Here is a 56,347-nt window from a genome sequence, read left to right on the forward strand (position 1 = left end):
ATGAAGAACAACAGGGCGATGGCCAGATTGGTGATCCAGCCGAAGGCCACGGCAGCGTTGCCGCTAACGGGCAGGAAGGTGGCGAGGGCGACCACCGCGATAAGGGTCAGCGTAAAATTATCGGGCAGCAGACGGGAGCGGGCCATGGGCAGAATTCCGAGCGGACGAAGGCAAGCAGTTGCCATAGAAAGGCGCCCACTCTACTCTGAGCTGCAATTGCCGACTAACGCCATAAAGCCAGATCATGTCGCCTAACGGACAAAACTCGATTGCCGAGCGCAGCGTGCCGCAGCTTGAATGCCTGCCGCGGCCGCTCTATGCGCGCAACGAGTCGCTACGCCAGCAGACCGGTACGCCTCGACATAGTCACGCCTGGGTACAACTGACCTATGCCATCCAGGGCGTGCTGCATGTGCGCACCGCAGTCGGCAGCTTCGTGGCGCCGCCGCAGCGGGCCATCTGGATTCCCGCAGGGCTGGAACATGAAGTGCTGAGTTCGCCCAACACCGAAATGCGCAGCCTCTACCTGGACGACAGCTCAATCGACCCACTGCCCGGCAGTTGCCGTGTACTTGGCGTAGACGCACTGACCCGCGAGCTGATCCGCAGCTTCTGTGAACTGCCGGTCGAATACGACGAGGCGGGGCCGGACGGTCGCCTTGCCCAGGTACTACTCGACCGCTTGCGCACGGCGCCCGAAGTGCACCTGTCGTTACCGCTGCCGAGCGACCCGCGCCTGCAAACGTTGTGCGAACGCCTGCAGAAAAGACCGGACGACGACCAAACGCTGGCAGCCTGGGGCGAAAGCCTCGGCGTTTCGGAAAAGACCTTGAGCCGCCTGTTCCTGCGCGACACCGGGCTGACCTTCCGCGCATGGCGCCAACGCCTGCGCCTGCTCGGCGCCCTGACGCCGCTGGAACAAGGTCAGCGCGTCACCGACGTGGCCCTGCTCTGCGGCTACGACTCTACCTCGGCCTTTATCGCCGCATTCCGCCAGCAGTTCGGCGCCACGCCGGGGGAGTTCTTTCGCGGCTGAATTAGCAGCCGCGACGCACTTGCAACGATGAATAGCCATGCTCGCCCAGCTCGCCGCTGAGCACCAGCTGGCCTGCTGCGGCCAGTTCGCGGGCGCGCCAGAACAGGAAGTAATCGCTGGCGAAGAAGCCGTCGGTACGCGCCATCACGTCAGCCATGACGCGGGCCAGCGGCTTGGGCTCGGGGCCGGCGTGGCGCAGCAGAGCAGCGTCGATGAGCTGATAGTCCTCTGCGGTGAAAACGCCTGTCTGCCAACGATGAACGTGACCGCCATCGGCCAGCACGGCGCGCCACTGTGCGGCCAGCGCTGCACGACGCGCTGGCTCGACCGGGCGAGGCTTGGCCAGGGCGAATAGCGCCTGCGGTGCGTGCATGGCAACCGCCTTGCGGCTCTGCACCCAGCTGTTACCGGTGCCGCAAGACACCTCAAGCAACAGCACATCACTGCCCTCCAGCGCATGTGCCACCCGCGCCAGCAGCAGTTGCTCGCTGGCACTGTCGCCGTGCCAGACGGTGACAGGGCGCGCCTGCTGTGCAAGGTCAGTGATCCACTGCGCATCGGCGGGTAGCCCGGCAGCGAAATCTGGAGCTGGCGTTACGCCCTCGGGCCACACTGCGCTCCAGAACGCTACGCGGGCCTCACAGGGCGGCGCGTCGACATCGCCCAGCGGGCCGACCGCAAGGTCGTCACGCAGTACCCGCAACCCGTCATCGGCAGCCTGCTGTCCGATCACATGGCTTACGCCTTCTACGGCGTTATCGCCACATACCAGATGCCACATAGGTGCTCCTTATCGACCGAGGTCACGGGGTGAGCTGGACATCCAGCGCTGACTTGTCGCCCTGCTGCCAGGTGCCTTTCAGGCTGCCATCGGCCTGGAACTCGAGTTCGAAGCGGGCCGGCGGCTCGCTGCTTTCGTGGAGGGTGACGAAGTCCTGCTGATGCTCGCCACCGAGATTGATGTACTTGGCGTGTCTATCGTAGAAGTAGCTGGCGGACAGGCTGTGGTCGGCATACAGCTGCTCGATCACCAGGGTGACCGGATAGCGCCCGACGGTACCGTGGTAAACGCCTTGCGCCGTGCTGTTGACCGGCAGCGCACAATCACCCCGTTTTTCCAGCAACAGGCAGCGTCCGTAAGAACTGAGATCGCCGCTCAGGGCTTGGTAGCTGAAACTGTTGGAAAACTCGCCGAGGTCGTCAAGGGCACGGCTGGCGTGGTTGGCGCAGCCCTCGCCAATCAGAGCCAGGCTATCGGTGCCCAGCTGCACACGGTCATAGTCGAGGCTGATGTCGCGGCGCGTATCCAGGCAGTAGGCATACATGTTGCGCTGCCCTTCGAGCCACTGCTCGTCGTCACTCAAGTTATCGGGGTCAGCGGGTTTACTCGGCGGTAGCGCCTTGAGGAAGTCCTCCAGGCGCTTGACCCTCAAGCTCTGCACTTCGCCTTGCAGACGCAACAGCCCCTCCGGTGTCAGCAGTTGCGGCAAACCGATGGGGCGACCGCTGGCCAGATCGAAGTTGTAACTGCGCGAACTCTGACTGGTATAGGCGCCCGTGGACTCACCCTCGATGTTCAGGGACAGATAACCCGGCCCCTCACCAAGAACCTGATAATCGAGGCTGTTCACGCCCCAGATCTCACCGTCTTTAGGCTGCACGTTCTCGAATGGCGATTTGGCGAAACGCCCGGGAAGCGCCTGCAGCTCGAGGGTATGCAGAAAGGTGTTGATGCGTCCGATGGCGGGGCTAGCGCCAACCAGCAGCGGGAAGCGATAGGTCTCCCAGTCGCTGCGCTTGGCCGTGAGGTCGTCGATACGCACATCGGCCAGCGCAGGTACAGCGATGGCAAGCAGAGGCAACAGCAGGTAGCGCACGAGAAACGGCCTTATTCATGTCTCAGGAGGCTGGCGAGTATCCGCCAGCACATACCCGAATTCCACATGAAGATTCAGAGCAGCTTGCCCGGGTTCATCAGCCCTGCGGGATCCAGCGCCTGCTTGATGCTGCGCATCAGTTCCAACTCCAGCGGATGCTTGTAATGGCGCGCAGCCTCGCGCTTGGCCTGGCCCAGACCATGCTCGGCACTGATGCTGCCGGCAAAATCGCGGGTCACTCCGTAGATGACATGCATGATCGCCTCGGCCTGGGCTTTGAAAGGCGCATCTTCGCTGCCCGGCGGCTTGCTGATGTTGTAGTGCAGGTTGCCGTCCCCCACGTGACCGTAGGCAACGATGCGCACGCCCGCAAACGACTCCTGCAGCTGGCGGTCGGCGGCTTCGATAAAGGCAGGGATGCTGCTGACCGGCACGCTGATGTCGTGCTTGAGGCTTGGCCCTTCATGGTTCTGCGCCTCTGAAATTCCCTCGCGGATCGCCCACAGGGCCGCGACTTGCGCCTCGCTGCTGGCGACCACCGCATCGAGCGCTTCCCCGTGCTCGAAGGCATCGCCCAGGCCGCTCTCCAGCATCTCGGCCAGCGGTGCATCGACCAGCGTGTCGCTCAGCTCGATCAGCACATACCAGGGATGAACCTCGGCGAACGGATCGTTGCAGCCAGCCACATGCCGCAGGACGAACTCCACGCTCTGCCGCGACATCAGCTCGAAACCGGTCAGGCGATCACCGCACAGGGCGCGCATGCGCCCGATCAGATCGACCGCCGCCTGCGGGCTCGGCAGTGCGACCCAGGCGGTGGTACAACTGCGCACCGCGGGGTACAGCTTGAGCACGGCCGCTGTGATGATGCCCAGGGTGCCTTCGGAACCGATAAACAGGTGCTTGAGGTCATAGCCGGTGTTGTCCTTGCGTAGGCCGCGCAGGCCATCCCAGATGCGCCCGTCGGGCAGCACCACTTCGAGGCCCAGGGTCAGGTCGCGCATGTTGCCGTAGCGCAGTACAGCGGTACCGCCAGCATTGGTGGCCAGGTTGCCGCCCACCGTACAACTACCCTCCGCGCCCAGCGAGAGCGGGAATAGGCGCCCCTCTTCGGCAGCAGCCTCCTGCAAACGCTGGAGAATCACTCCGGCTTCGACAGTGATGGTCTCGTTGGCGGGGTCGACGTTACGGATGCGCGTCATCCGGGTCAGCGACAGCACCACCTGGTTACCCGAGTCGTCAGGAATGGAGCCGCCACAGAGACCGGTGTTACCGCCCTGGGGCACCAGTGCCACACCCGCTTCGCTGCACAGCCGCACCACAGCGGCGACTTCCTCGGTACACGCCGGGCGTACCACCAGCGCGGCCTGGCCCTGATAGGCATTGCGCCAGTCGCTCAGGTAGCTGCGCATGCGTTCGCTGTCGCGGATCAGGCCGGCTTCGCCGACCACCTGCTCCAGTGCTAGCAGAAAGTGCTGATCAAGACCGCTCATGGGTATCTCCTCTTCAATCGGCTGCTTTAATCTTTCAATTCGATACGCTGGATACGGCCGACCACGAACAGATAGCAGAGCGCCGCCAGCAGCGAGTTGGCGGCAACGTAAGCCAGGCCGAGATCGAACGAACCGGTGCGATTGACCAGGTACCCGACGACGATCGGGGTGGTGATCGCTGCCAGGTTGCCAAAGGTGTTGAACAGCCCGCCCGACAGGCCGACGATCTGCCGCGGTGACGTATCGGCAACCAGCGTCCAACCCAACGTGCCGAACCCCTTGCCGAAGAAGGCCAGTGCCATCAACGCCAGCACCGCAACGTCGCTGTCGGCAAAAACGCATAGGCCGATGGAGGACGACAACGCCATACCTGTGACAATCGGCAGCTTGCGCGCGAGGGTGAGGGAGTGCCCGCGACGCACCAGCCCGTCCGAGAGCATACCGCCGCTCAGGCTGCCGACGAAGCCACTGATGGCCGGCAACGCCGCGGCGAAGCCAGCGCCGATCAGTGTCATGCCACGCTCTTGCACCAGATACACCGGAAACCAGGTGAGCAGGAAATAGGTGGTCGCGTTGCTCAGATATTGACCAGCGTAGACCCCAAGCAGTGTGCGCTGGCCGAGCAATTGCCACAGGTAGCCACGCTGCTGGCGCTTGCCAGCCCCCGCTGGCGGCGCCAGGTCGATCAACCCGCCACCCTTCTCGATATGGGTGAATTCTGCCACGCCGATGCGCGGATGCAGCCGTGGGCTGTGGATCGCCCGCCCCCACAGGAACGTGAGCAGAAAACCGAAGCAGCCGAGGACGATGAATACCTGTTGCCAGCCAAGCGTCTGCACCACCCAACCCATCAGTGGGGCAAACAGCGCCGTGGAGCAATACTGCGCCGAACCTGAAACGGCGGTAGCAGTCGCTCGTTCGGTGGTCGGGAACCAGGCAGCGATGATTCGCGCATTGCCGGGGAAACAGGGCGCCGCAGCCAGGCCGACCGCCACGCGAAGGAGAAACAGCGACGCCACCGTCCACGCAACCGGGAGAAAGCCCACGAAACCTTGCACGAAGGTCAGCACCGACCAGCTGAACAAGGCGATGGCGTATACACGCTTGACGTCAAAGCGGTCAAACAGCCAGCCACCGGGAATCTGCGCCACCACATAGGCCCAGCCGAACGCCGAGAAAATGTAGCCGAGGGTCACCGCATCGATGCCCAGATCGGCCTGCAACGCCGCGCCGGCAATCGACATGCTTGAGCGGTCAGCAAAGGTTACTGCAGTGACAAGAAACAGCATCGCCACGATGCTGAAGCGCACCCGCCCGGGTTTACTGGCAGTCATGGCAAATCCTTGCAGGGCAACGTGACACTGGAAACCAGCGTTGAGGTCAGCTTCAAAGCAGGTAGCAACAGCAGATGGAGGAGATAATGCTCATGAGAAAGCCTTGGTCTTATTGTGCTTATTCTTGTGTTGAAACTGCCTGCGCACAGGCCAAGTCAGCCCCGAGCATAACGGTTATGGGAAAACTTTTGTCATACGTTATCGTACAACGGCATGGAAATCCGTTCGAACATCCTTGAAAGTATTGAGCTAAAGCGCCTGCGCCTGCCTTTGTCGGCTGATGTAATCGGGCCACCCGCGCTCAGGGTTTCGTTGACAGCGCTCTGCCGTCTTGGTACTAATTTGCCAAGTCATACGACAACATATGACATTCCAATAACAATACCGAGGTTCAGGTCATGCCCAAGACCTTACCCATGCAACGCGTTCAGCACGCTCTGCCCCGCTTTTCGGGCTTCGGCACCGCTAGCCTGGCGCGCTCCGCCACCTGTTCGCTCGCTTTATGCCTCTGAGCCTCCTGACGCCCAGCATCACCTGCTGGCCAGAAGGTCATGCGCCTGCCTGCGCGTCTATTCTTGATTATCCACTCGGCAACCTTGCTAGCCATGCGCCGCGCACGCAGGGTTGCCGAGCTGCAGCACCCTTCATAAAACTTACAAGACTCGGTTGCCTCGGTTAAGCCGAGCGACTTCTACACCCCACGGAGCCTCCAATGAAAAAAATATTCCGCGCCTCCCTCCTCTCTGCCATGGTCGGCATGGGTGCCATCAGCGCCCACTCCGTCGCTATCGCTGATGACGTCAAATGGCCGACTCGGCCGGTTCAGGTCGTCGTGATTGCCAACCCCGGCGGCGACACTGACTTCAACGCCCGCATGATGGCCAAGTACTTCAACGAGATCACCGGCAAGACCATGGTCGTGACCAACGTCGCCGGTGGTGGTGGCACCCTGGCCGCCGAACAGGTGAAGGGCGCTGCGGCGGATGGCAACACCATCCTCTTCACCCACCCGGGCCAGATGATCGTCAACGAAGTCGGTGGTCTGACTGAAGACAGCTACGAAACCTTCGATATTTCCTGCATCGCTGGCGTGGACAAGAGCGCGGTATTCGTCGCCTCCAAGCAGTCCGGCGTAACCAGCATGAAAGACCTGATCGAGAAGTCCAAAGCCAACCCGGGCAGCCTCACCTATGGCACCGAGATGGGTAACTTCTCCCACGTTCAAGGCCTGCAGCTGGAAAAACTCAGCGGCGCGAAACTGAAAATGGTTGATGGCGGCACCGTATCCGACCGCGTGGTCGGCATGCTTGGTGGTCGTCTGGATCTCGGCGCGATGAGCTACGGCGCCGTACAGGACTACGTCAGCGGAGGCCAGATGGTCGCCCTGGGCCAGCCCAACGCCGAGCGTAACCCGCTGATCCCGGACGTGCCGACCCTCAAGGAACAGGGCCTGGACATCACCCTGGACAAGCCGTACATCGTCGCTTTCCCGAAAGGCACCGACCCGGCCATCGTCAAGAAAATGGCCGATATCATGAAGCAGATCACCGAGAAGCCCGCCTACGCCGAGGATCTGAAGAAATTCAAGCAACCGGTTGCCTACTTCAATACTGAAGACTCGAAAGCAATCCTGGCCAAGACCCGCGAAGATTTCATGCAGTTCAAGGATGCTCTGCGCCAAGGCAAGTGAGTCATGACACAGCGCCGGCCGGATGAGAGCCGGCGCTGTGCTTTCGTTCTTCGAGGTTTCAAATGCGTACCACCCCGAATAAAAAAGAGCTGATCATCGGCCTCGCCATGATCGGCTCCAGCCTCGCCTACCTGGTGATGGCCTACCAACTCCCTGGCCACGACGGCGTAGACGCGGGCACTGTTCCGGCGTTGCTGTCGGGCTTGCTGATACTGCTGGGTGCGATGCAGATACTCAGTGCTTTCGCCCGCAAGCCGGCTGCCGCCGAAGCGGCAGCGCCGAGCACCGGAGACCTGCCCGACATGCCCGCTGAAGAAGCGGCACCGGACGTCATCGAACCCCGCACCGTGATCCTGACCCTCGCCCTGATCCTCGGCTACATGGCGTTGTTGGGCCCGGTGGGTTTCCCGATCATGACCGTGGTTTATCTGTACCTGCAGTTCCTCGTCCTGACGCCGGTCACCCAGAAAGCCAAGCACCTGAGCTATCTCCTGATCTCGGTGATCAGCTCAGCCGTCATCTTCCTGCTGTTCCGCGAGGCCTTCGACCTGATGTTGCCCGCTGGCCTGCTGAACAATTTCATCTGAGGATCGACCATGCTCGACTTACTGCAGCAAGGCTTCGGTGCCGTTTTCTCGATCAACATATTGCTGCTGATGGCCATCGGCGTGGCCGTCGGTATCGTCTTCGGCGCGGTGCCGGGCCTATCCGCCACCATGGCCGTAGCGCTTTGCCTTCCACTGACCTTTACCATGGGCCCGCAAGCTGGCCTGTCTCTGCTGGTCGCACTGTTCATCGGTGCCACCTCGGGGGGGTTGATCTCAGCGATTTTGCTGAAAATTCCCGGAACACCCTCATCGATCGCCACGGTGTTCGACGGTGGCCCGTTGATGGAGCAGGGCCATGGCGCCAAGGCGCTGGGCATCGGCATCGTGTTCTCCTTTCTGGGTACGCTGTTCAGCATCGCCGCGCTGATGTTCATCGCCCCGCAATTGGCCAAGGTCGCCCTGAGCTTCGGCCCGCATGAATATTTCGCCATCGCCATCTTCTCTCTGACCCTGATCGCCACGCTGTCCGCTGGCTCCATGGTCAAAGGGCTGTTCGCCGGTGCACTGGGTTTTGCCGTGTCGACAGTGGGCATCGCGCCGGTAGAAGCGATTCGTCGTTTCACCTTCGGCGTCAGCGAGCTGAATGGCGGTTTCTCCATGCTCACGGTGATGATCGGCATGTTCGCGGTGGCCGAAATCATCAAGCTCGCCGAAACCGGCCGCCATGCGGTGCAAGGCAAGGCCAAGTCGGTCAGCATGAAGAACATCAAGGGCTTCGGCTTCTCGTTCAAGGAGTTCCGCGAACAGCTGCCGAACGCTGGCCGCTCTGGCCTGATCGGCCTGGGTATCGGCATTCTGCCGGGCATCGGCGCTGGCACCTCGAACCTGGTGGCTTACATCATCGCCAAGAAACGCGCCAAAGACGGCCACACCTACGGCAAGGGCAACATCGGCGGCGTGGTCGCCAGTGAAACCGCCAACAACGCTGGTATCGGTGGCGCAATGATGCCGCTGATGACCCTGGGCATTCCGGGCGACACCGTCACCGCGATCATGCTCGGCGGCTTCCTGATCCACGGCATCCAGCCCGGCCCGCTGCTGTTCATCAGCCAGGGCCCGCTGGTGTACACCATCTTCGCCGCGCTGATCGTCGCCACCTTCATGATGTTGTTCATGGAGTTCTACGGCCTGCGTCTGTTCATCAAGCTGCTTGACGTGCCCAAGCACATTCTCCTGCCGATCATCCTGGTGCTCTGCGTAGTAGGTGCCTTCGGTCTGTCCAGCCGCCTGTTCGACGTCTGGTCGATTCTGCTGTTCGGTGTGCTCGGCTATGGCTTCGTCAAAGCCGGTATGCCGGCGGCGCCATTCATCATCGGCTTCATCCTCGGGCCGATGGCCGAGACCAACCTGCGACGTGGCCTGATGTTGTCGGACGGCAACTTCATGGACTTCTTCACCAACCCCATCTCCGGCTCTTTCCTGGCCATCGCCTTGGTGTTCATCCTCTGGCAGGTGTACAGCGCAATGCGCCCGAAACAGAGCGCGATCAACGAGATTCTGCGTACCTGATCGCACAACCTGTAAACAAAAACGCCGCTCTAGCTAGAGCGGCGTTTTATATTGCGGCGGGACTATCAGTCGTCGCTTTTCTTCAACTTCGGATTGGGAAAGAACTGCACGGCCTTGACCTTGGGGTCGGCCGGTTTCTTCGGTGTCAGGGCACTGACGTTGACGCGGGTCGGCAGCTCCTTGGCCACCGAGTTGCCGCGCTCGTCCAACGTGTCGGCATAACCGCACTGCACGCACTCGCGGTGCGGCACGCCATCGACGTTCCACATCTTGATGCTGTCCATTTCGCTGCACGCCGGGCACACGGCTCCGGCGATGAAGCGCTTGGTCGTTATCACAGGGTCGTCGCTCATGCCGCCTCCGCACTCAGGCCCAGGTGGCGCAGCAACGCGTCGATGCTTGGCTCGCGGCCACGGAAATCGGCGAACAGCACCATCGGCGCCTGAGAGCCACCACGGGCCAGGATCGCCTCGCGGAAGGCGCGACCGGTCTGCGGGTTGAGCACGCCCTCTTCTTCGAACTTCGAGAAGGCATCGGCAGACAGCACTTCGGCCCACTTGTAGCTGTAGTAACCGGCGGCATAACCGCCTGCGAAGATGTGCGCAAAGCTGTTGGGGAAACGGTTGTAAGCCGGCGGACGCATCACCGAGACTTCGTCACGGATGCCTTCGAGCACCTCCAGCACACTGCGGCCGTCACCGTGAACGGCATGCAGTTCGAAGTCGAACAGCGAGAACTCTAGCTGACGCACCATCATCAGGCCGGACTGGAAGTTCTTGGCAGCGAGCATCTTGTCGAGCAGATCCTGAGGCAGTGCCTCACCACTCTCGTAGTGCCCGGAGATCAGCGCCAGACCTTCCGGCTCCCAGCACCAGTTTTCCATGAACTGACTCGGCAGCTCGACGGCATCCCAGGCCACGCCGTTGATGCCGGAAACCCCGACATGCTCGACGCGGGTCAGCAGGTGATGCAGACCATGGCCGAATTCGTGGAACAGGGTGGTGACTTCATCGTGGGTCAGCAGGGCCGGCTTGCCGGTCGACGCAGGGGTGAAGTTGCACACCAGGTTGGCCACCGGGCTGACCAGCTCGCCGCCGGCAGCACGACGCTTGTCGCGGGCACCGTCCATCCAGGCACCACCGCGCTTGTTGGCACGGGCGTACAGGTCGAAAAAGAAGCGACCGACGTGCTGACCGTTTTCGGAAATCTCGAACAAACGTACGTCCGGGTGCCAGGTATCGAAGCCGGAAAGCTCCTTGATCTGGATGCCGTAGAGCTTCTCGACGATGGCGAACAGACCGCCGAGCACTTTGTCGATGGGGAAATAGGCGCGCAGGATTTCCTGGGAAATGCTGTAGCGCTGCTCACGCAGTTTTTCGCTGTAGTAGCCCACGTCCCAGCTCTGCAGATCGTTGCAGCCATGCTCGGCGGCATAGGCCTTGAGTTCGGCCAGATCCTGCTCGGCGAACGGTTTGCTGCGTACCGCTAGGTCACGCAAAAAGCTCAGCACCTGCTCGGTGGACTCGGCCATCTTGCTGGCCAGGCTCAGCTCGGAGTAATTGGCGAAGCCGAGCAAACGCGCCAGTTCCTGGCGCAGGTCGAGAATCTCGGCCATCACCGGGCCGTTGTCGTTCTGCCCGGCATTCGGGCCCTGATCCGAGGCACGGGTGGAGTAGGCGGCATACAGCTCTTCGCGCAGGGCGCGGTTGTCGGCGTAGGTCATCACCGCGTAATAGCTGGGGAACTCCAGGGTGATCAGCCAGCCTTCCAGCCCTTTGGCCTCGGCAGCCTGTTTCATTTGCGCCTTGGCGGAATCGGTGATGCCGGCCAGCAGGCTTTCGTCCTCGACGTGTTTGCTCCAGGCCTGGGTAGCATCCAGCAACTGGTTCGAGAAACGGCTGCCCAGCTCCGAAAGCTTCATCTGGATCTCGCCATAACGCTTCTGCTGCTCGGCTGGCAGGTCGATACCGGACAGGCGGAAATCACGCAGAGCGTGTTCGAGAATGGTCTTCTGCGCCACGTCGAAACCGGCCGCTTCAGGGCTGGCAGCGAGAGCCTCGTAAGCCTGGAACAGGGCGCGGTTCTGGCCCATTTCCGTCCAGTACTCGGAGAGTTTGGGCAGGCAGGCCTCGTAGGCGGCGCGCAGCTCGGGGTTGTTACGCACGGCATTGAGGTGGCTGACCGGGCTCCAAGCGCGGCCCAGCTTCGAACCCTGCTCGTCGAGCGGATCGATCAGCGATTCCCAGCGCGGCGCATTGCCCTGGCTGGCCAGCAGCTCGGCCACCGCCGTACGGCTTTCGGCGAGGATGGCATCGACTGCCGGCTCTACGTGCTCGGGCAGGATGGTCGAATACGGCGGCAGGTCGAAATCTTGCAGCAGGGGATTGTTCACACTCACGTCGGGTACCTGTGGTGGAATGAATTTAGAAGACTGACAACTGATATGGCGTCCATCTTAATTACAATCAACCCCTGACGCAGCTTAAGAGGTTCTATCGTGGCGATTCGTACTTACCAATCCATCACCCCGCAGCTTGGCGAGCGCGCATTCGTCGACGCCTCGGCGGTGGTCATCGGCGATGTGGAAATCGGTGAAGACAGCTCCGTGTGGCCGCTGACCGTGATCCGTGGCGACATGCACCGCATCCGTATCGGCAAACGCACCAGCGTGCAGGACGGCAGCGTGCTGCACATCACCCATGCCGGCCCGTTCAACCCGGACGGCTTCCCGCTGATCATCGGCGACGAGGTGACCATCGGCCACAAGGTGATGCTGCACGGCTGCACTCTGGGCAGCCGCATCCTGGTCGGCATGGGCAGCACGGTGATGGACGGCGCAGTGGTCGAGGACGACGTGATCATCGGCGCCGGCAGCCTGGTGCCGCCGGGCAAGGTGCTGGAAAGCGGTTACCTGTACGTCGGCAGCCCGGTGAAACAGGCGCGGGCACTGACCGACAAGGAGCGCAATTTCTTCAGCTACACCGCCGGCAACTACGTGAAGCTCAAGGATCAGCATATCGCTGAAGGTTACGACAGGTGAGGCACCTGCTGGCATTTGCGCTGCTGGCTACCGCCTGCGCGCCAGCCTGGGCAGACGATGTGCGCTGCCTGCAATCGGCGGGCGGTGGCAAACCGATCCGCCTCAGCCTGACACTTTTCACCACCGAGCAGGGCGACTGGAGCCGTGCAGGCTCGGTGCTGTATGCCGGCCAAGCCGACAGCTTGCCGATCGTGTTCAAAAGCAGCGAAGTCGTCGATGAGGTGGAGGGTCGCCCGTGGGAATACCTCAGCACCTGGCTGGAAGTGCTGACCGACGAGGAGCGCATCGGCGGGCGCTACACCTTTCACCATCAGGGCGCCGTGGTGTTCGACTTTCAGTACAAGAACCTGCGCACCGGCAAGACCTTTAATTTCGAGGAAAACCCGGCGGTACTGGACGCTTACAACAGCTGTAACTGGCCCGCGTAAGCCAAAATCGTAGCTCTTTGCCGTCCAGCAGCCAGGCGTGCAAGCGAGAGCAGAAAGGAGTAACCTTCATTTGACGTTTATTTTTAATCAAATGAAGGAGGCAGCATGACCGTTACCGCAATGCGTCAGGCCAAGCACGGCAAGGACGACCACTCGCCCGTGGTCGCCGCCTTCTGGGCGTTCAGCGCCGGCCGTGAAAAGCTCAGTGAAGCCGAGCGCCTGCAACAGATCCGGGATGGCTTCGCCGCCGACCTGGTGCAGGCCGTCAAGGCCACCTTCGCGCTGCCCGAGCGCAGCCTGGAAATCCTCCTCAACGCCTCGATTTCGACCCTCGAGCGGCGTCGGCGCGAGCACAAGCTGCTCGACCCGGTCGCCTCGGAGCGCCTGGATCGGATCGCCATGATCTGCCAGTTGGCCGAAGACGTATTCGAGAGCCGCCAGGCGGCTGCAGACTGGATGTCGCGTGTCAATCAGTCGCTTGGCGGGCAGGCGCCGATCATGCTCTGCGAAACGGAAATCGGTGCCAAGCAGGTTCGCCGGGTGCTCAACGCCCTCGATTGGGGTGGTGCCGCCTGATGCGTGCATGGCGTGTCGCCAAGGCCAAGCGGGCGACGGATCTTTCCGGGCGCGGCGCCGCCATCGAAGGCGGGCGCTGGAACGAGCAGGATGTCGCAGCGGTGTACATGGGACTCTCCCCTGCCATCTGCTGCCTGGAAACCTTCGTGCATGCGGAGGGGCCACCGGCGATGCCGATGAAAATTACCTGCTTCGAGCTGCCTGACGACCCTGCGCTTTACTGGGAGCCCGCTGCCAACGAACTGCCGAAAGGCTGGAACGCCCTGCCGGTCGACCGCCCGAGCATGGCGTTCGGCACGGCCTGGCTGCGCGCGGTCAGTCATCTGGGGCTTATCGTGCCGTCAGCCGTGCTGCCGCTGGAACGCAATCTGCTGATCAACCCGCTGCATCCGGCCATCAGCCAGATCAACATCCTCGACATCTATGACTTCACTTACGATGCGCGCATGTTCAAAGCGTGAGTCGCTGAATATCCCAGGAGAGCGCGTGAATATCCGCCCTATTACCAGCGCCGACTTCGATCAGGTCTGGCCCGTCATCCGCGACGTCACCCAGGCCCAGGAAACCTACGCCTATGACCCGGCCATGGATCGTGAAACGGCCTGGAAGCTCTGGGTCGAGCTGCCCCGCGCCACCTTCGTGGCCGAAGAAGACGGGCAGATCCTTGGCAGTTACTACATCAAAGCCAACGCTGCCGGCCCCGGTGACCACGTGTGCAACTGCGGCTACATGACCGCCCCTGCCGCCCGCGGCAAGGGCGTGGCCAGCGCGCTGTGCCAGCATTCGTTGCAGATCGGTCGCGAACTACGCTTTCAGGCGATGCAGTTCAACTCCGTGGTGGCAACTAACACAGTCGCTGTGGCGCTCTGGCAGAAGCACGGTTTCAGCATCGTCGGCACCCTGCCGAAAGCCTACCGTCACCGCACCCTGGGCCTGGTGGATTGCCATGTGATGTACCGCTGGCTGAACGACAATGATCTTTAGCCGAAAGATTGCCTGCGATGGCCACAAAGTGGCGGAAGCGGCCGATCGCGATCTCGTGGGAGGGGCCGGGCGGCGATCCGCTTTAGCCGCGAGCTCTTCACGCCTAGACAGGCACAATCGCGGCTAAAGCCCCTCCCACAAAAGCAGCAGCGCCCGATGTCCGCTTCTGCCTTGCTGCCGTCTATTCGTCAGTAGCTCCTGAGAGCTTACTTGCAGGTAACTACCTGAAGCGCGCCAGCGAGAAGGGTGACAGATCGACAGCGCCTGGCTCGTTGCAGTGATGCATGGCCAGCGCCTCGCCGATGCCGGCGGAATGCTTGAAGCCATGCCCGGAGCAGGCTGACACCAGGGTCACGTTGGCCAGCTGCGGATGGGCGTCGATGATGAAGTTGAAGTCCGGGGTGATGGTGTAGGTACAGACCTTGGACTTGAGCACCCGCTTCGACACACCGAGCAAGCGGCCGGCTACATGGGCGTCATACATGGCGTCGATATCAGCCTGGCTGACGCTGCGATCCAGCGCATCGGGATCACAGCCATCGAGGTACTGCTCGGTGGCGATCTTGATGGCGTTCTCGCCCGGCAGCGGCGGAAAACCGTAGCAACTGTCGGTGTCCGCCGCGCCGTGCAGCAGGATGTAGACCGGCGAGTTGGCAGCGAAGCGTTCAGGCTCGTCGAGCTCGAACCAGAACAACTGCTGACGGCACACCTTGAGCAGGCCCTCGACCGGCGCACCGAGTAGACTGCCCGTCCACATGCCGGCGCAGACGATGGCCTTGTCTGCGGTCAGCGTGCCGTTGCTGGTTTGCACGCGAACACCCTGGCCGACGGATTCGATGGCGGTGACCGGCGTGTTCTTGTGCAAGGTCGCGCCCATCTGCTCGGCTAGCCTCAACTGTACTTCGATGGCCAGCTCGGGGCGCACGAAACCAGCTCCGGGCTCGTAATAGCCGCTGGCCTCTTCGCTGAAACCGCCGAATTGTGGAAAGCGTGCGTGTATCCCTGCAGCATCCAGCAGGTCATGTTCAATGCCGAAGCGCTTGGCCAGCGCCGCAGTCTCACCACCGAAATCAGGTGTGCCATGGCCACGCGTCGGCGCCTGGCTGCTGCTGAGCATCAGCATGCCGCAAGCCTCGAACAAGGATTCGCCGCTCTGCGCTTCAAGCTCCCGCCAGATGCGCTGGGAATTCAACGCCAGCGGTACATAGGCAGCTCCCTCGCCCACCGCCTGGCGGGTAATGCGCGTATCGCCATGGCTGGATCCCTGATCGTGGGGCGGCGCATGACGATCCACGCCGGCCACTCGCACACCGCGCTTGGCCAGTTGATAAAGGGTGGCAGCGCCCATGGCGCCCATACCAATCACGATGACGTCGTAGTGCATGCGCAGTTCTCTAGTGATTCGAAAAAGGCTGGATCTCGTCGCGGAATGCGTCGAGGAAGGTAACCATCCGCGCGTGCCGCTGCTCGGCCAGACGCGCACCTGCGGCGGTCTGAAAACCGGAGGCCAGGCCCAGCAGCTTGGTGCGGAAATGGTCGAGGGCGAAGCGCTGGTCATCCAGCGGGCGATGCTGCGCGTCGATATCGTCGGCGTCGTACAAGGCGCTGCCCATTCGCCCGGACACATGAAAACAGCGCGCCACGCCGATCAAGCCAATGGCGTCGAGGCGATCAGCATCCTGCAGAATACGCGCCTCCAGGCTGGTCGGCGTGATTGCCGCAGAGAAACTGTGCGCTTCGATGGCATGGCAGGCCGCCGCGATACGCTCATCGCGCCAACCCAGACTGGTAAGCACTCCAGCGGCGCGCTCGGCAGAAAGGCGCGATGCGCTGGCACGCAACGGCGAATCCTTTTCTACCGCCACACAGTCGTGCAACAGCACGGCCGCCAGCAGCAGCTCCAGGTCGCCGCCTTCCTCCTGCTGCAACAGGCGAACATTGGCCCAGACCCGCTGCAGGTGCGACAGATCATGGGCACCGTCGTCGGTCGAGGGCGCGCAGAGCGCCAGCAACCGGGTTGCCTGCTGCACAAAGGGGGCAAAACGATCCATGGTCATCGGCTACTGGCTGTGGGCGAAAGCCGCACCTTAGAGCCAGGCGCTGTGGCTAGCAAGCCAAGCGGCCAGGCATTGCTCATCGCTATTACTGGACAATGCCGCATCGCTTGCGACACCTTTGCGCTTCGCTGGCCTGATCAAGCGCTGTCACAGGCAGCGCCACACCAACCCGCGTGGAAAAAACAGACAGACCGGCCAGCTCGATCGTGCATTCCCAACGGCGTCTCAGCACGTAACGGCATTCCCGGTTATCTTCGACACAGGACGGCATCCCAGGGTCACGGAAATGGCAATCACACAACAGTCGCGCATGGCCAAGGTCAACAGCCCGCTCGGCGAGAACGCGCTGGTCATGGAACGTCTGAGCGGCACCGAGTCCCTCGGCCGCCTCTTCCAGTACGAGTTGAGCCTGGCGTCGGAAAATTCATCGCTCAAGCTCAACAATCTGCTCGGCAAGCCCATGGGCATCGCCGTGCAGCTGGCCGATGGCAGCGATCGCTACTTCCACGGCATCGTCGCGCGTTGCAGCCAGACCGCCCATCGTGGCCAGTTCGCCAGTTACCAGGTCACGCTCAAGCCTTGGCTATGGTTGCTGTCGCGCACGTCCGACTGCCGGATCTTCCAGAGCAAGACAGTGCCCGAGATCATCAAGCAGGTGTTGCGCGATCTCGGCTTCTCCGATTTCGAAGACGCCCTCACCCGCTCCTATCGCGAGTGGGACTACTGCGTGCAGTACCGCGAGACCAGCTTCGACTTCGTCAGCCGGCTGATGGAGCAGGAAGGGATCTATTACTACTTCCGTCACGAGCAGGAACGCCACGTGCTAGTACTCTGCGATGCCTACGGTGCACACAGCACGGCACCTGGCTACGCCAGCGTGCCGTTCTACCCGCTCGACGATCAGATGCGCGAGCGCGATCACATTCATGACTGGCACCTGGCGCACGAAGTGCAACCTGGCTCCCTGGCGCTCAACGACTACGACTTCCAGCGCCCCAGCGCGCGCCTGGAAGTGCGCTCCAGCATCGCACGCGAGCACAGCAACGCCGACTATCCGCTCTACGATTACCCGGGCGAGTACGTGCAGAGCAAGGATGGCGAGCAATACGCGCGCAATCGCATCGAGGCGATTCAGGCTCAGCACGAGCAGATTCGCCTGAAGGGCAACGCCCGCGGATTGGGCAGCGGCCATCTGTTCAGCCTCACCGACTACCCGCGCGATGACCAGAACCGCGAATACCTGATCGTCGACAGCGAATACACCATCACCCAAGATCTGTATGAAAGCGGCCGGGGCAGTGAAGCCTTCCAGTTCGACAGCAGCCTCACCTGCATCGACGCCAGCCAGGTATTCCGGCCGCTGCCACTGACCGTTCAGCCGATCGTGCAGGGGCCACAGACGGCCATGGTGGTCGGCCCCAAGGGCGAGGAAATCTGGACCGATCAGTACGGCCGGGTAAAGGTACATTTCTACTGGGATCGCCACGACCAATCCAACGAGAACAGCTCCTGCTGGATCCGCGTATCGCAGAACTGGGCCGGCAAGAACTGGGGCTCGATCCAGATCCCGCGCATTGGCCAGGAAGTGATCGTTAGCTTTCTGGAAGGCGACCCCGACCGGCCGATCATCACCGGTCGCGTCTACAACGCCGAGCAGACGGTGCCCTACGACCTGCCCGCCAACGCCACGCAAAGCGGCACCAAGAGCCGCTCGAGCAAGGGTGGCACGCCAGCCAACTTCAACGAGATCCGCATGGAGGACAAGAAGGGCGAAGAGCAGCTGTTCATCCATGCCGAAAAGAATCAGGACATCGAGGTCGAGAACGACGAAACCCACTGGGTAGGCCACGACCGCAGCAAGACCATCGACAACGATGAGACGGTGCACGTCAAACACGATCGCACCGAGACGGTGGACAACAACGAGACCATCACCATCGGCGTCGACCGCACCGAAAAGGTCGGCAACAACGAGTCCATCACCATCGGCGTGAACCGCACCGAGCAGGTTGGCAGCAACGAGACCATCAGCATTGGCGCCAACCGTACCGAGAGCGTCGGCAGCAACGAGACCATCAGCATCGGCGCCAACCGCACTGAAAGCGTCGGCAGCAATGAAACCATCAGCATCGGCGCCAACCGTACCGAAAGCGTTGGCAACAGCGAGCGCACCACCATCGGTGCCGACCGCACCGCGCTGATCACCGCCAACGAGTACGTGCTGATCGGCGCGGATCTGGCGACCATGGCCGGCGGTAACGAGTCGCACTATGTGCGCGGCGAGCGCAATAGCCGAGTCCTCAAGGATGACAATCTGCATGTCGGCAAGAACTTCGTACTCAAGGCCGGTGACTCGATCACCCTGCAGACTGGCGCCGCCAGCATCGTCATGAAGAAGGACGGCACCATCGTCATTCGTGGCAAGAACATCAGCATCGACGGCTCCGGGGCGATCAACGTCAAGGCCGCCAAGAACATCGTGATGAAAGGCCAGAAGATCCTGCAGAACTGAGCCGCGACCACGGCCATGGAGCAACCTATATGACAGTCCAGTTCCACACCCCAGCCGTCACTCGCCTCGACGGCGTGGTCATCGGCGTGCTGCTCGATGTGCCCCAGGCGTCCAGCCCGGTAGTGGCGTTCCCCGGCTGCCCATCGGAAACCGGTATCGCCGCGACCACCACCACGACGCTCAGCCGTGAAGACATCGGCGCTCAGGTGGCGCTGATGTTCGTCGCCGGTGACCCGTCTCAGCCACTGGTGATCGGCCGCATCCAGCGCCTACCGCAGGCGCCGGTCGCCACGCCAGCGGCCGTGGCGCACATGGACGGCGAGCGCCTGGAATTCAGCGCCGAACGCGAGATCGTGCTGCGCTGCGGCAAGGCCAGCATCACCCTGACCCGCGAGGGCAAGGTGCTGATCAAGGGCGCCTACCTGTCCAGCCGCTCCAGCGGCGTGAACCGCATCAAGGGCGGTTCGGTGCAGATCAACTGAAATGAGCCATACGGTTTACGCCAACGGTCGAGAAATATCGGCGAAGAGCTCCGACGGCAAATCCATTGCCGCATTTCCTGACGTTTGCTTCACGCCTCCCCAGGCACCACCCACACCAATGGGCATCCCCATCCCTTACCCCAATACCGGCATGGCCAGCGATACCACCAAAGGAACACGCACGGTCAGGATCGCGGGCAGGGAGGTGATGCTCAAGAACAAGAGTCACTACAAGACTAGCTATGGTGACGAACCCGGCTGCGCGCCCAAGAAAGGTATTCTGACTGGCAAGATCAAAGGGAAGGTGTACTTCACCTCTTGGTCTATGGACGTCAAGTTTGAAGACAAGAACGTTGTTCGCCACCTTGATCTGACTACTTACAATCACGGCTCAAAGCCCGGCAACACGCCACCATGGCCGCACACAGCCAGCATGGTGCTGGCCTTCCAGCCGGGCGGCAAATGTGCCGGGATGGAACACCTGCGCGTACAGCCCTACAGCGATCCCTGCCCCGACTCGGCCAGCGGTGAGCGGCACACCGGCCACCACCTGATTCCCGGCCGTTGCATGCGCGATATAGCCAACTACAACCATCAGCAGGCACCGGTGATTTGCGTTTCGTTCGGCAACCAATATCAAGGCTCGCACCAGCGTTGCCACGAACGATTCGATCCTGTCGAGCTGAACCATCACCAACAGGGCAAACCGTTCATCTACGCAACCGCCAGGAAGACCGCAGCAGCGTCGGCCGGTGGCGCACTCACGCCACCGCGCGATATCACACCTGATGGACAGGCGTGCGTAGAGCACCAGCTCGACCAGTGCTACACCAGCACATCTGCCAAGGCCCCGGCCTGTACCGACTCAACCGTACTGAGGGCATCAGGCAAACCCGGCAAAGCTATCCCGGCCCCAGTCAGCCCAAGCGCCCCAGCGGGCATGCCTTAGGATTTCAATCATGCAACGCAAAGACTCCGCCCTCTACTTCAAGCACGTGATCGCCATTTCCGCCGAGCGCGCGTTGCTGAGCGGACTTCTCTATGTCGAAGAGACCGAGCCGACCATCAGTCGTATCATGATGATTGCCGAGGGTAACTGGTATCACCTCTATGATCTCGATGACATTACCCAGGACAGCCACCGCCAGGCCGCCGACGGCAATCGTGCCAAGGATGTCTACCACCTGCTGGGACGCCTCGGCTCACTGCGTATTCACCCATCCGGCCCGGCTTTTCAGGATGAGCAGTTGCCGCTGGCCAACGCCTATCTGAAGGCCCTGCGCGAGATAGACGGACAGCTGTACGCTTGTGGCACTCAAGGTCAGGTACTGCGCCGCACGGCGCAGGGCTGGCAACGCATGGATCAGGGCATCTACGAGCCGTTGCAGGATCAGGTCACCTCTAGCCTGAATGCGCTGGACGGTACAGCGACCAACGATATCTACGCGGCAGGCGATAGCGGTGCCTTGTGGCACTGGGACGCAAGTAAGTGGACTCGCCTGGAAAGCCCGACCAACCTGCCGCTGTACGTGGTTCACCACCACAGCGACGGCTCTATATTCCTGGCCGGTTCAGGCGGTGTGCTGTTCAGGGGCAATCGCCAACAAGGCTGGGCAGATCTGAGCGACTCAGCCTTCAGCCACCTGGTGCTGGAAAATGCCTGTGAATTCCAGGGCGCTCTGTATCTATCTGCCGGCACGCATTTGCTGCGTTATGCCAACAATCAGTTGTCAGCCGTTCATGTTCCCCTGCCGGGGCCACTGGCATTTCACAACCTCGACGCCTGTGCCGAAGCACTGTGGTGTATAGGAGACGACTGCGTGTTGTCTTTTGATGGTCAGCATTGGCAAGCACATTCCTGCCCGGAGAACTGATGCGCGAACGGGATAGGTTCTGATGGAACTGCTCAACGCCACGCGAATGGTGGCCGCCTACAACCAGGGTCTGGATGCTGATGGCCGCGAATACTTGGTGGTCATCGTCAAGGGCACCTTCGATCTGCCGGTGGACGGCAGCGTGGCGCGCCTGCTCGATGACCAGCAACCGCTGCTGATGAGCGATACCTTTACCGGTGACCCGGCGCTGTCCGCACCCCTGCGCGAGTTCGACTTCGCCCCTTTCAAGCCGTACTGCGACGTGCTGGTCAGCGGCAGCGCCCACGCGCCAGGCGGCCGCCCGGTCAGCCAGCTGACCGTGGGCATCCGTGTCGGCCGGGTCAGCAAGGCATTCAGCGTGTACGGCCCGCGGCAATGGCAACCCGGCGCGCTGGGCACCAGCGCCGGCGCGCCACAGCCCTTCGTACGTCAGGACATTTCCTACGCCAGTGCCTTCGGCGGCCACCACACGGCGCCGAGTAACCCCGAGCACCTCCTGTGCAACCTGCGCAATCCGGCCGGCCAGGGCTGGTACCCGCGCAGCCTGAGCGGCGGCACCGTGGTCGGCATGCCGATGCCCAACACCGAAAAGCTCGGCCAGCCCGTGGATGCGCCCCATGGCGATTTCGAACCCATGGCCCTCGGCCCGCTGGGCAAGCACTGGCAGGCGCGCGTCGGCTTCGCCGGCACCTACGATCAGGCTTGGCAGGACGAGCAGTTTCCCTTCCTGCCCAAGGACTTCGACGAACGCTACTTCCAGGCGGCCCCGGCCGATCAGCAGACCGACTACCTCAAAGGTGGCGAAGAGGTTTTTCTGCTCGGCATGCTGCCCAGCGAGCGCGCCGGCTTCCGGGTGCCCAGCGTGCGCATGCCGGTGACCTATTTCCTCAGCGCCGGCGGCCATGAAACCGCAGATGCGGTCATAGACACCCTGCTGGTCGACACCGACGCCGGGCATGTGGAAATCACTTGGCGCACCCGCCGACCGCTAAAGCGCAGCCTGTTCGAGATCGCCCAGGTGCTGGTGGGCGAGAAGTCCCGGGCCTGGTGGCGCGCTCGCGAACTGGGCAAGGACTACCACCCGTCTCTGGCCGCCCTGAGCCACAGCCGCTCGACCGAGGATGACCTGTCATGAGCGCCCTCAGCATCCTCTCCAGCGGTATGGTCAGCGCCGTGGGCCTGAGCGCGCCGGCCAGCTGCGCGGCGATCCGCTGCGCCCTCGACAATTTTCAGGAAACCCGCTTCATCGACGGCGGCGGTGAATGGCAGGTCGCCGCCAGCGTGCCGCTGGAGGAACCCTGGCGCGGCCGAACCAAGCTAGTGAAGATGGCCGCCCGCGCTATCGCCGAAAGCCTCGCCGCTTTGCCTGGCCTGGATTGCGCCGCTACGCCACTGCTGCTCGGCGTCGCTGAACTGGATCGCCCAGGGCGTTGCGACGACCTGGACAACAGCCTGCTGCGCGATATCGAGCGTGAGCTGGGTGTGCAGTTTCATGGTGCGTCCACGCTGATCCCGCGCGGCCGGGTCAGCGCCGGCGTGGCGCTGCTCAATGCACGCCGGCTGATCCACGAAGGCGGTCATCGGTACGTGCTGATCGCCGGGGTCGACTCCTTTCTCAACGCAGCCACCCTGTCCGCCTTCGAGCAACGTCAGCGGCTGCTGACCAGCCGCCACTCCAACGGCTTCATTCCCGGTGAAGGCGCAGCGGCGGTGGTCGTCGGCGCGCCGGTGCGCCAGGACGCCGAACAGCTGGTCTGCTTCGGACTGGGCTTTGGCGTCGAGAAAGCTACCGTCGAGGCCGACGACATCCCGCTGCGCGCCGACGGGCTGGTGCAGGCCACCCAGGCGGCGCTCAAGGATGGCAACTGTCGCATGGAACAGATGGACTACCGCCTGACCGACAACGCCGGCGAGCAGTACTACTTCAAGGAAGCGGCCCTGGCACTGAGCCGCACGCTGCGGGTGGTCAAGGAGGAGTTCGATATCTGGCACCCCGCCGACTGCATCGGCGAATGCGGTGCCGCCATCGGCCCGGCCATGCTGGCGGTGGCCCTGGCCGCCTCACGCAAGGGCTACAGCCTGGGTTCGAACATCGTCTATCAACTGGGCAACGACGCCGGCGAGCGCACCGTGGCGCTGCTGCGTTATCAACGGGTAGGAGCAGCCTGATGGCCAACGAGGTCTATGCCAACAACCGGGAGATTTCCTGCAAGGCAGCCAGCGGCAAGTCCATCGCCGCCTTTCCCGACGTCTGCTTCACCCCACCGCAGACGCCGCCGATGCCCCTGGGCATTCCGATCCCGTACCCCAACACCGGGCTGTCCAAGGACACCACCAAGGGCACGCGCACCATCCGCATCACCCGCAAGGAAGTGATGCTCAAGAACAAGAGCTACTACAAGACCAGCTACGGCGACGAACCCGGCCGCGCTCCGAAGAAAGGCATCATCACCAGCAAGATCAAGGGCAAGGTGTACTTCACCTCCTGGTCGATGGACGTCAAGTTCGAAGGCAAGAACGTGGTTCGGCATATGGATCTGACGACCCATAACCATGGATCGATGCCGGGCAATACGCCGACCTGGCCGTATCTGGATCAGATGGCGGTAAGCAAGGGAGAAGGGCCGTGCAAGGAAGACATCAAGAACGAGAAGGATGCCTGCAAGGAATACACACCTCATGGGGACGGGGACCCGTGTCCGCCAACCACAGAACTGGTGAAAGCAAAAAAAGCGCGGGCGCTTACCGCTAAGGGCTCCCCTGCCAGAACCCAGGCCAATACGTCAGTTAAAAGCGCCTACGAGCGACTCGCCAGTAAAAATCGAGCCAACAAATGCCTGCAGGCTCGGCGCTGCATGCTAACGCCCTACAAACCCAAAGGCCGCGGCAAAACCCGCCAGCCGGGCTGCTGCCCTGGCCAGACAGGCCATCATCTTATAGAGGCTTCGGCGTTTCTTGAGCCAGGAACCCGCAAAGACGGTGGCTCACTACGGGCGCAGTTCAAGAACTCGAAATATGACCTTGATCGAGCACCCTGCGTGTGTGCGGAAGGCCCTGACAATACGACTGCAACCCACGGTTTGATGCACACCTATCAAGGCGTCAGGGCAAAAAAGCTGGCTCCAGATGGCACATGGACCTTGCGCCAGGCCACTGAATGCGGCGCGGCGTCAGTGAATATGGTCTTTCAGAGCGGGTGTGATCAGCAGTGCCTGGAATCGCAACTCAATGCCTACCATTCCAGTCCAGAAGTGGGTGTAAAACCAAACACGAAAATACCGTCGTCACCCAGTGGCAAAACTGACAGCAAGGTTGCTGAGCAGGCTTGGCAGCAATATGACAAGGGCAAACGATTGATAGATAACTCAGGGAGTATCACACGATGATGTTCAAAGATGTTGGTTACCGTTACCGCAGCGGGGCTGTGCGCTACGGCGACCTCGCTTATGTCTTGTGCATTGATCCTGATCTTGCGGCAGACGGCTTACCACATACATCTTTTTATGCCTGGGATAATGGCGGATGGGGCATGTATGAGATAGGACGCTGGAACGCTCATTCGATCTGCGTTACTCAAACCCCAAAAGACCAAGCTATCGCGCTGGGCGAACACGGAAATATCCGTGTGATGGGCAACAACGACGATTACGACGAGCAGATAGCCTGTCCCGGCGTAACGCTGAGCATCATGCGAGAAATACGCAACATCAGTGGTTTCGCCTATGTCTGCGGCATGGATCGTCAGGTATTCAAACGAGAGAGCCCAGACAATTGGATCGCTCTACACGGCGATATGCCTAACCAACCAGCCAAGGACATAGTTTTCGGGTTCGAATCCATTCATGGCTACAGCGAGCAAGATATCTACGCCGTCGGCTGGTATGGCGAAATCTGGCATTTCGATGGTGCTGCCTGGAAGAACTGCGCCAGTCCTACCAACATAAATCTCACTCGGGTGTGCTGTGCCGAAGACGGCTGGGTGTATGCGTGCGGTATGCACGGCATTCTTCTGCGGGGTAAAAACGATCAATGGGAAAACCTTGATCATGAGGCTACCGATTCAGATATTTGGGATCTCGAGTGGTTCGCCGGCAAGCTTTATGTTTCTACGCTCCATGCACTGTACTGGCTCAACGGAGACCAGCTTGAGCTGGTCGACTTCGGTGATTTGATCCCCAATAGCTGCCACAGTCTGAGCAGTGCTGATGGGCTGCTCTGGTCCATCGGGGAAAATGACATTCTGGCCTTCGACGGTACTTCGTGGACCCGCATCGAGTGATGATCGCCACCATCCTCGACCAGCACGCCGAAGAAGCCACCTTCCTCGCAGGCCTGCGCAGTTACGCAGTAGGCGCGCCCCATTATGACCTGGAGCACCTCGGCGACCTAGACGAGCGGATCGAGGCGCATCTCGATGGTCTGCAGATCGCCGGCCTCAAGGGGCTTCACCTGTTGCTTGAACAGCTGACTCCACATGCCCAGGGCGAGGTATTCGCTACGGCTGCGCTGGCACTGCGCCTGAGTAACGACAGCGCCCTGGAAACGCTGTATCAACATCTGCACGCCAACCCTGAGGGCGAGCCGTTTCTTGTTGCCGCATTGGGCTGGCTGGAGTGGCACGAAGTCTCCGCGCTGATCGAAGGCTATCTGCATGCCACTGACGTACAGCGCCGACGGATCGCCCTGGCTGCCCACACACTGCACGGCAAGGATCCAGGCCCGGCGCTGCTCTCGGCCCTCGGCCACGGTGATGCCAGCGTACTGGCCGCCGCGGCTCGGCTGGCTGGTACCCTGCGGCGCCGTGACCTGCTGCAGCCGCTGCGCCAACACCGCCTGCACGGTGACGATGACGTGCGTTTCTGGAGCAACTGGGCCAGCGCCCAGATGGGCGACCAGGAGGCCCTCGGCAATCTGCGCCTGTTCGCCGAGCAGCCGGGTGAGCGGCGCCGGCCCGCGCTCGAGGTACTGCTCGCCTGGCAACCGCGAGAGGCCAGCATTGCCTGGCTGCGCGGCCTGATGCAGAGCGAGGCGCACCGCCATATGGCGATCCAGGCCATCGGTCTGCTGGGCGACCCACAGACTATTGCCTGGCTGATTCGGCAGATGCACGAACTGCCCACGGCCCGTGCGGCGGGTGAAGCGTTCAGCCTGATTACCGGTGCGGACCTCGCGGAACTCGACCTGGAATTGAGCGTCTATCCCGACTACGACGAAGGCCCTACCGATGATCCGTCCGACACCAACGTCAGCATGGATCCGGACATCGACCTGCCCTGGCCAGATCCGTATCAGGTCGAACAATGGTGGCAAGGCCAGCAGCAGAGCTTGCAGCCAGGCACCGGGTATTTGCTGGGCCAGCCGTTCAGCGAGAGACAGTGCATGGCCGTGCTGCGCAGCGGTACACAGCGGCAGAGACGTGCAGCGGCCAGCTTACTAGCGCGCTACCAGCCGACCAGCATGCTGTTTGCAACGGATGCGCCGGCACGCCGGCAAAAGCGATTGCTGGGCTGCTGAGCCCAATCGATCAATGACACAAGGAGAGTGCGAACATGTTCAAGAAATCCCAGCTGCCCCCGTCGCTATACTCCGACGCCAGCCATGGGCAGAAATCCCGCTCGAAGAAATCGCCTGCTCACAGGCATGACTACCGCATCAGTCTGCGCATAGCGCCGCTGATTTCTCCTCGCCGCAGCAATCAACCTGCGGCACGTCCCGAAACGCTCAGCCATTCGGCGAGGGAACGACCTTGAACCGCAAAACACTTTCCTGCTGCGCATTGCTGCTTATCGGACTACTCACACAGGGTTACGCCATGGCTTTTTCCAAGACGCTTTATCTGTTCTCCGAGGTAGAGGGCACCGTGTTGCTCGACGGGAAACCTGTTCAGGGTGTGGAGATAGAACAGGAATATCACTGGCATTGGAAAAACGAGCACCGTACCAACACCACACAATCCGATGCTCAAGGCCGCTTTCAACTGCCGGCCGTGACTGCGAAATCACTGACAGCAGGCTTCATGCCCCACGAACCGGTGACCGGCCAGCGAATCACCCTGCGCTATCAGGGTAAGGAACATAAAGGCTGGGTATTCACCAAACACAATTATGACAACCTAGGTGAGGTGAAGGGCCGCCCACTGAAGTTCATCTGTGAGCTCAACAGCGAACCCGTCGCTCACCCGGAAACTGAAACATTCGGCATCTGCGTTCTTCAGTAACGCCCCCATCATCAGACCAGAAGGATTCGGCTGTGAACCCCTTGAGCCCCAAACAATCCGCGCAGATCGCAACGCATGTCTACACCGTCAAGGATGCCGTCATGTCATCCAAAGGTGGTGTGGAGGATGAAGCCGCCCGTCTCGGGCTGAGCAACTCATTCGACTTCTCCAATCTGCAAATGGCCAGTGGAACCAGCGGTGCCGTTTTCCGTACACGGACAGGCTTCGCCTATGCCGTACACGGCGTAGGGGGGCGGCAGGGAGAGATGCTGTTGGCATTTCGCGGCACCGACACCTTTGCAGATGCTATGACCGATGCGAACGCTGGCCTGCAACGCGGCCCGAGCACCTGGCCTGTGCACGCAGGTTTCAATGAAACGTTCAAGTCGTTACGCAATGATCTCGATTCATTCATGCGCGGACGCAACCCCAGCACCGTGCACTGCGTGGGTCACAGCCTGGGCGGTGCGCTGGCTACCCTGGCGGCAGATCACCTCAGTGAACTCGGCGTGGCCGGAATCAAGCTCTACACCTTCGGCTCACCACGCACAGGTGTCGGCGGCTTTGCCCGGCACCTGAGCGGCAAGCTTGGTGCCACCAACATCCATCGCGTTTACCACAGCGCCGATCCGGTGAGCATGGTGCCGATATTCCCGTTCAGCCATGTGCCAGTCAGCGGCAATGTCTGCATGATCCCCTGGAAGGGCGCGCAGATCAGCCCCAATGCACACCGTATGACCCAGTACCTGCCTGCCATTGGCGATGCCACCTGGACAGGGCTGTACCGCAACCCTGAGCCGCCACTCGATCGGGAAATCGACATCTGGCTGGAGAGCGCCAGCTACGGCCCCACCATGCATTCCGCAGCGACATTGTGGATGATTTCCAAGGCCATGCAGTACCTGCTCAAGAAGGCTGCCAATATGGTAATCGGCAGCGCGATCACCGTGAGCATGACCGTGCTGGATCAGATTGCCAGTGTTCTGGTGCAGGGCGCACAGCTTTGCAAGGACATCAGCGATTCGATACGCGCCCTGATCGTGAAAATCTTCAAGTTCCTGGGTCGCGCAGTGCCTGCCACCATCGAAGTGACCACGTTTTTTCTGCGCTGGGTGCTTGATCTGCTGGCCAGGGCGGTCGTCGACATGGCGCGCCAAGCCATGCAGCTCGTGATTCGCTAGTGAATAGCTAAATGACGTTGGCGCCCGACCGGGGCGCCAACGTTCATCACAGATCGCTTTCCTCGACCATCCGCGCGCTACTGGCGTCCAGCGCATAGGCAGCATCGGCCAGGTCGTTGCTGACAGGCTCTATCTTCAGAGTGCCATTGACCCAGAGAGGCTCGTAGATATCTTCGAGGGCGATGCCCTTGGGATAGCGCACCAGCACCAGTTGGTTAGGCGGCGGTGGTGGGACGTGGATGCAGGCGCCTGGGTAAGGCACCAGAAAGAACAGGGTGCTGCGTCCGGCATTGTCGGTTTCAAGCGGTACCGGATAGCCACCAAGGCGGATTTTTTTGCCGTTCATGGCGGGCACGGTGTTGGCCGAATACATCACGGCGGGCAAATCCTTTTCCTGCTGTTTGAGGCCACCCTTGCTGTCGAAGCTACCCGCCGCCTCCGGGCTGTTGTGGGTGATCTCCGGCATCTGTTCAAGCGCGCGCTGATCCGCTTCGGGCATCAGTTCCAGCCAGTCGGTTTCGGGCAGTTCGGCGTGGGCGATGCCGCAGATCAACAGCAGAACAAGGGGCAGGTAACGCATCGACGGGACTCATAGTGGTAATAGCCAACAGGGAGTAGCCAGTCGTCGATGCGTCAGGCTACCGGTTCAACGCTTCTTGGTGATCAAGCCGTAGATCACCAGCAGGATGATCGCACCAACCACCGCGCCGATGAAACCAGCGCCTTCACCCGCCCGGTAGATGCCCAGTGCCTGACCACCGTAGGTCGCAGCGATGGAGCCACCGATACCCAGCAGGATGGTCATGATCCAGCCCATGCTGTCATCGCCTGGCTTGAGGAAACGGGCGATCAACCCGACGATCAGGCCGATTAAAATAGTGCCGATAATACCCATGACGCCCTCCAGAATAGAAAAAGGCGCCGCACGAATGCGGCGCCTTTCATCTGACGAGCGCAGCGCTGGAGAGGTTCAACCTCCCGCGCCAGACGCCTAGCCTGCTGCGATAAGCGCCTGTACCTCGGCGATACGGCTGTCGAGGGTCGCCCGATCCGCACAACGCAGGGTGGCATGACCAACCTTGCGCCCGACCTTGAAGGCCTTGCCGTAGTGATGCAGGTGGCAATCATCGATGGCCGCAACCTTATCCACAGCCGGTACGCTGCCGATGAAGTTGAGCATGGCGCTCTCGCCGACCTTGGCGGTCGAGCCCAGCGGCAGGCCGGCGACAGCGCGCAGATGGTTCTCGAACTGGCTGCACTCGGCACCTTCGATGGTCCAGTGCCCGGAGTTGTGTACCCGCGGCGCGATCTCGTTGGCCTTGAGGCCACCGTCGACCTCGAAGAATTCGAAAGCCATGACGCCAACGTAATCGAGCTGCTTCAGCACGCGCCCGACGTAATCTTCGGCCAGCGCCTGCAGCGGGTGATTGGTGCTGGCCACCGACAGGCTGAGAATGCCGCTGTCGTGGGTGTTGTGCACCAACGGGTAGAAGCGTGTTTCGCCATCACGGCCACGCACGGCGACCAGCGACACTTCACCGCTGAACGGCACGAAACCTTCAAGGAGGCACGGCACGCTGCCTAGCTCGGCGAAGGCGCCGGTGACGTCTTCGGGTTTGCGCAGAACCTTCTGGCCCTTGCCGTCATAACCCAGGGTACGGGTCTTCATCACGGCAGGCAGGCCAATGCTGGCGACGGCCGCGTCGAGATCGGCCTGAGACTGGATATCGGCGAATTCCGGGGTGGGGATGCCCAGATCCTTGAACATCGACTTCTCGAACCAGCGATCACGGGCGATGCGCAGCGACTCGGCGCTCGGATAGACCGGCACGAACTGGGACAGGAACGCCACGGTTTCGGCTGGCACGCTTTCGAACTCGAAGGTCACCAGATCGACTTCATCGGCCAGTTGGCGCAAATGATCCTGATCGCCGTAATCGGCACGAATGTGTTCGCCCAGCGCTTGTGCGCAAGCATCTGGCGCCGGGTCGAGAAACGCGAAATTCATACCCAGCGGAGTACCCGCCAGGGCCAACATGCGACCGAGCTGGCCGCCCCCGATTACGCCGATCTTCATCACTGCGCCCTCGGATCCGGGTTGTCCAGCACGGTATTGGTCTGCTCATCGCGGAACTGCTTGAGCGCCGCGTGGAACTGCGGGTGCTGGTGACCGAGGATACTCGCCGCCAGCAGCGCGGCGTTGATGGCGCCCGCCTTGCCGATGGCCAGGGTCGCAACCGGAATGCCAGCTGGCATCTGCACAATGGACAGCAGTGAGTCGACGCCCGAGAGCATGGACGACTGCACCGGCACGCCGAGCACTGGCAGATGGGTTTTAGCAGCGCACATGCCAGGCAGGTGAGCGGCACCACCAGCACCCGCGATGATCACCTGAATACCGCGGCCTTCGGCTTCTTCAGCGTACTGGAACAGCAAATCCGGGGTGCGGTGGGCAGAGACCACCTTCACTTCGTTGGGAATGCCTAATTTATCCAGCATCTCGACGGTATGGCTCAGGGTGCTCCAGTCGGATTTGGAACCCATGATCACGCCAACCAGTGCGCTCATCGTCGTGCCTCTCTCGTCTCGGGCGCTTGGCGCCGCGGCAGAAACAACAAACCACGCGGTAGGCGTGGTTTGCGGAAACCGGCAATTATACTGCAGTCGTGCGCAAATCGATAATCGGCCGCCCGTCGGAGAACCAGGCGACAACTGCGACTATTGTCCTGGGACAGTGCGTGACCTGGCAGGCCTTCCATACTGGGCTTCTCTATCGAGGAGGATCGCGCCATGCAACAGACCATGAAAGCCGCCGTCGTGCATGCCTTCGGTGAGCCTTTACGGCTCGAAGAAGTGAAGGTTCCCCTGCCCGGCCCCGGGCAGATACTAGTGAAGATCGAGGCAGCGGGTGTCTGCCACACCGATCTGCACGCCGCCGATGGCGACTGGCCGGTGAAACCCAGCCTGCCGTTCATTCCCGGTCATGAGGGCGTGGGCTATGTCGCCGCCGTAGGCCGTGGCGTGACGCGGATCAAGGAAGGCGACCGCGTCGGCGTACCCTGGTTATACACAGCCTGTGGCTGCTGCGAGCACTGCCTTACTGGCTGGGAAACCCTTTGCGCTGATCAACAGAACACCGGCTATTCGGTTAACGGCAGCTACGCCGAATACGTGCTGGCCGATCCGAACTATGTGGGCATTCTGCCCAAGAACGTCGGATTCGCCGAGATCGCGCCGATCCTCTGCGCAGGTGTCACCGTCTACAAGGGCCTGAAGGTCACCGGGGCGCGCCCCGGCCAGTGGGTGGCCATTTCTGGCATCGGCGGCCTGGGCCACGTCGCCGTGCAATACGCCCGTGCCATGGGCTTGCATGTGGTTGCCATCGATGTAGACGACGTCAAACTGGCATTGGCGAAAAAACTCGGCGCCAGCCTGACCATCAACGCCCGCCAGGAGGATCCAGCCGCCGTCGTACAGCGTGATATAGGCGGCGCACACGGCGTGCTCGTCACGGCGGTATCGAACAGCGCATTCAGCCAAGCGATCGGCATGGCGCGTCGTGGTGGCACGGTGGCGCTGGTGGGGCTGCCACCAGGCGACTTCCCAACGCCGATCTTCGATGTGGTGCTCAAGGCCATCAGCATCACCGGCTCCATCGTCGGTACACGCGCCGACCTGCAGGAAGCCATGGACTTCGCTGGCGAGGGGCTGGTCAAGGCGACCATCCACCGCGACAGCCTGGATAACGTCAACGGCATCCTCGGGCAGTTGCGCGCTGGGAAGATCGAGGGCCGGGTGGTGATGGAGTTCTGAGCGCGGGCATCGCCGGAGGGGAACGGAGTCACAGCGTCAGCGGTCAGACGCCTCTAGAATTACCCCCAACTCCATGAAAAGGACTACGCCATGACACGGCTGTCGCTGCTTATCGCCACCACCTTCCTGACCTTCAATGCCAATGCCCTGGAGCTGGCCAAATACCCCAAGGTATTTAGCGCCGACCAAGGCATTAGCGTCGTCATCGCCCCCAGCAGCGACGAGCGCCAGGCGCTGGTGCAAGTGCGCGGCATCAACCACCCCATGGATGAAGTGGTGTTACTGACCGACGTGAAGCAACGCGGTCAACAGGAAAACGATTACTCCACGACCCTGGATGGCCGTGACTATGTGCTGCTTGGCCAACGTCAGGGCTGGGGTGGTGAGTCGTACCAGTTGTACCTGCCCAACAACCGCGAACCGCTTTATGTAGGTTTCGATGAAAAGGCCAGCAAAGCCGTCAAGCCCACCGAACTGCTGGCACTCTATGAGAAACAGAAGAAGGATGGCGTCCAGGAAAAGCTCGCCCGCTTCGACCGCGAGAAACGCCAGCAGTATCACGTTGAGCAACTTGGAGAGATGGATGCACGCGCCTCCGCCAGTTGCGGCAGCCCGGTGAAAACCGAGGTGGACATGAACGGCATCGACGAGAAATTGTTGAAGGAGCTGAGCATCTCCAGCTACTGCGGCGAGGTGGTCAACCAGATGAACAACCTGTGCAGCAGCTCGCCAGCCTTCAAGGAGCAGGCGGCCAAATTCAACACCGTGCAGTGCAGTTTCGCCTCAGAAATGAAGATTCGCGAACAGGGCGACCGCATCCTTTTCACCACCGAGCGCGAAGCGGCCAATCAGGGCGACTTCATCAAGGCGTTCCTGCGCAATCTCTGAGTTGGCAAACCGGGCGGCCAGCGCGGCCGCCCTCCATTCGCATTCGGAATCCCGAACGCAAAGCCGTCGAAAAACCGAACAACCGAACTTCAAGCATCGTTAGATAGCTTGCTATAAATATAAAAAAACATATAAATCAAACGCTTATTAACTGCGCAAGGGTGAGGATCGGCCTGGCATACATCCTGCTCCCTATCTGACCAGGAATGCGATAGCTCTTCCACACAGAGGCACGTACCCCGCTGTACAGCCTCAATAACAACAACACCGAGGAAATCGACCCATGCGTATTGTCCCCCGCGTACTGGCTGTAGCCGTTGCCGCCACCCTGATGTCCAGCCCGGTTTTCGCCGCAGAACTGACCGGCACCCTGAAGAAAATCAAGGATTCGGGCACCATCACCCTGGGCCACCGCGACTCGTCCATCCCCTTCTCGTATTTCGGCGACACCTCCAAGCAGCCAGTTGGCTACTCCCATGATCTGCAGCTCAAAGTCGTTGAAGAGCTCAAGAAGGAGCTGGAGCTGCCGGATCTGAAGGTGCGCTACAACCTGGTGACCTCCCAAACCCGTATCCCGCTGGTGCAGAACGGCACTGTGGATCTGGAGTGTGGCTCCACCACCAACAACGTCGAGCGTCAGCGTCAGGTCGATTTCTCCGTCGGCATCTTCGAAGTGGGCACCCGTCTGCTGGCCAAGAAGAGCAGTGGCGTGAACGATTTCGAAGACCTCAAAGGCAAGAACGTGGTGACCACCGCTGGTACCACTTCCGAGCGCCTGCTCAAATCCATGAACGCCGAGAAGAAGATGGGCATGAACGTGATTTCCGCCAAGGATCACGGCGAGTCTTTCCTGATGCTCGAGTCCAACCGCGCCGTGGCCTTCATGATGGATGACGCCCTGCTCGCTGGCGAAATGGCCAAGGCCAAGAAGCCGGATGACTGGCACGTGGTCGGCACCCCGCAGTCCTTCGAAATCTATGGCTGCATGGTTCGCAAGGGCGACGAAGGCTTCAAGAAGGTGGTCGACAAGGCCATCAGCGCGACCTTCGCATCGGGCGAAATCAACGACATCTACAACAAGTGGTTCCAGCAGCCAGTACCGCCAAAAGGCCTGAACCTCAATTTCCCCATGAGCGAAGAGCTGAAGAAGCTGATCGCCGAACCAACCGACAAGTCTGCTGAGCAGATCTGACGGTGTGATGCCACGCCCCTTTCACGAGAAGGGGCGTGGCGGGCACAGGGGAGGCCTGCGGCTTCCCCAACCTAACTCCTGACGAAGCCGACGCTCATCCGCTCACGCGGATACGGGTGACTGTTGCCTGCGAACCGGCTTCGCCACCGTAGAACGTATTTACGATCTCCAGCTAAAGACTCTTTTTGACGCCGTAGATCGTAAACACGTTCGCAAACCTGCGAGGGGAAACCCGCATGAACTACAACTGGGACTGGGGCATTTTCTTCAAGTCCACCGGCATTGGCAGCGAAATCTACCTGGACTGGTTCATCACCGGCCTGGGCTGGACCATCGCCATTGCGCTGGTCGGCTGGCTAATCGCCCTGTCACTTGGCTCGCTGCTCGGCGTGATGCGTACCGTGCCGAACCGCCTGATCTCCGGAATCGCCACCGCCTACGTGGAAGTCTTCCGTAACGTGCCGCTGCTGGTGCAGCTGTTCCTCTGGTACTTCCTGGTACCGGATCTGCTGCCTGAACCTCTGGAGCTGTGGTTCAAGCAGGATCTCAATCCTGCCACCTCGGCCTATCTGTCGGTTGTGGTGTGCCTCGGCCTGTTCACCGCTGCCCGTGTCTGCGAGCAGGTGCGTACCGGCATTGAAGCGTTGCCCGCGGGCCAGACCGCCGCCGCCTATGCCATGGGCTTTCGTCTGCCGCAGATCTACAGCAACGTGCTGCTGCCCCAGGCCTATCGAATCATCATTCCGCCGTTAACCAGCGAATTCCTGAACATCTTCAAGAACTCTTCGGTGGCCTCGCTGATCGGCCTCATGGAACTGCTCGCCCAGACCAAACAGACCGCCGAGTTCAGCGCCAACCTGTTCGAAGCCTTCACCCTGGCGACGCTGATCTATTTCACCCTGAACATGAGCCTGATGATGATCATGCGCATGGTCGAGCGCAAAGTTGCAGTGCCTGGCCTGATTTCCGTGGGAGGTAAATGATGGACTTCAGTCAGATCATCCCCGCTCTGCCAGGCCTCTGGGAAGGCATGGCCATGACCCTGCAACTGATGGTCATGGGCGTTATCGGTGGCGTGATTCTCGGCACCCTGCTGGCGCTGATGCGCCTGTCGAGCAACGTGCTGCTGTCCAAGATCGCGGCCACCTATGTCAACTACTTCCGCTCGATCCCGCTGCTGCTGGTGATCACCTGGTTCTACTTCGCAGTGCCGTTCATCCTGCGCTGGATCACCGGCGAAGACACCCCAATAGGCGCCTTCGCCTCCTGCCTGGTGGCCTTCATCATGTTCGAGGCGGCGTATTTCTGCGAAATCGTCCGCGCCGGCATCCAGGCCATCCCCAAGGGTCAGATGGGCGCCGCCCAGGCACTGGGCATGACTTACGGCCAGACCATGCGCCTGATCATCCTGCCCCAGGCATTCCGCAAGATGACCCCGCTGCTGCTGCAGCAGAGCATCATCCTGTTCCAGGACACCTCGCTGGTTTACACCGTCGGCCTGATGGACTTCCTCAATGCCGCCCGTTCGCGCGGTGACATTCTGGGTCAGCCCCACGAGTTCCTGATCTTCGCCGGTCTGGTTTACTTCACCATCAGCTTCGCGGCTTCGCAGCTGGTCAAGTTCCTGCAAAAAAGGTTAGCCGTATGATTTCCATCAAGAACGTCAACAAGTGGTATGGGGACTTCCAGGTGCTGACCGACTGCACCACGGACGTCAAAAAGGGCGAAGTGGTGGTGGTCTGCGGGCCATCCGGCTCGGGCAAGTCGACCCTGATCAAGTGCGTCAATGCTCTGGAGCCGTTCCAGAAGGGCGACATCACGGTCGACGGCACCTCTATCGCCGATAAAAAGACCAACCTGCCCAAGCTGCGCTCGCGGGTCGGCATGGTGTTCCAGCACTTCGAGCTGTTTCCACACCTGACCATCACCGAAAACCTGACCATCGCGCAAATCAAGGTGCTGGGTCGCAGCAAGGAAGAAGCCAAGCAAAAAGGCATGGCGCTGCTCGATCGCGTTGGCCTCAAGGAACACGCGCACAAGCACCCGGGGCAGTTGTCCGGTGGTCAGCAACAGCGCGTGGCGATTGCCCGTGCCCTGGCGATGGATCCGGTGGTGATGCTGTTCGACGAACCGACCTCGGCCCTCGACCCGGAAATGGTCAACGAAGTGCTCGACGTGATGGTACAACTGGCCCACGAAGGCATGACCATGATGTGCGTGACCCACGAGATGGGCTTCGCTCGCAAGGTCGCTGACCGGGTGATTTTCATGGACGCCGGCCAGATCGTCGAAGACTGCCCCAAGGAAGAGTTCTTCGGCGACGTCAGCGCGCGCTCCGAACGTGCTCAGCAGTTCCTCGCCAAGATCCTGCAGCACTGATCCACCCTGTCGGCGCTGCGGGAAGCCGCAGCGCCGACACATTTAGGCGCCCCACCGCTCCTAAACCGCCAAACGCCCCGCAACTGGCCAGCTCAGGAGGACTGTGATGCAATGCGCCTCCGCCAGGCTTCGTGTGGTACCGCCCGCCTTGTCCACCAAACCGCGCTACGTCCGACACCTGCTGCTAACCCTGCTGATGCTGATACTGGTCGCCGCGTGCGGCTACGCCGGTTATTACCTCAGCGAAAAGGCCGGCATCCGTAACCTGATCGAAAGCGGTGAACGCCAACTCGAGCTCAACGCCCGTGCGGTGGAAAGCGAGATCAACAAGTACACCTACCTACCCAGCCTGCTGGAGCTGGAGTCCAACGTCAGCCGCCTGCTGCTGACGCCCGACGCCTACCGCCGCCAGCGCGTCAACGACTACCTCGAAGGCCTCAACCGGCGTAGCGGCAGCATGGCCATCTACGTGATGGACACCGACGGCCGCGTGCTCGCCACCAGCAACTGGCGCCAGCACGACAGCTACCTGGGTGAGGATTTGTCCTTCCGTGCCTACTTCCAGGACGCGTTACAGGGCGAGCAAGGCCGCTTCTACGGGATCGGCAGCACCACCGGCGAGCCTGGTTACTACCTGTCCCACGCCCTCAAGGCCAACGGCCGGATCATCGGCGTAGCCGTGGTCAAGGTACGCCTCGACCCGCTGGAGCAGCGCTGGCAACGGGCACGCCTGGAGGCCTACGTCAGCGACGAGAACGGCATCATCATTCTTTCCAGCGACCCGGCCCGCCGCCTCAAGGCGGTGCGCCCACTGAACGCCGAGATCAAGGAGCGTCTGGCGCGCAGCCTGCAGTATCACTGGTCGTCACTCGACGAGCTTATCCCGCTGACACGCACACCCGTAGCCACCGATGTCGAGCAGGTCAGCTTCGCCGCCACCGGCGAGCAGGAGGTCAGCGAGGCGATCAACTACCTGTCGCAAAGCCGCCAACTAGAGGACACACCCTGGCACCTGACGCTGCTCAGCCCACTGCAGGATCTGCGCCGCGAAGCGGTCAGCCACGGCATGCTGGCAGCCGCTGCCTTCGCGTTGCTGGCCTTCCTGCTGATCGCCTGGAACGAGCGGCGCAAGGTGATCGCCACCCGCCTCGCAGCCCGGGAAGCGCTGCAATTGGCCAACAGCGAACTGGAACGCAAGATCACCGAACGCACCGCCGATCTGCGCGCCAGCAATGACCGCCTCAAGGCGCAAATTCGCGAACGACGGCAGGCCGAAGAGACCCTGCGCCTTGCCCAGGATGAACTGGTGCAAGCCGGCAAGCTGGCGGTGATCGGGCAGATGTCCACCAGCATTGCCCATGAGCTCAACCAACCGCTGGCCGCGCTGCGCACCCTGTCCGGCAATACCGTGCGCTTTCTCTCCCGAGGCTCGTACGACGTGGCCACCACCAACCTGCAGACCATCAACGAACTGGTCGACCGCATGGGCAAGATCACCGGCAGCCTGCGCGCCTTCGCGCGCCGCTCCAACGATGGCGGCGAAGCCAGCCTGAGCAAAGCCGTGGACGCGGCGTTACAGGTGGTGCAGCCGCGCCTGGAACGCACTCCGCTGAACATTCACCACCAGTTCGACGACGCGCGCCTGGCGATCAACCAGACCCGCCTGGAGCAGATCCTGGTCAACCTGATCGCCAACGCCGCCGATGCCATGAGCACCCAAACGGATCGCCAACTGTGGTTGCAGGGCAGTGCAGATGGCGACCGCTATCGCCTGCGCGTGCTCGACAACGGCCCCGGCATCGCCCCCGCCGATCGCACGCACCTGTTCGAACCCTTCTTCACTACCAAGCCCGGCGAGCAGGGCCTGGGTCTCGGCCTGACGCTATCGGCCAGCCTCGCGGCAGCCGCAGGCGGTAGCTTAAGCGCCGATCATCCGCCTCAGGGCGGTACCGCTTTCGAACTCAACCTGCCTCAGGTTGCCGCTGTCATGGAGACACCCGATGAATGACGACCTCACCGTGCTGATCGTCGAAGACGATCCTCACGTGCTGCTCGGCTGCCAGCAGGCCCTGGCCCTGGAAGATATCGCCAGCGAAGGCGTCGGTAGCGCCGAACAGGCTCTGCAACGCATCAATGCGGACTTCGCAGGAATCGTCATCAGTGACATCCGCCTGCCGGGTATGGATGGCCTGAAACTGCTGGACGAACTCAAGCGCCGCGACCCGGCGCTGCCGGTGGTACTGATCACCGGCCACGGTGATATCGGCATGGCCGTTGGCGCGATGCGCGACGGCGCCTACGACTTCATGGAAAAACCCTTCTCCCCCGAACGCCTGGTCGATGTCACCCGCCGCGCCCTGGAACAACGCAGCCTGGCCCGCGAGGTGTCGTCACTGCGCCGCCAACTGGCTGGCAAGCAGGCACTGGAGCATCGGCTGATCGGTCGCTCGCCAGCCATGCAGCAGTTGCGCGAGCTGATCGCCAACGTCGCCGACACTTCGGCCAACGTGCTGATCGAAGGCGAAACCGGCACCGGCAAGGAACTGGTCGCGCGCTGCCTGCACGACTTCAGCCGTCGACAGAACAAAGCCTTCGTGGCACTGAACTGCGGCGGCCTGCCGGAAAACCTGTTCGAGAGCGAAATCTTCGGCCACGAAGCCCACGCCTTCACCGGTGCCAGCAAACGGCGCATCGGCAAAATCGAACACGCCAACGGCGGTAGCCTGTTTCTCGACGAGATCGAGAGCATGCCGCTGAGCCTGCAGATCAAGCTGCTACGCGTACTGCAGGAACACAGCCTGGAACGTCTGGGATCCAACCAGTCGGTCGCTATCGACTGCCGGGTGATCGCCGCGACCAAGGCCGATCTCGACGAAGCCGGCAAGAGTGGCCACTTCCGCAGCGACCTGTATTACCGCCTCAACGTGGTTAGCCTGGAGCTGCCTCCGCTGCGCGAACGGCGCGAAGATATCGCCCTGCTGTTCGAGCACTTCCTGCAGCTCTCCGCCCTGCGCTTCGACCGCGCCGCCCCCGAGCTGGATCGCCATACCCTGGCAGCGCTGATGGCTCATGACTGGCCTGGCAACGTACGGGAACTGCGCAACGTCGCCGAACGCTTCGCCCTTGGCCTGCCAGCCTTCAAGAAAAGCGGCAGCAACGACGCTATCGCACCAAGCTTCGCCGAGGCCGTGGAAGCCTTCGAACGCAACCTGCTGGTCGACGCCCTCGAACAGCACGCCGGCAACCTCAGCCAAGCCGCCCAGGCTTTGGGCATGGCCAAGACCACGCTGTTCGACAAGGTGAAGAAGTACGGGCTGGGCTAAACACAGCCCGTGGCCCTTAGGTGGGGACAGGGCGCGTAGCGATACCCATCATTAAACGCATCAGCAAGGAAGCTGACGATGACCGAATACCGCCGCGACCATACGCCTGGCGCCACGTGGTTCTTTACCCTGAATCGGGTTGATCGCAGTAGCGATCTGCTGGTAGAGCATATCGACTCGTTGCGCGCCGCCTTTCGTTACACCATGGGCCGTCACCCATGGTTTATCGATGCCATCGTTATCTTAACCGACCATCTTCACGCGCTCTGCACACTACCGGCCAACGATGCTGATTACGCGCTGCGCTGGCGCCTGATCAAGACTCACTTTTCACGGGCAATCCCTCGCAATGAAAATATTTCTCCGAGCCGCGCTAGACGCGGAGAAAGAGGCATCTGGCAACGCCGCTATTGGGAGCACCGTATTCGCGACGAGAGTGATTTCGCAGACCACGCCGATTACATCCACAACAACCCACGTAAACATGGCTATGTGGAGCGGGTGGCCGACTGGCCGTGGTCATCGTTTCATCGCTACGTGAGAGCTGGGCTGTTACCAGAAAACCGGGCGAGCGGGATGGAGCTAGACATAGACCTAGGAGAACGTGAATAAACCGTTGCATAACCATCATCGTGATGGGTATCGCTTCGCTCTAACCCTCGCCACGCCCCACGCCACCCTCGAGCTTGCGCCACAGCAGGCGTACGCCAGCCTTGCGCGACATGCTCCAGCGGTACAGACGGATCTCCAGCGGGATGACCCAGTGCTCCTTACCGCAGACCACCAACTCGCCGCGCGCCAGCTCAGCATGCATCGACAACCGCGGCACCCAGGCCACACCCAGGCCCTGCAGGGCCATTGCCTTGAGGCTATCGGCCATGGCGGTTTCGTGCACGGTGGTGGAACGCAGCGCGCGCTGGCGTAGCAGCAGGTTCACCGAACGGCCGAGAAAGGTACCGGCGCTGTAGGCCAGCAGCGGCACGCTCTGTCCGGAATCCAGGTCATACAGCGGCGCACCGTGCTCGTCGACCGCACATACCGGAAGCATCTCGCTACGCCCCAGGTACAGCGACGGAAACAGATCCGGTATCAGCTGCACGGCGGCGTCCTGATCGTAGTAGGCAAGAATCAGGTCGCAGGTGCCTTCACGCAACGAGTGCACGGCTTCGCCTACGTTGGTGGCCACCAGCCGAGTGGTCAGTGGCAGGCCGTCACGGCGCAAGCGGGCAATCCACTCGGGAAAGAAGCTGAAGACCAGGGAGTGGGCCGCGGCAATTTGCAACGCCTCACCCTGCTGCCCTTCTAGATGATGCAGATGGCGAACCACCTCGCCAAGTTGATCGACCAGGCTACGGGCGGTAAGCAGAAACAACTGGCCGGATTCGGTCAATTCCACCGGCGTACGCGAGCGGTTGACCAAAGTCAGGCCAAGCGCCGCCTCAAGGCTGCGGATACGCCGGCTGAATGCCGGCTGGGTGACGAAACGCTTCTTTGCCGCCTGGGAAAAGCTGCGCGTGGAGGCCAGGGTGACGAAGTCTTCCAGCCATTTGGTTTCCAGGTTCATGGATCACCCACTCGTGTATTCAGTTCTTTGCCCGACGGATGAAAAGGGCACCCGCTATGCGCGCCCTTCCACCCTGCGACAAGCGGCTGGATAACGCCAGGTGATATCCAGCAGTCACATCGACATTATGCCGATTATGCATAGGGCAGCAAGTAACAGCATTGGCCGCGAAATGGTCTGAGCCCTTACTCTAAAGGTCATCGCGGTATATCCCGCGTCTTTATGAGAGTCGAGGCATCATGTCAGCTGCTGCATTGTTCCGCGTCGAAAAAGACCTGCTCGGTACCCTCGAAGTCCCTCAAGAGGCTTACTACGGCATCCAGACCCTGCGTGCGCTGAACAACTTCCGCCTGTCCGGCGTGCCGTTGGCTCACTACCCGAAACTGGTCGTGGCCCTGGCCATGGTCAAGCAAGCCGCTGCCGACGCCAACCGTGAGCTGGGCCATCTGCCTGCTGCCAAGCATGCGGCGATCAGCGAAGCCTGCGCACGCATTATCCGCGGCGATTTCCACGACCAGTTCGTGGTCGATATGATTCAGGGCGGCGCCGGCACCTCGACCAACATGAATGCCAACGAGGTGATCGCCAACATCGCCCTGGAAGCCATGGGCCATGCCAAAGGTGAATACAAGCACCTGCACCCCAACAACGACGTGAACATGGCGCAGTCGACCAACGACGCCTACCCCACCGCCATCCGCCTGGGCCTGCTGCTCGGCCACGACACCCTGCTGGCCAGCCTGGACAGCCTGATCCAGTCCTTCGCGGCCAAAGGCGTCGAGTTCAGCCACGTGCTGAAAATGGGCCGCACCCAACTGCAGGACGCTGTACCGATGACCCTCGGTCAGGAATTCCGCGCCTTCGCCACCACCCTCGGTGAAGACCTGGCGCGCCTGCGCAGCCTGGCGCCGGAACTGCTCACTGAAGTGAACCTGGGCGGCACCGCCATCGGCACCGGCATCAACGCCGACCCTGGTTACCAGCATCTGGCCGTGCAGCGCCTGGCGCTGATCAGTGGTCAGCCGCTGGTGCCGGCTGCCGACTTGATTGAAGCGACCTCCGACATGGGCGCCTTCGTGCTGTTCTCCGGCATGCTCAAGCGTACCGCGGTCAAGCTGTCGAAGATCTGCAACGACCTGCGTCTGCTCTCCAGCGGCCCGCGCACCGGCATCAACGAGATCAACCTGCCGGCACGTCAGCCAGGCAGTTCGATCATGCCCGGCAAGGTCAACCCGGTGATCCCGGAAGCGGTCAATCAGGTGGCCTTCGAAATCATCGGCAACGACCTGGCGCTGACCATGGCAGCCGAAGGCGGTCAGTTGCAGCTGAACGTGATGGAGCCGCTGATCGCTTACAAGATCTTCGACTCGATCCGCCTGCTGCAGCGCGCCATGGACATGCTGCGCGAGCATTGCATCAACGGCATCACCGCCAACGAAGCCCACTGCCGTGCCCAGGTGGAAAACTCCATCGGCCTGATCACCGCACTCAACCCCTATATCGGCTACGAAAACGCCACGCGCATCGCCAAGGTCGCGCTGGACAGTGGTCGCGGTGTACTGGAACTGGTGCGTGAGGAAGGGCTGCTTGACGAGGCTACGCTGGCCGACATCCTGCGCCCCGAGAATATGATCGCACCGCGCCTGGTGCCCCTGCAGGGCTGATCCACTGCGCCCTATCAACCAGTTATTCGCGCCGCCTCCATTGAGGGCGGCGCCTTCATTTGTGCCCTCGCCTGCCGGGCAACACCCGTAAAGACCGTCACGATGGTCATCACAACAACGACAATTTAGGTGATATCCATGAGTCAGAGCCCTACCCCTATACGCCGCTTCCTAAGGGGCATGCCCCTCTGGCAGCAGATTCTCATCGGCCTCGTGCTCGGCGTATTGGTCGGCCTGCTGTTCAAGGACGGCGCCAAGCTCCTCGCCCCCTTGGGCGCACTGTTCCTCAATGCGATCAAGATGCTCATCGTGCCGCTGGTGTTCGTCTCCCTGGTGGCCGGTATTACCTGCATGCAGGACACCGCCAAGCTGGGCCGGATCAGCGTCAAGACAATCGCCATCTATCTGGTGACCACCGCATTCGCGGTGAGTATCGGCCTGCTGTTCGGTGCACTGTTCACTCCGGGCGCCGGCATGAACATGGTCGCCAGCGCCGCCACCGAGGCCAAACAGGCGCCCTCCCTGGTGGAAATCCTCGTCGGCCTGGTACCGGCCAATCCGGTGACCGCGTTCGCCGAAGGCAACATTTTGCAGATCATCGTCTTTGCCATCGCCCTGGGCGTGAGCATGAACCTGGTGGGTGAAAAAGCCGCGCCCGTGGTCAAGCTGTTCAACAGCCTGGCCGAGGTGTTCTACAAGCTCACCGACCTGGTGATGCGCTTCGCGCCGATCGGCGTGTTCGCCTTGATCGCTGGCGTCGTGGCGTCCCACGGCATCGAAGTGCTGCTGCCGCTGGGCGGGGTGATCGGCGTCATCTACCTGGCCAGCCTGGCACACATGCTGTTGGTGTATGGCGGCCTGCTCGGCTTGCTCGCCCGGCTCAGCCCGCTGCGCTTCCTGCAGGGCATCGCCCCGGCACTGGCGGTGGCCTTCAGCACCTCGAGCAGCTCGGGCACCCTACCGGTGTCGATCGAGTGCGCGCGCAAGAACCTCGGCGTGTCGGAAGGGGTGGCCGGCTTCGTGTTGCCCGTGGGCGCGACCATCAATATGGATGGCACCGCCATTTATCAGGGCGTGCTGGCGCTGTTCATCGCTCAGGCCTTCGGCATCGATCTGAATGCCGGTCAGTACCTGATGATCATCCTTACCGCGACCCTGGCCTCGATCGGCACCGCCGGCGTGCCCGGTGCCGGCCTGATCATGCTCGGCCTGGTGCTGACCTCGGTGGGCCTGCCCCTCGAAGGCGTGGCGTTGATTGCCGGCATCGACCGCATCCTCGACATGGCGCGCACCACGGTAAACGTGGCCGGCGACCTGATGACCACCACCCTGGTCGGCAGCAGCGAGAACGAACTGGATCGCGAGATCTACAACAGCAGCAACAAGGAATAAGCCTGCTTGCACGGTGCCAAGGGATGGCCACGACCATCCCTTTTCTGTTTCGGCGCCAATGCCTGTTGATGCTTTATTGGCAAATCTTCTCGCACAGCACCAGGCCCCTGTAGTGGCCCGACGTGCGATACAGCGTCATCCCCCTGGGCTTCGCTCTTTCAGGACTGATTGCCGTTTGCGCGCCAGCGCGATACAACGGCAGCAGCCCAACAAAGAGAAGCCCCCTCATGACCGTCAAAGCCGCATGGTTCGTCTGTTTGCTGTCCGTTTCCAGCGTCTTCGCCCTGCCCGCTCAGGCCGAACTGCCGCCTGGCTACAAGGTGGTGTTACAAACGGAAAACTTTCCGCCATTCAACATGGCCGATAACGAAAAGAATTTCGCCCGTGACGCCAATATCCAGGGGGTCAGCACCACCATCGTGCGCGAGATGTTCAAGCGTGCCGGTATCGACTACACCCTGACCCTGCGTTTCCCCTGGAGTCGCGTCTACGACGCCACTCTCGCCAACGCCAACCACGGCCTGTTCTCCACCTCGATGAACGAGGCGCGCCGCCCGCTGTTCAAGTGGGTCGGGCCGGTTGCCAAGGTCGAGCGCGTGCTGCTCGCCGCGCCGGGCTCAAACATCCCCAACCTGACGAGCCTCGAGCAGGCCCGCCAGTACCGCATCGGCAGCTACAAAGACAGCGCCGCCAGCCAGACCCTGGAGAAGGCCGGTCTAGAACCGATCAACACCCTGCGTGACCCGGAAAACATCGCCAAACTGACCCAGGGTCGCATCGACCTGTGGGGCACCACCGATCCGGTATGGCGCCACCAGGCACGCCAGGCGGACGTCACCGGCTTGCGCAACGTGCTGACCTTCGACCGCTCCGATCTTTACCTGGCCCTCAACCTCGACACCCCGGACGAAGTGGTCGCAAGACTGCAAAAGGCGCTGGATGAGATGAAGAGCGAGGGCTACGGCACCTGCAACAAACACCCGGAGCTGTGCTGATAGCGACTGCACGTTCACGTCTTTACCGATACAAGGCGCAAGCGGCCGTTCGTTGTGGGGCGCCAATTGGCGGGCTGAAGCCCACCAAATCGAACGTCCGCTATCGCCTTACACCGGCCTGCAGAAAGCTTTGGCTAGCGCTCTGCCAAGATGATCAGAGCGAAGCGTAACGCTCCCTCCCGCAAATAGTGGTACTGCACTTCCCAGTCGCCTTGATTCTCCCCCTCGCGAGCTTGACGCGACGCTCTAGCACGAGGCCGGCGCGCTGGAGCGCATCTTGCTAGACGATATTACGGCATACCGTCTGCCGTTGTAGCGCGTGCTTCTCTGCTCAGCAGAAGACAGCGCGCTTCGTGGCGCTATCGAACACTTCCGGGAGGCAATTCAATGCGTAGCGTAATGGCCAGTCTGTTCTGCCTGTTCACCCTGGCGGCTCACGCCGAGCAGAGCATCACCTTCGTCAGTTGGGGTGGCACCACCCAGGCAGCACAGACCCGCGCCTGGAGCGAACCCTTCACCCAGCAGACCGGCATTCGTGTCGAGCAGGCCGGGCCCACTGACTATGCCGCCTTCAAGGCCATGGTGGAGAGTGGCCAGGTCACCTGGGACGTGGTCGATGTGGAGGCGGATTTCGCCCTGCGTGCTGGCCGGGAAGGGCTGCTCGAGCCTCTGGATTTCAAGCAAATCGCCAAGCGCACCATCGACCCGCGCTTCGTCACCATCTACGGCGCCGGCTCGTTCTACTTTTCCTTCATCCTCGGCTACAACACTCAGGCCCTGCGCGAGGCGCCGCAGAATTGGGCGGCGCTGTTCGACACCGGCACTTTTCCGGGCAAACGCGCGCTCTACAAGTGGCCGAGCCCAGGTGTGCTGGAGATCGCCCTGCTCGCCGATGGGGTGAATCCCTCGCAGTTGTATCCGCTGGATCTGGATCGCGCCTTCAGGAAGCTCGACAGCATCAAGGGCGCTATCGCCTGGTGGGGCAGCGGTGACGAATCACAGCAGTTGCTCGCCTCCGGCACCGCCAGCCTGGGCATGTTCTGGAACGGCCGGGTCAATGCGCTGCACGATCAGGGAGCACCGGTGGGCATGAGCTGGCAGCAGAACCTGGTGGCCGGCGACTTTCTGGTGATACCCCGTGGCTCGCGCAATGTTGCGGCAGCGCGCACCTTCATCGCCCATGCCACCAGCCCGAAACCCCAGGCCGACTTTTCCTCGCTGACCGGTTATGCGCCGGTCAACCTCGGCGCCTCGGCACTGGTGGATCCCAAACTGGCGGAGAAACAGCCCGGCGCCCACAAAACCGGGCAGATCACGCTGGATTTCAAATACTGGAGCCTCAACGGCGAGCGGATCGCGCAACGCTGGAGCGCCTGGCAGGCAGCCAGTCACTGACGCTTTTCGATAACACTGGTCGGCGGGTACTCGCCAAAGTATTTTATATTATGGTATACCATGAACCATAAGCCTCGTGATCCTGCACGGCGGCCAGTCCCGACAGCGCTTCAAGCGCACCGGGCTTTATAAAAAATCGAGGAAAGCGACATGAAATTTTCTTTGTTCGTCCACATGGAACGCTACGACCAGGAAGTCGGCCACCGTGAGCTCTTCGATCAGTTGACCGAGCTGACCCAGCTGGCCGAGGCCGGTGGTTTCAGCACCGTGTGGGTTGGCGAGCACCACGCCATGGAATACACCATTTCGCCAAGCCCGATGCCGATCCTGGCCTACCTGGCTGCCCGCACCAGCACTATCCGCCTCGGCGCCGGCACCATCATCGCGCCGTTCTGGAACCCGATCCGCGTGGCAGGTGAATGCGCCCTGCTCGACGTGATCAGCAACGGCCGCATGGAAGTCGGTCTGGCCCGCGGTGCCTATCAGTACGAATTTGATCGCATGGCCGGCGGCATGCCCGCCAGTGATGGCGGCAAGTACCTGCGCGAGATGGTGCCGGTGGTCAAGGCGCTGTGGAAAGGCGATTACGCCCACGACGGCGAGATCTGGAAATTCCCCACCAGCACCTCGTCGCCCAAGCCGCTGCAGCAACCGCTGCCGCCGATATGGATCGCCGCCCGCGACCCGGACTCGCACAACTTCGCGGTGGCCAACGGCTGCAACGTGATGGTCACGCCATTGATGAAGGGCGACGAGGAAGTGGTCGACCTGAACAACAAGTTCAATGCCGCCCTGGCCAACAACCCGGACGTGCCACGCCCACAGCTGATGGTGCTGCGCCACACCCACGTGCATCTGGCAGACGACCCCGAGGGCTGGAAGGTCGGCGCTGCGGCGATCTCGCGCTTCTACCGCACTTTCGATGCCTGGTTCGGTAACAAGACCACCCCGGTTGACGGTCTGCTGGAGCCGAGCCCCGAGGAGAAATTCAAGGAGCGTCCGGAGTTCGAGCTGGAGAACATCCGCAAGAACACCATGATCGGCACGCCCGAAGAAATCATCGCTCGCATCCGTCACTACCAGGAACTGGGCGTCGACGAATTCAGCTTCTGGGCCGACAACAGCCTGCCCTACGCCGAGAAGAAAAAGTCCCTGGAGCTGTTCATCCAGCACGTGGTGCCAGCCTTCCGCTGAGCCCCGCAACCGCTGCCCCGGCCATGCCGGGCAGCGGCCTTCGCCCTTGCGGCGAGACGCAAAACCCTATCCGAATAAAGACAAGAAGTAGGTTTTCCCATGGTGTCCCGCACAGCCCTGCTGCTCTACCCCTGCCCGTTCTCCCCCGTCTGCGGGCTCTCCCGCGACAGGCGCAGCTGACCCGCTCAGCCGCCACCCCTCACGCATCTAACAGGCAGTTGAAAAACGTAGGCGAGGCAGCCGACGCGAGGCGAAAACAGCCGAAAAAGCGGAGTGTACGAGTTGTACATGAGCATTTTGAGGCTGTTTTCAACGACGCAGCGGCAACGTAGCTAGTTTTTCAACAGCCTGCTAAACCGGCCAGCCCCGCTCACGCGATGCTGCATGCCGTCGCAACTTTGCGCAGGAGAACCGTCCATGTCTCAGCAAGAGCTCGTTGAAAGCAACAGCGTCGGCCAGGTCGCCGATGCCGATCGTCACGGCCGCGTCCGTGATCTGTTCACCCTCTGGTTCAGCACCAATATCGCGCCGCTGCCCATCGTCACCGGTGCCATGGCCGTGCAGGTGTTCCATCTCAGCCTTGGCTGGGCGATCTGCGCCATTCTGGTCGGCCACCTGCTCGGCGGAATCGTGCTCGGCCTGGCTTCGGCCCAGGGTCCGCAAATGGGCCTGCCGCAGATGCTGCAGAGCCGCGGCCAGTTCGGCCGTTACGGCGCCTTGCTGGTGGTGGTGATCGCCGCAGTCCTGTACATCGGTTTCTTCATTTCCAACTGCGTGCTGGCCGGCAAGTCGATCCACACCGTGGTACCGGATCTGCCGCTGCCTGCCGCCGTGCTGATCGGTGCCTGCGCCGCGACGCTGATCGGCATCCTCGGCTACAACTTCATCCACACCCTCAACCGTATTGGTACCTGGGTGATGGGCATCGGCCTGCTCGCCGGTTTCATCGCGCTGTTCGCCAACGGCCTGCCGGCGGACTTCGCCAGCCGTGGCGGCTTCAACCTCGCCGGCTGGCTGGCGATGGCCTCGCTGGGCGCCATCTGGCAGATCTCCTTCGCGCCCTACACCTCGGACTACTCGCGCTACCTGCCGAAAAGCGTGGGTATCTGGAAACCCTTCATCGCCACCTATACCGGTGCCGTTCTCGGTACCTCGCTGTGCTTCGTGTTCGGCACCCTGGTGGCGCTGTCGGTGAGCGCGGGCACCGACACCATGGACGCGGTCAAGCAGAGCACCGGCGCATTCGGCCCATTGCTCATGGTGCTGTTCATCCTCAGCATCATCAGCCACAACGCCCTGAATCTGTACGGTGCGGTGTTGGCGCTGATCACCTCGGTACAGACCTTCGCCGCCGACTGGGCGCCCAGCCGTCAAGCCAGGGTGGCGCTCTCGGCGATTTTGCTGGTGGCCTGCTGCGTGGTTGCGGTCAGTGCGCCTGCGGACTTCATCTCGCGCTTCATGCAGCTGATCCTGGCGATGATGATCGTGCTGGTACCCTGGGCGGTGATCAATCTCGCCGACTTCTACCTGGTGCAGAAACAGCGCTACCACATCCCTTCACTGTTCGACGCCAATGGAGGCATCTACGGGCGCTTCAACCCCAACGCGGTGAGCGCCTATGCAGTGGGCATCCTGGTGCAACTGCCGTTCGCGGTCACGCCGATCTACACCGGCCCGATGGCCAGCAAGCTGGATGGCGCCGACCTGTCCTGGCTGGTAGCGATCATCGTCACCCTGCCGCTGTACCTGCTGCTGTCGCGCCGTGACACGGTGTACCGGCGCAAGCAGATATCCACCTTGTCGCGGGCCTGACGCTTGCGGCTAAGTCAGGCTACTGGGCTGGTCCGGGAAAACAGATAGCTGATGAGAAAGCCCCCGCCCTTGTGCGGGGGCCTTTCGTTTAGGGTCAACGGTAATTCAGCCCGCCACCTCGAAGATCGCACCTTCCACACCCAGCACCTCGCCACTGGCGGAATACACGCCAACGCCTGTCTCACAGACTTCCTTGATTCGTCCATCGGCGCAGCAGATGCGGTAACGCAGGTGAAAGGGCTCGTGCTTGAGCAACGCGCATTGCACGCAGTACCAAACGTAATCGGCGTACTCGGCGAGGATCAGTGAGCCGAAGCTGTGAGCAGGATCGCGGGTCAGGTATTCGGCGCAGTAGCCGGTCAGTTGCAGGCAGCCTTCGCTGACGTAATCCATGTACCAGGTGCGGGCGTTATCGCCGCGATAGATCAGCACCGGCAGATCGTTGATCAACCCTGCGACACCCGCCGGCCCGACGGCGGTCTGGGTACTGGCCGAGGCCTTGCCGGTGTGTCGATGCACCCAGCTGGCCAGTTCCAGACGCGAGTGCAGGTGAAATTTGCGCAGCAGGCTGCGCACGTAGATTTTCACCGTGCCGTCGCTGATGCCCAGCTCGCGGGCGATCTGCTTGTTGCTGTTGCCCGCAGCGATCAACTGCAGGGTCTGCTCCTCACGTTCGGTCAGCGCATTCGACGCTGCCACGGGAGCCGGGGCGAAACCGGCTGCACGCATGCACTCCTCCCCGTCTTCTGCGGTGATTGGACGAATCACCACAGCAACTTCCATGCCTCGCCGGGCCGCACTACCCCTTTTGGCATATCTCCTCTGGTGGATTGAGCGAACAAGCGTGACAGGAAATTATCTTGCCTACAGAGAAACACCAAGCCTGCACCAACTTATGACCTGATCGCTTCAATCCAGAGCAACAAGGATCGCCATGACCCGCACAGCCGAGCTGCCCCCCTTCAGCGTGCCGCGATACCCCAGCGGCGATCCCGCCCAACGGGTGACCTTTCAGGTACTGGTCACCCAGGACGCCGGTCAGCAACGGCAGGCGCAAGTGCTGGCCCGCATCGACGCCAGCGAACTTCGCCACCTGGCGCTGCCGCAATACGCCAACGAAACCGCGCTGGGCGAGGCACTGGGCACGCTGTTGAACGAAGCCCGCATCGGGGTGCACCTCGAGCTGAACGGCGACGAAGCCTTCATCTGGTCGCTGCACGGTGTGGCACGGGCGGCCGGCCTGCTGGCCGACGAGATCACCCTGCACTGCAGCGAAAGCGGCCGACGCATGCTGTTCTGCGTACATTGCGCCAGCCTGCAGGTGGGCACATCCGCCGATCTGCAAGCCTGCAGCCACTGCGCTGTACTGCTGGAAGTGCGCCGGCATTTCTCCGAGCGCCTGGGCGCCTACCTTGGTGTCTGCGCGGATGCCGACCAGCCCTATGCGCAGGCCCGACCATGACCGCCTTCGAGGTGCGGGTCGGTGAGACCCGGATGATCACCCCGGTGATCCGCGAGCTGTCGCTCCAGCCCTTGAGTGGCACGCTGCCGGCGTTCTCCGCTGGCAGCCACGTGCAGGTGCACCTGCCGAACGGCAAGCGCAACGCCTACTCGCTGCTCAGCGACCCGAGCGACACCAGCCACTACCGGATCGCCGTGCGCCAGCAGGCGCAATCACGCGGCGGCTCGCGCTACGTGCACGAACAGTTGCAGACAGGCGATCGGTTGCGGATCTCGCCGCCGGCCAACCTCTTTGCGTTACACAGCACGGCGCGCCTGCACGTGCTGATCGCCGCCGGTATCGGCATCACTCCGTTCCTTGCCTACAGCACCGAACTGCTGCGCCGAGGCGACGCTTTCGAGCTGCATTACGCCTACCGCGCAGGGGTCAACGATGCCTACGTCGAGACCCTGCGCGAGCGGCTGGGCGAGCGCCTGCATGTCTACGAAAGCAGCAACCGACGTCTCGACCTGGGCCAGTTGCTAAGCCATCGCCCACTCGGCACTCACGTCTATGCCTGTGGCCCGCAATCACTGCTCGATGCCCTGCGCGAACAAAGCCTGGCCCTCGGCTGGCCAGCGACGCGGGTGCACTGGGAGGCCTTCGCCACCCCGGAGCCGGGCGTGCCCTTCCTTGTAGAGCTGGCACGCAGTGGCCGTCAGGTGGCGGTCGGCGCCGAGCAAAGCCTGCTCGAAGCCCTGGAGTGCGCGGGTGTGGAGCTGCCCAACCTGTGTCGCGGTGGCGTCTGCGGCCAGTGCCAGACGCCCTACCTGAAAGGCGACGTGGAACACCGCGACCTGTTTCTTGCCGCCGCCGAGCGTGCCACCAGCCTGATGCCCTGCGTCTCGCGTGGCTGCGGCAGCCCGATCCTGCTGGATATCTGATACCGGAGACGTGCCATGCCCCTGATCTTCAAACCGGCAGAAACCTACCGGGACGACTTCAGCTTCCGCAACAGCCCGGCCGCTATTGCCCGGTTCCCATTTCCGTTCCCGGAAGACGCCTATATGTACTCGGTGAACATCGAGCCAGCGGTGTCGCGCGATCCGGGCTCGGTGTTCGAGCACTGCTTCGATGTGGACGAACACTACCTGTCGGAGATGGCCGAGCGCGCCCGCGTTCTGGAGCGTGACCCCGAGCGCTGCCTGGTGATGCCGCACATGGCCCAGGCCGCCTGGGATCTGCTGGAAATGCTGATGCAGCAGCTGGCCGGCGACTATCCGCAGCACTTTCAACTTGAGCGCAACGGCACCGCCTGGCGCTGGCAGAACCTGGCCATGGGCATCGATCAGCACTTCACCTTTGGCGATGCCGACAGCCTGCCGTGCGAGCCGCTGGAGTACATCACCCGGCAGATGCAGGGCGATTTCGCCGTGCTCGACCAGCGTGACGACGACCTGTTCATGGACGCCGGCATGGTCACCTGCCCGGCCGACTGGTCGCTACGCTTCGACGCCGGCATGAGCTTCAAACAGTGGCACTCGCCCGTACCGATGGCCAACCAGATGGGCATCTTCGAACGCGCCCTGAAGTTTCTGCTGAACATTCAGGTCGGCCACCCGGTGCGCCGACTGAACTGGACGCTGACCATCAACCCGCGCCTGGACACCTCGCCGGAGACCTTTCACGAATGGGGCAGCGACCGCGGCTCGGTCACCCCGGACAACGTCGGCCGCCTGGTGCACCTGCGCGTGGAGCTGCAGCTGATGGCCCGCCTACCGCGCTCCAACGCCGTGCTGTTCAGCATTCGCACCTACCTGATCAGCATGGAAGAACTGGTCAGCAATCCGGCCTGGGCGCGCCGCCTGCACCGCGTGCTGCGCGACCTGCCAGATGCCATCGCCGACTACAAAGGCATGACCCGCTACCGCCAGACCCTGGTGGACTGGCTGCGCCAGTTCGACTCCGAAGCCTGACCCGATCACTACACGAGGATTTTCCCATGGCCAACTCATGGCGCATCAGCGCCCTGCGCGAACGCCACCTGGCGCTTGGTTCGAACCTGGAAGACTGGAACGGCATGGGCACCGCCTGGACCTATGCCAGCGATCTGGCCGACCATCATGAGGCGATCCGCACCCGCGCCGGGCTGATGGACGTCTCGGGCCTGAAGAAGGTGCACTACGTCGGCCCCCACGCCGAAAGCCTGCTCGACTACGCCACCACCCGCGACATGGCCAAGCTCTATCCCGGCAAATCGGTGTACGCCTGCCTGCTCGACGAGGACGGCACCTTCATCGACGACTGCATCGTCTATCGCACCGGCCCCAACGCCTTCATGGTGGTGCACGGGGCCGGCACTGGCTACGAGATGCTGATCCGCTCGGCACAGGGTCGCCAGGTCGCGGTACTGTTCGACGACGACCTCCACGACCTGTCCCTGCAAGGCCCGGCAGCCGTGGATTTTCTCGCCGAGCACGTACCCGGCATCCGCGAGCTGCCCTACTTCCATCACCTGCAGACCCGGCTGTTCGACCGCCCGGTGATGATCTCGCGCACCGGCTACACCGGCGAGCGCGGTTACGAGATCTTCTGCAAGGCCGCCGATGCGCCGCTGATCTGGGACGGCATCCTGGAACAGGGCCGGGACCACGGCATCATCCCCTGCGCCTTCACCGCCCTGGACTGGCTGCGCGTGGAGAGCTACCTGCTGTTCTTCCCCTATGACAACTCGCAGATGTACCCCTTCGCCGACCAGAAGGCTGGCGACACGCTGTGGGAGCTGGGCCTGGACTTCACCGTGTCGCCCGGCAAGCGCGACTTCCGGGGTGCCGCCGAGCACTACCGGCGCCAGGGCCAGGAACGCTTCAGGATCTTCGGTGTGCTGCTCAATGGCGAGCAAGCCGCCGAGGGTGGCGACAGCCTCTGGCACGAAGGGCGTCAGGTCGGCCTGATCACCTGCGCCATGTACTCACGCCTGAGCGGACGCTCCATGGCCATCGCCCGGGTCGAACCCGATATCGCCGAACAAGGCGTACCGCTGCAGGTGCGCGGCAGCCTGGAGGTCAGCGCCATCGCCCATACGCTGCCCTTCGACGACCCCGAGAAGAAGAAACGTACCGCCAAGGGCTGATAAACCCGCGCCGGCTCGCTCCCAGGCGTTGCAGGGGAGCGCCGAGCATCGCGACGCCTCGCCAACCGGAGAACCGAACATGAACCAACGAGTCGCCATCATCGGCGCCGGCCCGTGCGGCCTGGCCCAGTTGCGAGCCTTCCAGTCCGCCCAGGCCGATGGTGCGGAGATTCCCGAACTGGTCTGCTTCGAGAAGCAGACCGACTGGGGCGGCATGTGGAACTACACCTGGCGCACGGGCCTGGACGAACACGGTGAGCCGGTGCACGGCAGCATGTACCGCTATCTCTGGTCGAACGGGCCGAAGGAATGTCTGGAGTTCGCCGACTACAGCTTCGACGAGCATTTCGGCCGACCCATGGGCTCCTACCCACCCCGTGAGGTGCTCTGGGATTACATCAAGGGCCGCGTCGAGAAAGCCGGCGTGCGGCCTTACATCCGCTTCGATACCGCGGTGCGCGACGTCACCTTCGACGCGGCCAGCGAGCTGTTCACGGTCACCGCCCACGATCACCTGCATGACCGCACCTACAGCGAAACCTTCAACTACGTGGTGGTCGCCAGCGGCCACTTTTCCACACCCAACGTGCCTGACTTTCCCGGTTTCGAGCGCTTCGCCGGGCGCGTGTTGCACGCCCACGACTTTCGCGACGCCCTGGAATTCAAGAGTAAGGACGTGCTCATCGTCGGCGCCAGCTATTCGGCCGAAGACATCGGCTCGCAGTGCTACAAGTACGGTGCCCGCTCCATCACCAGCAGCTACCGCAGCGCACCGATGGGCTACAAATGGCCGGCCAACTGGGAGGAGCGCCCCTTGCTCAGCCACGTGCAGGGTAGCACCGCGTTCTTCGTCGACGGCAGTTGCAAGCACATCGACGCCATCATCCTGTGCACCGGCTACAAGCACCACTTCCCTTTCCTGCCGGAAGCGCTGCGCCTGAAAACAGGCAATCGCCTGTGGCCGCTGAACCTCTACAAGGGTGTGTGCTGGGAGCAGAACCCGCGGCTGATCTACCTCGGCATGCAGGATCAGTGGTACAGCTTCAACATGTTCGACGCCCAGGCCTGGTACGCCCGCGACGTGATTCTCGGGCGCATCGCGCTGCCCGACCCCGAGCGCATGCACGCCGAGAACCTGGCCTGGCGCCAAGAAGAGGAGACGCTGGAAACCGCCCAGCAGATGTTCGAATTCCAGGGCGAATACATCCGCCAGCTGATCGCCACAACCGACTACCCGAGCTTCGACATCGCCGAGGTCAACGCC

At 62.0% G+C, this 56,347-nt stretch carries 56 protein-coding genes (2 of these 56 cut by a window edge); 41 read left to right on the forward strand and 15 right to left on the reverse strand.

What is annotated here, in order from left to right:
• A protein-coding gene (locus tag ACZ3GY_RS18985; RefSeq protein ID WP_463562858.1) for a bile acid:sodium symporter family protein crosses the window boundary here: on the reverse strand, positions 1-146 show its start. 856 nt of this gene lie to the left of the window's left edge; only the first 146 of its 1,002 coding nucleotides appear in the window; it begins with the start codon at positions 144-146; its stop codon lies beyond the left edge, outside the window.
• Between the two features lie 98 nt (positions 147-244).
• On the opposite strand from ACZ3GY_RS18985, the gene ACZ3GY_RS18990 reads away from it, so the two are divergent.
• Entirely contained in the window at positions 245-1,036 is a 792-nt protein-coding gene (locus tag ACZ3GY_RS18990) for an AraC family transcriptional regulator (protein ID WP_465911579.1), read from the forward strand.
• Between the two features lies 1 nt (position 1,037).
• On the opposite strand, the gene ACZ3GY_RS18995 is transcribed toward ACZ3GY_RS18990, so the two are convergent.
• The 4 genes from ACZ3GY_RS18995 to ACZ3GY_RS19010 all read right to left on the reverse strand — a co-directional run bounded on the left by ACZ3GY_RS18995 (position 1,038) and on the right by ACZ3GY_RS19010 (position 5,740).
• Positions 1,038-1,817, reverse strand: a complete 780-nt coding sequence (locus ACZ3GY_RS18995) for a DUF1835 domain-containing protein (protein WP_465911580.1) — start codon at positions 1,815-1,817, stop codon at positions 1,038-1,040.
• Positions 1,818-1,839: 22 nt separating this feature from the next.
• Complete coding sequence (locus tag ACZ3GY_RS19000) at positions 1,840-2,913, reverse strand: hypothetical protein (protein ID WP_465911581.1); 1,074 nt, start codon at positions 2,911-2,913, stop codon at positions 1,840-1,842.
• A gap of 74 nt (positions 2,914-2,987) precedes the next feature.
• Positions 2,988-4,406 (reverse strand): FAD-binding oxidoreductase, encoded by a 1,419-nt coding sequence (locus tag ACZ3GY_RS19005; RefSeq protein WP_465911582.1) that lies wholly within the window; start codon positions 4,404-4,406, stop codon positions 2,988-2,990.
• A gap of 26 nt (positions 4,407-4,432) precedes the next feature.
• Positions 4,433-5,740: an MFS transporter gene (locus ACZ3GY_RS19010; RefSeq protein ID WP_465911583.1), complete on the reverse strand. Its 1,308-nt coding sequence runs from the start codon at positions 5,738-5,740 to the stop codon at positions 4,433-4,435.
• 712 nt (positions 5,741-6,452) lie between these two features.
• Between ACZ3GY_RS19010 and ACZ3GY_RS19015 the strand changes: the two genes are divergently transcribed.
• From ACZ3GY_RS19015 to ACZ3GY_RS19025, 3 genes are all read left to right on the forward strand, one after another.
• On the forward strand, positions 6,453-7,430 hold the full coding sequence (locus tag ACZ3GY_RS19015) for a tripartite tricarboxylate transporter substrate binding protein (RefSeq protein ID WP_465911584.1): 978 nt from the start codon (positions 6,453-6,455) through the stop codon (positions 7,428-7,430).
• 62 nt (positions 7,431-7,492) lie between these two features.
• The gene (locus ACZ3GY_RS19020; protein WP_463562865.1) at positions 7,493-8,017 is read left to right on the forward strand and encodes a tripartite tricarboxylate transporter TctB family protein; all 525 of its coding nucleotides are present in this window, start codon (positions 7,493-7,495) and stop codon (positions 8,015-8,017) included.
• A gap of 9 nt (positions 8,018-8,026) precedes the next feature.
• Positions 8,027-9,547 carry a tripartite tricarboxylate transporter permease gene (locus ACZ3GY_RS19025; protein WP_463562866.1) on the forward strand — a complete coding sequence of 507 codons (1,521 nt, stop codon included), beginning with the start codon at positions 8,027-8,029 and terminating at the stop codon, positions 9,545-9,547.
• Between the two features lie 65 nt (positions 9,548-9,612).
• Here ACZ3GY_RS19025 and ACZ3GY_RS19030 read toward each other — a convergent pair whose 3' ends face one another.
• Entirely contained in the window at positions 9,613-9,900 is a 288-nt protein-coding gene (locus tag ACZ3GY_RS19030; RefSeq protein ID WP_465911585.1) for a YheV family putative zinc ribbon protein, read from the reverse strand.
• The gene (gene prlC / locus ACZ3GY_RS19035; protein WP_465911586.1) at positions 9,897-11,945 is read right to left on the reverse strand and encodes an oligopeptidase A; all 2,049 of its coding nucleotides are present in this window, start codon (positions 11,943-11,945) and stop codon (positions 9,897-9,899) included. The genes ACZ3GY_RS19030 and prlC overlap by 4 nt, the downstream gene beginning before the upstream one ends.
• A 99-nt stretch (positions 11,946-12,044) precedes the next feature.
• Between prlC and ACZ3GY_RS19040 the strand changes: the two genes are divergently transcribed.
• From ACZ3GY_RS19040 to ACZ3GY_RS19060, 5 genes are all read left to right on the forward strand, one after another.
• Entirely contained in the window at positions 12,045-12,587 is a 543-nt protein-coding gene (locus ACZ3GY_RS19040) for a gamma carbonic anhydrase family protein (protein WP_465911587.1), read from the forward strand.
• Positions 12,584-13,015 (forward strand): hypothetical protein, encoded by a 432-nt coding sequence (locus ACZ3GY_RS19045; RefSeq protein WP_465911588.1) that lies wholly within the window; start codon positions 12,584-12,586, stop codon positions 13,013-13,015. Before ACZ3GY_RS19040 ends, ACZ3GY_RS19045 begins: the two co-directional genes overlap by 4 nt.
• Before the next feature lie 105 nt (positions 13,016-13,120).
• Positions 13,121-13,591: an Xre family toxin-antitoxin system antitoxin gene (locus ACZ3GY_RS19050; protein WP_465911589.1), complete on the forward strand. Its 471-nt coding sequence runs from the start codon at positions 13,121-13,123 to the stop codon at positions 13,589-13,591.
• A complete protein-coding gene (locus ACZ3GY_RS19055; RefSeq protein ID WP_465911590.1) occupies positions 13,591-14,052 on the forward strand; it encodes an RES family NAD+ phosphorylase in 462 nt (153 codons plus the stop codon). The genes ACZ3GY_RS19050 and ACZ3GY_RS19055 overlap by 1 nt, the downstream gene beginning before the upstream one ends.
• A gap of 25 nt (positions 14,053-14,077) precedes the next feature.
• Entirely contained in the window at positions 14,078-14,575 is a 498-nt protein-coding gene (locus tag ACZ3GY_RS19060; RefSeq protein ID WP_465911591.1) for a GNAT family N-acetyltransferase, read from the forward strand.
• A gap of 220 nt (positions 14,576-14,795) precedes the next feature.
• On the opposite strand, the gene solA is transcribed toward ACZ3GY_RS19060, so the two are convergent.
• Together solA and ACZ3GY_RS19070 are read right to left on the reverse strand one after the other, a co-directional pair.
• Positions 14,796-15,965: an N-methyl-L-tryptophan oxidase gene (gene solA / locus ACZ3GY_RS19065; RefSeq protein WP_465911849.1), complete on the reverse strand. Its 1,170-nt coding sequence runs from the start codon at positions 15,963-15,965 to the stop codon at positions 14,796-14,798.
• A 4-nt stretch (positions 15,966-15,969) separates the two neighbouring features.
• Entirely contained in the window at positions 15,970-16,632 is a 663-nt protein-coding gene (locus tag ACZ3GY_RS19070) for an HD domain-containing protein (protein WP_465911592.1), read from the reverse strand.
• Between the two features lie 286 nt (positions 16,633-16,918).
• Here ACZ3GY_RS19070 and ACZ3GY_RS19075 point away from each other — a divergent pair, with 286 nt between their 5' ends.
• The 12 genes from ACZ3GY_RS19075 to ACZ3GY_RS19130 all read left to right on the forward strand — a co-directional run bounded on the left by ACZ3GY_RS19075 (position 16,919) and on the right by ACZ3GY_RS19130 (position 28,898).
• Positions 16,919-19,144 carry a type VI secretion system Vgr family protein gene (locus ACZ3GY_RS19075; protein ID WP_465911593.1) on the forward strand — a complete coding sequence of 742 codons (2,226 nt, stop codon included), beginning with the start codon at positions 16,919-16,921 and terminating at the stop codon, positions 19,142-19,144.
• A 29-nt stretch (positions 19,145-19,173) separates the two neighbouring features.
• On the forward strand, positions 19,174-19,626 hold the full coding sequence (locus tag ACZ3GY_RS19080; protein WP_463562877.1) for a DUF6484 domain-containing protein: 453 nt from the start codon (positions 19,174-19,176) through the stop codon (positions 19,624-19,626).
• A 1-nt stretch (position 19,627) separates the two neighbouring features.
• Complete coding sequence (locus tag ACZ3GY_RS19085; RefSeq protein WP_465911594.1) at positions 19,628-20,575, forward strand: PAAR-like domain-containing protein; 948 nt, start codon at positions 19,628-19,630, stop codon at positions 20,573-20,575.
• Between the two features lie 10 nt (positions 20,576-20,585).
• Entirely contained in the window at positions 20,586-21,500 is a 915-nt protein-coding gene (locus ACZ3GY_RS19090; protein WP_465911595.1) for a beta propeller repeat protein, read from the forward strand.
• 22 nt (positions 21,501-21,522) lie between these two features.
• A complete protein-coding gene (locus tag ACZ3GY_RS19095) occupies positions 21,523-22,635 on the forward strand; it encodes a DUF2169 family type VI secretion system accessory protein (RefSeq protein ID WP_465911596.1) in 1,113 nt (370 codons plus the stop codon).
• Positions 22,632-23,669 carry a hypothetical protein gene (locus ACZ3GY_RS19100; protein ID WP_465911597.1) on the forward strand — a complete coding sequence of 346 codons (1,038 nt, stop codon included), beginning with the start codon at positions 22,632-22,634 and terminating at the stop codon, positions 23,667-23,669. Before ACZ3GY_RS19095 ends, ACZ3GY_RS19100 begins: the two co-directional genes overlap by 4 nt.
• Positions 23,669-24,886, forward strand: a complete 1,218-nt coding sequence (locus tag ACZ3GY_RS19105) for a PAAR-like domain-containing protein (RefSeq protein ID WP_465911598.1) — start codon at positions 23,669-23,671, stop codon at positions 24,884-24,886. The genes ACZ3GY_RS19100 and ACZ3GY_RS19105 overlap by 1 nt, the downstream gene beginning before the upstream one ends.
• Positions 24,883-25,779 carry a hypothetical protein gene (locus ACZ3GY_RS19110; protein ID WP_465911599.1) on the forward strand — a complete coding sequence of 299 codons (897 nt, stop codon included), beginning with the start codon at positions 24,883-24,885 and terminating at the stop codon, positions 25,777-25,779. The genes ACZ3GY_RS19105 and ACZ3GY_RS19110 overlap by 4 nt, the downstream gene beginning before the upstream one ends.
• The gene (locus ACZ3GY_RS19115) at positions 25,779-27,014 is read left to right on the forward strand and encodes a TIGR02270 family protein (RefSeq protein ID WP_465911600.1); all 1,236 of its coding nucleotides are present in this window, start codon (positions 25,779-25,781) and stop codon (positions 27,012-27,014) included. Before ACZ3GY_RS19110 ends, ACZ3GY_RS19115 begins: the two co-directional genes overlap by 1 nt.
• A 35-nt stretch (positions 27,015-27,049) precedes the next feature.
• Positions 27,050-27,250 (forward strand): hypothetical protein, encoded by a 201-nt coding sequence (locus ACZ3GY_RS19120; RefSeq protein ID WP_463562883.1) that lies wholly within the window; start codon positions 27,050-27,052, stop codon positions 27,248-27,250.
• Entirely contained in the window at positions 27,247-27,717 is a 471-nt protein-coding gene (locus tag ACZ3GY_RS19125; RefSeq protein ID WP_225837068.1) for a DUF6795 domain-containing protein, read from the forward strand. The genes ACZ3GY_RS19120 and ACZ3GY_RS19125 overlap by 4 nt, the downstream gene beginning before the upstream one ends.
• Before the next feature lie 101 nt (positions 27,718-27,818).
• A complete protein-coding gene (locus tag ACZ3GY_RS19130) occupies positions 27,819-28,898 on the forward strand; it encodes a lipase family protein (protein WP_225837066.1) in 1,080 nt (359 codons plus the stop codon).
• Between the two features lie 46 nt (positions 28,899-28,944).
• Here ACZ3GY_RS19130 and ACZ3GY_RS19135 read toward each other — a convergent pair whose 3' ends face one another.
• The 4 genes from ACZ3GY_RS19135 to purE all read right to left on the reverse strand — a co-directional run bounded on the left by ACZ3GY_RS19135 (position 28,945) and on the right by purE (position 31,466).
• Positions 28,945-29,478: a DUF3299 domain-containing protein gene (locus tag ACZ3GY_RS19135; protein ID WP_463562884.1), complete on the reverse strand. Its 534-nt coding sequence runs from the start codon at positions 29,476-29,478 to the stop codon at positions 28,945-28,947.
• A 66-nt stretch (positions 29,479-29,544) separates the two neighbouring features.
• On the reverse strand, positions 29,545-29,793 hold the full coding sequence (locus tag ACZ3GY_RS19140; RefSeq protein WP_084303730.1) for a GlsB/YeaQ/YmgE family stress response membrane protein: 249 nt from the start codon (positions 29,791-29,793) through the stop codon (positions 29,545-29,547).
• A 96-nt stretch (positions 29,794-29,889) separates the two neighbouring features.
• Positions 29,890-30,975, reverse strand: a complete 1,086-nt coding sequence (locus tag ACZ3GY_RS19145) for a 5-(carboxyamino)imidazole ribonucleotide synthase (protein ID WP_465911601.1) — start codon at positions 30,973-30,975, stop codon at positions 29,890-29,892.
• A complete protein-coding gene (purE, locus tag ACZ3GY_RS19150) occupies positions 30,975-31,466 on the reverse strand; it encodes a 5-(carboxyamino)imidazole ribonucleotide mutase (protein ID WP_075928897.1) in 492 nt (163 codons plus the stop codon). Before purE ends, ACZ3GY_RS19145 begins: the two co-directional genes overlap by 1 nt.
• A 222-nt stretch (positions 31,467-31,688) precedes the next feature.
• Here purE and adhP point away from each other — a divergent pair, with 222 nt between their 5' ends.
• The 9 genes from adhP to ACZ3GY_RS19195 all read left to right on the forward strand — a co-directional run bounded on the left by adhP (position 31,689) and on the right by ACZ3GY_RS19195 (position 41,105).
• Positions 31,689-32,711, forward strand: a complete 1,023-nt coding sequence (gene adhP, locus ACZ3GY_RS19155) for an alcohol dehydrogenase AdhP (RefSeq protein ID WP_463562886.1) — start codon at positions 31,689-31,691, stop codon at positions 32,709-32,711.
• A gap of 90 nt (positions 32,712-32,801) precedes the next feature.
• Complete coding sequence (locus ACZ3GY_RS19160; RefSeq protein WP_465911602.1) at positions 32,802-33,599, forward strand: hypothetical protein; 798 nt, start codon at positions 32,802-32,804, stop codon at positions 33,597-33,599.
• A 283-nt stretch (positions 33,600-33,882) separates the two neighbouring features.
• Positions 33,883-34,791 (forward strand): glutamate/aspartate ABC transporter substrate-binding protein, encoded by a 909-nt coding sequence (locus ACZ3GY_RS19165; RefSeq protein ID WP_463562888.1) that lies wholly within the window; start codon positions 33,883-33,885, stop codon positions 34,789-34,791.
• A gap of 236 nt (positions 34,792-35,027) precedes the next feature.
• On the forward strand, positions 35,028-35,774 hold the full coding sequence (locus ACZ3GY_RS19170) for an amino acid ABC transporter permease (RefSeq protein ID WP_465911603.1): 747 nt from the start codon (positions 35,028-35,030) through the stop codon (positions 35,772-35,774).
• Entirely contained in the window at positions 35,771-36,439 is a 669-nt protein-coding gene (locus tag ACZ3GY_RS19175) for an amino acid ABC transporter permease (RefSeq protein WP_463562889.1), read from the forward strand. Before ACZ3GY_RS19170 ends, ACZ3GY_RS19175 begins: the two co-directional genes overlap by 4 nt.
• On the forward strand, positions 36,436-37,170 hold the full coding sequence (locus tag ACZ3GY_RS19180; protein ID WP_463562890.1) for an amino acid ABC transporter ATP-binding protein: 735 nt from the start codon (positions 36,436-36,438) through the stop codon (positions 37,168-37,170). The genes ACZ3GY_RS19175 and ACZ3GY_RS19180 overlap by 4 nt, the downstream gene beginning before the upstream one ends.
• 106 nt (positions 37,171-37,276) lie before the next feature.
• Complete coding sequence (locus tag ACZ3GY_RS19185) at positions 37,277-39,178, forward strand: sensor histidine kinase (RefSeq protein WP_463562891.1); 1,902 nt, start codon at positions 37,277-37,279, stop codon at positions 39,176-39,178.
• Positions 39,171-40,493 carry a two-component response regulator AauR gene (gene aauR, locus ACZ3GY_RS19190; protein ID WP_465911604.1) on the forward strand — a complete coding sequence of 441 codons (1,323 nt, stop codon included), beginning with the start codon at positions 39,171-39,173 and terminating at the stop codon, positions 40,491-40,493. Before ACZ3GY_RS19185 ends, aauR begins: the two co-directional genes overlap by 8 nt.
• Positions 40,494-40,571: 78 nt before the next feature.
• Positions 40,572-41,105, forward strand: a complete 534-nt coding sequence (locus ACZ3GY_RS19195; RefSeq protein WP_465911605.1) for an REP-associated tyrosine transposase — start codon at positions 40,572-40,574, stop codon at positions 41,103-41,105.
• A gap of 40 nt (positions 41,106-41,145) precedes the next feature.
• Here ACZ3GY_RS19195 and ACZ3GY_RS19200 read toward each other — a convergent pair whose 3' ends face one another.
• Positions 41,146-42,057, reverse strand: coding sequence for a LysR substrate-binding domain-containing protein (locus ACZ3GY_RS19200; RefSeq protein ID WP_465911606.1), 912 nt, complete (start codon positions 42,055-42,057; stop codon positions 41,146-41,148).
• A gap of 239 nt (positions 42,058-42,296) precedes the next feature.
• Here ACZ3GY_RS19200 and aspA point away from each other — a divergent pair, with 239 nt between their 5' ends.
• From aspA to ACZ3GY_RS19230, 6 genes are all read left to right on the forward strand, one after another.
• Positions 42,297-43,721 carry an aspartate ammonia-lyase gene (gene aspA / locus ACZ3GY_RS19205; RefSeq protein ID WP_465911607.1) on the forward strand — a complete coding sequence of 475 codons (1,425 nt, stop codon included), beginning with the start codon at positions 42,297-42,299 and terminating at the stop codon, positions 43,719-43,721.
• Positions 43,722-43,859: 138 nt separating this feature from the next.
• The gene (locus ACZ3GY_RS19210) at positions 43,860-45,113 is read left to right on the forward strand and encodes a dicarboxylate/amino acid:cation symporter (protein ID WP_465911608.1); all 1,254 of its coding nucleotides are present in this window, start codon (positions 43,860-43,862) and stop codon (positions 45,111-45,113) included.
• A 227-nt stretch (positions 45,114-45,340) separates the two neighbouring features.
• Positions 45,341-46,108, forward strand: coding sequence for a substrate-binding periplasmic protein (locus ACZ3GY_RS19215; RefSeq protein WP_463562897.1), 768 nt, complete (start codon positions 45,341-45,343; stop codon positions 46,106-46,108).
• Positions 46,109-46,495: 387 nt separating this feature from the next.
• Positions 46,496-47,503 carry an ABC transporter substrate-binding protein gene (locus ACZ3GY_RS19220; protein ID WP_465911609.1) on the forward strand — a complete coding sequence of 336 codons (1,008 nt, stop codon included), beginning with the start codon at positions 46,496-46,498 and terminating at the stop codon, positions 47,501-47,503.
• A gap of 150 nt (positions 47,504-47,653) precedes the next feature.
• Entirely contained in the window at positions 47,654-48,697 is a 1,044-nt protein-coding gene (locus tag ACZ3GY_RS19225) for an LLM class flavin-dependent oxidoreductase (protein ID WP_465911610.1), read from the forward strand.
• A 417-nt stretch (positions 48,698-49,114) separates the two neighbouring features.
• The gene (locus ACZ3GY_RS19230; RefSeq protein ID WP_465911611.1) at positions 49,115-50,509 is read left to right on the forward strand and encodes a purine-cytosine permease family protein; all 1,395 of its coding nucleotides are present in this window, start codon (positions 49,115-49,117) and stop codon (positions 50,507-50,509) included.
• Positions 50,510-50,614: 105 nt separating this feature from the next.
• On the opposite strand, the gene ACZ3GY_RS19235 is transcribed toward ACZ3GY_RS19230, so the two are convergent.
• Positions 50,615-51,238 carry a LuxR C-terminal-related transcriptional regulator gene (locus ACZ3GY_RS19235; protein ID WP_465911612.1) on the reverse strand — a complete coding sequence of 208 codons (624 nt, stop codon included), beginning with the start codon at positions 51,236-51,238 and terminating at the stop codon, positions 50,615-50,617.
• A 205-nt stretch (positions 51,239-51,443) separates the two neighbouring features.
• On the opposite strand from ACZ3GY_RS19235, the gene ACZ3GY_RS19240 reads away from it, so the two are divergent.
• The 5 genes from ACZ3GY_RS19240 to ACZ3GY_RS19260 all read left to right on the forward strand — a co-directional run.
• The gene (locus ACZ3GY_RS19240; protein ID WP_465911613.1) at positions 51,444-51,971 is read left to right on the forward strand and encodes a dimethylamine monooxygenase subunit DmmA family protein; all 528 of its coding nucleotides are present in this window, start codon (positions 51,444-51,446) and stop codon (positions 51,969-51,971) included.
• Complete coding sequence (locus tag ACZ3GY_RS19245) at positions 51,968-52,894, forward strand: PDR/VanB family oxidoreductase (protein ID WP_463562903.1); 927 nt, start codon at positions 51,968-51,970, stop codon at positions 52,892-52,894. The genes ACZ3GY_RS19240 and ACZ3GY_RS19245 overlap by 4 nt, the downstream gene beginning before the upstream one ends.
• 15 nt (positions 52,895-52,909) lie before the next feature.
• Complete coding sequence (locus ACZ3GY_RS19250) at positions 52,910-53,926, forward strand: heme-dependent oxidative N-demethylase family protein (RefSeq protein WP_465911614.1); 1,017 nt, start codon at positions 52,910-52,912, stop codon at positions 53,924-53,926.
• 26 nt (positions 53,927-53,952) lie between these two features.
• Positions 53,953-55,083 carry an aminomethyl transferase family protein gene (locus ACZ3GY_RS19255; RefSeq protein ID WP_465911615.1) on the forward strand — a complete coding sequence of 377 codons (1,131 nt, stop codon included), beginning with the start codon at positions 53,953-53,955 and terminating at the stop codon, positions 55,081-55,083.
• A gap of 79 nt (positions 55,084-55,162) precedes the next feature.
• Positions 55,163-56,347 carry the 5' portion of a trimethylamine monooxygenase gene (locus ACZ3GY_RS19260; RefSeq protein WP_465911616.1) on the forward strand. 189 nt of this gene lie beyond the right edge of the window, so 1,185 of the gene's 1,374 nt are visible here — the first part of the coding sequence; the start codon lies at positions 55,163-55,165; its stop codon lies beyond the right edge, outside the window.

The sequence above is a fragment of the Pseudomonas sp. PME37.24/006 genome (assembly GCF_055556635.1).

Coding starts and splice junctions, on each gene's coding strand:
- ACZ3GY_RS19025 (WP_463562866.1), top strand. CDS start 8,027: ATGCTCGACTTACTGCAGCAAGGCTTCGGTGCCGTTTTCTCGATCAAC.
- ACZ3GY_RS19215 (WP_463562897.1), top strand. CDS start 45,341: ATGACCGTCAAAGCCGCATGGTTCGTCTGTTTGCTGTCCGTTTCCAGC.
- ACZ3GY_RS19055 (WP_465911590.1), top strand. CDS start 13,591: ATGCGTGCATGGCGTGTCGCCAAGGCCAAGCGGGCGACGGATCTTTCC.
- ACZ3GY_RS19140 (WP_084303730.1), bottom strand. CDS start 29,793: ATGGGTATTATCGGCACTATTTTAATCGGCCTGATCGTCGGGTTGATC.
- ACZ3GY_RS19165 (WP_463562888.1), top strand. CDS start 33,883: ATGCGTATTGTCCCCCGCGTACTGGCTGTAGCCGTTGCCGCCACCCTG.
- ACZ3GY_RS19005 (WP_465911582.1), bottom strand. CDS start 4,406: ATGAGCGGTCTTGATCAGCACTTTCTGCTAGCACTGGAGCAGGTGGTC.
- ACZ3GY_RS19145 (WP_465911601.1), bottom strand. CDS start 30,975: ATGAAGATCGGCGTAATCGGGGGCGGCCAGCTCGGTCGCATGTTGGCC.
- ACZ3GY_RS19130 (WP_225837066.1), top strand. CDS start 27,819: ATGTCATCCAAAGGTGGTGTGGAGGATGAAGCCGCCCGTCTCGGGCTG.
- ACZ3GY_RS19120 (WP_463562883.1), top strand. CDS start 27,050: ATGTTCAAGAAATCCCAGCTGCCCCCGTCGCTATACTCCGACGCCAGC.
- ACZ3GY_RS19185 (WP_463562891.1), top strand. CDS start 37,277: ATGCAATGCGCCTCCGCCAGGCTTCGTGTGGTACCGCCCGCCTTGTCC.
- ACZ3GY_RS19255 (WP_465911615.1), top strand. CDS start 53,953: ATGGCCAACTCATGGCGCATCAGCGCCCTGCGCGAACGCCACCTGGCG.
- ACZ3GY_RS19200 (WP_465911606.1), bottom strand. CDS start 42,057: ATGAACCTGGAAACCAAATGGCTGGAAGACTTCGTCACCCTGGCCTCC.
- ACZ3GY_RS19030 (WP_465911585.1), bottom strand. CDS start 9,900: ATGAGCGACGACCCTGTGATAACGACCAAGCGCTTCATCGCCGGAGCC.
- ACZ3GY_RS18990 (WP_465911579.1), top strand. CDS start 245: ATGTCGCCTAACGGACAAAACTCGATTGCCGAGCGCAGCGTGCCGCAG.
- ACZ3GY_RS19170 (WP_465911603.1), top strand. CDS start 35,028: ATGAACTACAACTGGGACTGGGGCATTTTCTTCAAGTCCACCGGCATT.
- ACZ3GY_RS19230 (WP_465911611.1), top strand. CDS start 49,115: ATGTCTCAGCAAGAGCTCGTTGAAAGCAACAGCGTCGGCCAGGTCGCC.
- ACZ3GY_RS19180 (WP_463562890.1), top strand. CDS start 36,436: ATGATTTCCATCAAGAACGTCAACAAGTGGTATGGGGACTTCCAGGTG.
- ACZ3GY_RS19015 (WP_465911584.1), top strand. CDS start 6,453: ATGAAAAAAATATTCCGCGCCTCCCTCCTCTCTGCCATGGTCGGCATG.
- ACZ3GY_RS19235 (WP_465911612.1), bottom strand. CDS start 51,238: ATGCGTGCAGCCGGTTTCGCCCCGGCTCCCGTGGCAGCGTCGAATGCG.
- ACZ3GY_RS19175 (WP_463562889.1), top strand. CDS start 35,771: ATGATGGACTTCAGTCAGATCATCCCCGCTCTGCCAGGCCTCTGGGAA.
- ACZ3GY_RS19115 (WP_465911600.1), top strand. CDS start 25,779: ATGATCGCCACCATCCTCGACCAGCACGCCGAAGAAGCCACCTTCCTC.
- ACZ3GY_RS19050 (WP_465911589.1), top strand. CDS start 13,121: ATGACCGTTACCGCAATGCGTCAGGCCAAGCACGGCAAGGACGACCAC.
- ACZ3GY_RS19210 (WP_465911608.1), top strand. CDS start 43,860: ATGAGTCAGAGCCCTACCCCTATACGCCGCTTCCTAAGGGGCATGCCC.
- ACZ3GY_RS19195 (WP_465911605.1), top strand. CDS start 40,572: ATGACCGAATACCGCCGCGACCATACGCCTGGCGCCACGTGGTTCTTT.
- ACZ3GY_RS19100 (WP_465911597.1), top strand. CDS start 22,632: ATGAGCGCCCTCAGCATCCTCTCCAGCGGTATGGTCAGCGCCGTGGGC.
- ACZ3GY_RS19070 (WP_465911592.1), bottom strand. CDS start 16,632: ATGACCATGGATCGTTTTGCCCCCTTTGTGCAGCAGGCAACCCGGTTG.
- ACZ3GY_RS19095 (WP_465911596.1), top strand. CDS start 21,523: ATGGAACTGCTCAACGCCACGCGAATGGTGGCCGCCTACAACCAGGGT.
- aauR (WP_465911604.1), top strand. CDS start 39,171: ATGAATGACGACCTCACCGTGCTGATCGTCGAAGACGATCCTCACGTG.
- purE (WP_075928897.1), bottom strand. CDS start 31,466: ATGAGCGCACTGGTTGGCGTGATCATGGGTTCCAAATCCGACTGGAGC.
- ACZ3GY_RS19225 (WP_465911610.1), top strand. CDS start 47,654: ATGAAATTTTCTTTGTTCGTCCACATGGAACGCTACGACCAGGAAGTC.
- aspA (WP_465911607.1), top strand. CDS start 42,297: ATGTCAGCTGCTGCATTGTTCCGCGTCGAAAAAGACCTGCTCGGTACC.
- ACZ3GY_RS19110 (WP_465911599.1), top strand. CDS start 24,883: ATGATGTTCAAAGATGTTGGTTACCGTTACCGCAGCGGGGCTGTGCGC.
- ACZ3GY_RS19090 (WP_465911595.1), top strand. CDS start 20,586: ATGCAACGCAAAGACTCCGCCCTCTACTTCAAGCACGTGATCGCCATT.
- ACZ3GY_RS19135 (WP_463562884.1), bottom strand. CDS start 29,478: ATGCGTTACCTGCCCCTTGTTCTGCTGTTGATCTGCGGCATCGCCCAC.
- ACZ3GY_RS19075 (WP_465911593.1), top strand. CDS start 16,919: ATGGCAATCACACAACAGTCGCGCATGGCCAAGGTCAACAGCCCGCTC.
- ACZ3GY_RS19085 (WP_465911594.1), top strand. CDS start 19,628: ATGAGCCATACGGTTTACGCCAACGGTCGAGAAATATCGGCGAAGAGC.
- ACZ3GY_RS19245 (WP_463562903.1), top strand. CDS start 51,968: ATGACCGCCTTCGAGGTGCGGGTCGGTGAGACCCGGATGATCACCCCG.
- ACZ3GY_RS19220 (WP_465911609.1), top strand. CDS start 46,496: ATGCGTAGCGTAATGGCCAGTCTGTTCTGCCTGTTCACCCTGGCGGCT.
- ACZ3GY_RS19010 (WP_465911583.1), bottom strand. CDS start 5,740: ATGACTGCCAGTAAACCCGGGCGGGTGCGCTTCAGCATCGTGGCGATG.
- adhP (WP_463562886.1), top strand. CDS start 31,689: ATGCAACAGACCATGAAAGCCGCCGTCGTGCATGCCTTCGGTGAGCCT.
- ACZ3GY_RS19160 (WP_465911602.1), top strand. CDS start 32,802: ATGACACGGCTGTCGCTGCTTATCGCCACCACCTTCCTGACCTTCAAT.
- ACZ3GY_RS19080 (WP_463562877.1), top strand. CDS start 19,174: ATGACAGTCCAGTTCCACACCCCAGCCGTCACTCGCCTCGACGGCGTG.
- ACZ3GY_RS19240 (WP_465911613.1), top strand. CDS start 51,444: ATGACCCGCACAGCCGAGCTGCCCCCCTTCAGCGTGCCGCGATACCCC.
- ACZ3GY_RS18995 (WP_465911580.1), bottom strand. CDS start 1,817: ATGTGGCATCTGGTATGTGGCGATAACGCCGTAGAAGGCGTAAGCCAT.
- ACZ3GY_RS19250 (WP_465911614.1), top strand. CDS start 52,910: ATGCCCCTGATCTTCAAACCGGCAGAAACCTACCGGGACGACTTCAGC.
- ACZ3GY_RS19105 (WP_465911598.1), top strand. CDS start 23,669: ATGGCCAACGAGGTCTATGCCAACAACCGGGAGATTTCCTGCAAGGCA.
- ACZ3GY_RS19020 (WP_463562865.1), top strand. CDS start 7,493: ATGCGTACCACCCCGAATAAAAAAGAGCTGATCATCGGCCTCGCCATG.